The following is a 54,435-nucleotide window of genomic DNA, read 5'->3' as shown; positions in this document are numbered from 1 at the left end:
ATTTAATTTTACAACCTATCATATATTAAAGTTAATTGATAATGTTAAATATAATACTTAATTGTAGCGTTTATTCGCATCTATTTTAACATTGAATCTATTAAATAGCTTAATGTTCTCCCTATATAAATGCATTTTTATAACATGAATTGTCACATAAATATTTTCCAATTCAATTTAATGACGAACTTCCCAACTTAAGTCTGATTTAATTTCAGGAATATCATGAATTGTTGTATATTTAGGTGCATACTCATTCTTATTTGTTAATATTGACACAATATAACCTACTATTAGTGACACAGAAATAGAGATTAATGAGTATGCCCAATAGCTAATAATACCTGCTGGTAAAAAATATTTGATAATAATCATTACTAAAGTTGAAACTATTAAAGCCGCATATGCACCTTGCTTATTAGCTTTTTTAAATAAGAATCCAAGAATAAACACACCACCTAATAAACCTAATACTAGACCCATAAAACTATTAAACCACTCATAAGATGATTTAATATCCGAATGTGCCATTATAATAGCTACGACAATTGAAAAAATACCTACAGCTAGTGAAACTATTTGAGCTATCTTTGTACGTCGATTATCTGTCATATTTTTAGAAATTAAATCTTGAATATCTAATGTCCAAGATGTAGCGACTGAATTCAATCCAGTTGAAATTGTAGATTGAGCTGCTGCATAAATTGCTGCTAAAATAATACCTGTCACACCTACTGGTAATTCATAAGCGATAAAATACATAAAAATTTGATCTTGTGGAATTTCACTCGTAGTACTACTTACATTTTGCAATTGATAAAATACATATAATCCCGTACCAATAAAATAAAAAATTGTTGCAATAACTAATGATAACACACCATTAGTGAATAACATTTTATTTAATTTTTTAATATTTTGTGTTGTTGTAAAACGTTGCACTAAATCTTGAGAAGATGCATACGAAGATAACATTGTAAATCCAGAACCTATTATAATTAAAAAGATTGAACTTGATAAAATATTAGGATCAAATAATTTTTCTTCTGAACCAATAAATTTATCTTTGGCTAAAACTTCAGTAATTGCTGAAAATCCACCATCAATATTATTAATTAATACAACTAATGCAACAAGTACCCCCGCAACAAGTACAATACCTTGAATAAAGTCAGTCCATAATACAGACTTCAAACCACCTGTATAAGAATATACTATAGCAATGACACCCATTAAAACAATCAAAATATTAACATCAATACCTGTTAAAATTGACAATCCTGCTGACGGTAAATACATAATAATCGACATTCTGCCTAATTGATAAATAATAAATAACAATGCTGAAATTATACGTAATGCCTTAGAATCAAATCGTTTACCTAAATAATCGTATGCTGTATCTATATCTAGTCTTGCAAAAATAGGTAAAATAAATCGAATGGCTAAAGGTATACCTATAAATAAACCTAATTGTGCAAACCATAAAATCCAACTCCCTGCATATGAATTACCTGCTAAGGCAAGAAAAGAAATTGGACTAAGTAATGTTGCAAAAATAGATACGGATGTAACATACCATGGCACAGAACCATCACCTTTGAAAAATTCTTTACCTTTCATTTCTTTTTTAGAAAAATACAATCCTGCTAATAAAACGACAACTAAATAGATAATTAAAATAATTAAATCTATCATTGTAAATCCTGTTGTTTTCATAAAACAACCTCCTTATCACTATAAAAATTGTTGACGTGTTGCTTGAATTAAAGCTGCTACCGATTTAGCTAAATCTAAATCTTGTGCGGATAATGGCTCTAATGGTAATCTCACTGAACCTATATCAATTGATTCATTCAAACGTAAAACTTCTTTTGCTACTGCATACATATTTGCATGTCCTGATACCATTTTATCAATAATAGTATTAATTGCATATTGTAATTTTTTAGCCTCTATTAATTTATTACTTTGAATAAAATTTTCTAATTTTAAAAACAAGTCAGGCATTACACCATATGTACCACCTATACCACCTTCAGCACCCATCATTCTTCCAGCCAAATATTGTTCGTCTGGCCCATTGAAGACAATATAATTATCTTCTCCAATCATACTAAACTGTTGAATATCTTGTACTGATATTGAAGAATTTTTAACACCTATAACACAAGGATTTTTTTGCATCTCTTTGTACATACTATTAGTCAAATCTACACCTGCTAATTGTGGAATATTATAGATAATAAAATCTGTATTCGGTGCAGCTTTACTAATCATATTCCAATAATTAATGATTGAATAAGACGGTAGTTTAAAATAAATTGGTGGTATTGCTGCAATTGCATCCACGCCAAGACTTTCAGAATGTTGTGCTAACTCAATGCTATCTTTAGTATTATTACAAGCTACATGATTAATAATTGTTAGTTTTCCTCTAGCAGTTGCCATTACAGCCTCAATAATTTTTTTACGATCTTCGACACTTTGATAAATACATTCACCTGAAGAACCATTGACATAAACACCTTTAACACCTTTATCAATAAAATATTGAACGAGTGTCTGTATTCGTTCTGTACTTACTTCACCAGATTCATTATAACAAGCATAAAAAGCTGGGATTATACCTTTGTATTTAGATAAATCTCTCATTCTGTTCTCTCTCCTTCTTATTGTTTTAATTGATTAATAAATCTTTGTGCAATTTCTTTTGGTCTTGTAATCGCACCACCAACAACAACACTTGTGACACCTAAATCATATACTTTCTTCAATTGTTCAGGATAATGAATTTTCCCTTCTGCGATAACAGGAATATTAGCATTGACTAATTTTACCATCAATTCATAGTCGGGTTCATTATTTTGCAAACTGTAAGATGTATATCCTGATAAAGTTGTACCAACAAAATCTACACCTGCTTCAGCAGCAAGTATGCCTTCTTCAAATGTACTTACATCTGCCATTAATAATTGATCTGGATATTTTATTTTAATTTGCTTAATAAATTCATTTATTGATAAGCCATCATAACGTTGACGTTGTGTACAATCTAAAGCAATCACAGCAATCTCTAATTGAGCTAACTCATCAACTTCTTTCATTGTTGCTGTAATAAAAGGCTCATAAGGCGGATAATCTTTTTTTATAATCCCTATAATAGGTAAATTTGTTACTTGCTGTATCGCCTTAATATCTCTCACAGAATTCGCCCTAATACCTACAGCTCCAGCTTGCTCTGCGGCAGTTGCCATAAAAGGCATTAAACTAAATTCATCATGATATAAAGGTTCACCAGGTAAAGCTTGACAAGATATAATCAATCCACCTTGAATTGCTGCTACTAGTTGTTCTTTATTCCATTTAGACATATTATTCCTCTTTTCTAATATCTATAGTTTTTTCTTACTTTATTAATTCAATAATCACAAATAGTATAATAATAATTGAAATGTAATATACTATAACTTCATTTAATTCAATACCGATATTTTTGTATGCGATTACAATTAAAATAATAACAAAAAGCATTATTTATTTCAACCTCTTAGCAAAAGAAAGGGAAGATAAAAAAGGCTTAACACTATAAGATGAAACGCCTTAGTATTAAGCCTTTTTTATGTAATTATTATATATCTGAAAAAAATAATTAGTTTTCTCCACTCTTTTACTTTCATTAACTTAAACGTTGACGTGCATTAGAAGCACGCTTAATAATTTGACCGACAAAATTAATAGATAACATTAAAATTAATATTAATATTGCAGCTGGTAACCAAATCCATAATTTAGTTGTTAAAACTTCTGATTGACTAGCATAACCAACTAATGTTCCTAAACTTGGTGTTGATGTTGGTAAACCAAATCCTAAATAAGTTAAACCTGTTTCAATACCAATATTACCAGCAAAATTAATAACTAAATTAACAATAATAATCGAACTAATATTTGGTAAGATATTGAAAAACATAATTTTCCAATCTGGTGTTCCCATCGTTTTACTTGCATAAACATAATCGCGACGACTTTCTGTTAATGCTTTACTACGTACTAATCTAGCTTTTCCTACCCAATATAATGATGATAGTACAATAATAAACGTAATGGCATTAAATTTAGGAATAATTGTAACTACAACAATAATTAACATTAATGTTGGTAAAATTAAAACAAAATCAATAATACGCATAATGATATTATCAACAATACCACCATAGTACCCTGCTAATAAACCAATTGTTATCCCAATCATGGCAGTTAAAATCGTAATAGAAAAACCAATGAAAATAGAATTTCTGGCACCGATAATCAATTGTCCTAAAATATCACGTCCACCTTTATCAGTTCCTAATAAAAACTCACTATTAGGTTCCGTGTACATATCTAACAAACTTACTTTCATCACTTTATCTTGATCAATAAATAATGACCAAATAAAAATTGTTGCAATAATTGTTACTAAAAATATTAATACTGCTAAACCTAATTTATCTTTTTTAAACTCATTAATATAAACTTGAAAACCTGTTGCTCTTGTATCTACCGCAGCTAATTTATCAACTGGTACAGCAACATCATTATTTTTTTTCTCACTCATGTTCTCTACCTCCTTATTAATCAATACGAATACGCGGATCAACAATTGCCATAATAATATCTGATAATAATGTACCTAAAATATTTAAAAATCCAAATAATAAAACTAATGCTGTAATTACACTGTAATCACGTGACAAAATTGAATTAATAAATAATTGTCCCATACCAGGATATGCAAATATTTGTTCAATAAAAATTGCGCCCCCTAGTAACCCTGTAATTTCATAACCAAAAAAAGCTGCAATTGGTAATAATGAATTTCTTAAAATATGACGTGTGTAAATTTTATTTTCAGGTACACCTTTTGAACGTGCTGTCTTAACATAATCAGATTGCTTAGCATCAATAATTTCATTACGTAAATACTGAATTGTCACTGTAGTAGCTAAAACTGCAAATGTTAATGCCGGTAAAATCATATGGTAAATTCTATTCATGATATAACTAATAGAACCTGGTTCTAAACCAACATCCACTGAACCAGTAGTTGGAAACCAATCTAATCTATAACCAAAAATAAAAATTGATAATAATGCTAAAACAAATGTTGGAATAGCAAAACTTACATAACTATATCCTGTAATCATACGATCTAAGAAAGTATTAGGATAACGACCTGCTAAGACACCTAATGGCACAGCAATCATATATGTAAAAAATAATGTTAATAATGATAAAAAGAATGTATTTTTAGCACGACTTCCAATTAAATCAGCTACTGGCACTTTAAATTGATAACTCTTTCCAAAATCACCTTGCAACGCATTAACAATCCAATTCTTGTATTGTACATACCATGGATCATAAAAACCAGCTTGTACTCTCAATTCTTCAATTCTTGATGGATCCGTTGTTGGCGTAATTAAACCTGTAAAAGGATCTCCTGGCATCAATTTAGCTAATAAAAATACTAGCATACTTAAAATTACTAATTGAGGAATCATAATCAATAATCGTCTTAATATTGTTTTCCACATTTTAATTGCCTCCTTTCGGTTTTAATGCCACTTGATGTGTATCACTTATTGATACTAAATCATAAACACGACCATCATCATAATAATATTCATTATATTGTGCTTGATATTTAGCGGCAACTTCTTGACGTATTTTAATACGCTCTTGTCGACCTTGTGGATCAATCTCTGGAATAGCAGCAATAAGTCTTTGCGTGTAAATATGTTGTGGATGATTATAAATATCTTCTTTTGCACCAAATTCAACAAAACGACCATTATGCATAATCGCAATATTATCACACATATGTCTTACGACACCTAAATCATGTGAAATGAATAGATAACTTAATCCAAATTCTTTCTGAATTTCTTTCATATAATTTAACACTTGTGCTTGAACTGATAAATCCAAAGCTGAAACGGGTTCATCTGCTATAATTAATTTCGGTTTTAAGGCTAATGCACGTGCTACTCCTAGACGTTGACGTTGTCCACCTGAAAATTCATGTGGGTATTTATAATACGCATCTTTAGGCATCCCTACTATATCAAGTAACTCGAAAGTTCTACGTCGTAATTCTTCCGGTGAGATATCTTCAAAATTCAAAATAGGTTCTGCAATAATATCAGCAACACGCTTACGTGGATTCAAGCTAGACATAGAATCTTGGAAAATCATTTGTACATCTTTATTAAATGTTGATTTTCTATTTTTCAATTCTTTAGTTACATCTTTTCCTTGATAGATAATTTGACCACTATGTAATTTCTCTAAACCTATAATTGCTTTACCTGTTGTTGATTTTCCTGATCCTGATTCACCAACTAAACCATAAGTTTTCCCTTCTTCAATAACAAAGCTTACACCATCTACTGCTTTTACTTGATCAACAACTAAATTAAAAAATCCGCCTCTAATAGGATAATATACTTTTAAATCTTTTACTTCTAATAATGACATTAAATAACCTCCTCATCCCTAAATTTGAATGTTTTATAACATGAACAACGTACAAAATGTTCATCGTTTATTTGATGTAATTGTGGATCTTTTTCATGTGCTTCTTCAGGTATCCAACTAATACGTGGTGCAAATCTGCATCCTGTTCTTTGCATTTTCTTTAAAGATGGCACGACACCCTCTATTACACTTAAATGCTCTGCACCAACTTGTGGAATGGCATCTAATAACATTCTAGTATACGGATGTTTCGGATTTGAAAATAATTCTTGTACTGGTGCAATTTCTACAATCTGACCACCATACATTACAGCAACACGATCAGCCATTTCTGCAACTACTCCTAAATCATGCGTAATCAAAATAATACCTGATTTTGTTTCGGCTTGAATATCTTTTAATAAAGTTAAAATTTGCGCTTGAATAGTTACATCTAATGCAGTTGTAGGTTCGTCTGCAATAATCAATCTAGGTTTGCAAGCAATTGCTAAAGCAATCATTACACGTTGACGCATTCCTCCAGATAATTCATGTGGAAACTGTTTAGCCACACGTTCAGGGTTAAAAATACCTACTTGTGACAATAATTCAATTACACGTGCATTTATTTGTTGATTATTCAAACCTGTATGATATTTTAATGTTTCTGCAATCTGCTCTTCAATACGCATTAATGGATTTAAAGCTGATAGTGGATCTTGAAAAATCATACCTATATCTTTACCACGAATACTATCAAATTCATGAGTTGTTATATTTAATAAATTTTTATCATTAAAACAAATTTCACCTGTTGATTTAGTATGTACTGGATCGTGTAAACCCATTATTGTTGTTGCCAGAGTACTTTTTCCACATCCTGACTCACCTACAATTGCTAAAATTTCATTTTCATTCAAATCTATACTTACATTATCAACAGCATTGTAAAATTCACCTTCTATTGTAAAAGCTGTTGATACATCCTTAATTTCTAAAATTTTTGCCATCTAATCACTCCTCGAAAAGTTGTTAATAAAAATATTATACCATAGTAAAAAAATACATACAAAACAAATTTAAAAATTTTCTGTATATTTTGACAATGAAATAAAATATCAATTGTACGCTCTAAGAAATTCAATTGATATCTTTTTATTTTATACATCAAGCATTAATTAAATTACATACTCTTATTTCGATTCTATACGATTATACAAACTAATCAATACCGATTCTAAAGTTGGTTCTTTTACTTTTAAACTAATAATCAGACTTATACCATAAAAATAGATAAAACTAACTTCTATTTTTCGAGAAATTAGTTTCTATCTATTATTATTTATTATTTATTTTCGCTTTAAAATTTTCACTTTCTATCGTATATCTCGGTCTATTTTTTACTTCTTTAAAAATTTTTCCGATATATTCACCTACAATACCCAAAGCAATTAGTTGAATGCCTCCTACGACCCATATCGAAATCATTAGTGAAGACCACCCATGCGTAGTTTTTCCAGAAAAATAAGCAATAATTGTATAAATCAATAATAAAATACCAATAAAAGCTGTAATGAAACCAGCGTAAGTAACTAATCTAATCGGCATAATTGAAAATGATGTTATACCATCAAAAGCAAATGAAATCATTCTTTTTAGTGGATATTTACTCTCACCAGCAAAACGTTCTGCTCTTTCATAATATACAATTGCAGATTGTAAACCTACTAAAGGTACAACACCACGGATAAACATATTATGTTCTGGATACTCAAAAAATATATTTAATGCACGTTGATTCATTAAACGATAGTCTGCATGATTATGTATAATATCAGCACCTAGTAATTTCATAATTTTATAATAAGCTTCTGCTGTTGTACGTTTAAACCAAGTATCAGTTGTTCTTTTAGATCTTACGCCATAGACAATATCATTACCTTGATTATATTTTTCAATCATTTCAATCATCGTTTCTGGATCATCTTGTAAATCAGCATCAATAGATATCGCAATATCTACTGAGTGTCGAACCGTATCTAAACCTGCTAATAATGCATTTTGATGCCCAAAATTTCTGGATAAATTAATACCAGTAATTTGATCATTTTCATCAGATAATTGTTGTATAATTTGCCATGTTGTATCTTTCGAACCATCATTAACATAAACTATTTTTGATTTACTAGAGATTTTCTCCTGATGAATCATTCGATTCAGTAAAGTTATTAATTTTTCAGTTGTATACATTAATACTTCTTGTTCGTTATAACAAGGTACAACAATAGCTAAAATCGGATTACTTTTATTCATCTAATCTCCTTCTTTTCTAATATACTTGCAATACAAACTGGTAACATTGGGTAAATTATCATCATATATCTCGGTGATGATTCCCACATTATAAAAAATAAAATACAACCTATAAGAAAAACTTGATAAATCAATACAACAAGATTAACTCTCTTATTAAGTAATTGACTGCTAGACATAACTATGATGGATAGATAAATAATAAACTGTACATACTGCATATAACTGTATACATATTTACTGCTTACCCATGTATTTATTTGTGGATCATTTGCTAAATCATGTAATGTTTTCGTCGTTTTTAAGTCCCCAGTTCCCCAAGACACTGTTAATTTATCTATAATAAATTGACTAAGTTGCTGCTTATCTATTAACTTATGTATCCTCTCTTTAAATAATCGTCTTTTAATAACTTTCAATTCATCAATTGATTGATTTTGCACAAATAAAATTTCATTACTTTGTTTAACATCCGAGAAGTTCCAACTCCCTACTGCTTGAGATAAATCTTGATAATTATCAACTTTGTCTAAATAATTACTCTCTATTCCCATTGCTAGATAATGTTCCACTGGTACTCTTTTCTGTTCTTGATAAAAATATTGATTAGTAAAATGATTATCTACTATTTTCCAAGAGATAAAAATAGATGCTATTGCTACTATTGTAATCATAATCAGACCTTTATCATGTTTTTTTAATGTCATAATTAAACATAATATCATTGCAATGCTAAAAATAATCAATGTTAATTTGATAATTATCGCTAATGCAGTTGCCATGCCTAATAACATTGCCCACAACATTTTCCAGTATGACTGCTTACTCTGCAATAATTTTATTAAACAAAAAATGGTAAGCAAGTTAAAAAATAATGACACTGTATCAGTATAAAAATTAAATACATGTAACCACACAGACATGAGTAATATTAGCAATTGACTAAATATAATACAAATTAATCTATTCAATAATATTTGCTTCAATGTGTGATACATTAATAAAATCGTCATGCCATAAATAGCGATCGATACATTGATTAAATGATCTATATTTAAACTTCCTGATAATTTAACAATACTTAAATATATTAATGCTAGCGGAAAATTATTATGATAAAAATTCAAGTAATTGTCTTCAATCATACCTGTCAGTAATAATGACTGAATATTCTTTAAAATAATCATCGAATCATCTACGAATTGAAAATGATAATTTTGATTTAAATGATATAAATAAATCGTAAATAGTAATACTTCTAAATAGAATACGATATCTATATATTTATATTTTTTATATCTAAATAAAAGTTTTATTAAAATTGCTAATAGTATGACTGTAACTAATGCTAGTAGAAATAAATAAATATTTAATTGTATAATATCATCAGCTGTTGATAATGACCGATAGACAGATAAAGTAATTTCTAAATTTGGATAATAAGTACTAAGTATAATAAAAGTAAAAAATGAAACAATAATTACTATAGAAACTAGTTTGCTACACACATGTAACCATCTATTTTGATTAATTATCATTATATTCTCCTCTTATTTTAAAATTTGATTGATAACCATTTGACCTTCTTTATTAAATTCTACACCATCTATGGTATACATAAAATTCAAATCGTCTTCTTTTGACAATTGTTCATTTAAATTTAACCATTGGCAGGTATATTGTGTAGCTAATTGTTGCAACATATCATTTGCTTCTTTAATGTGCTGATTATTAATTTCCATTCTAAATAATGTGTAAATAATTGATATCATTGTTAATTTCACTTCATATTGTTTACATATATCAACAATCGTTAGCATAGACTGTCTAAGTGATTTAATTGTAGCACCACAAATCAAATCATTAATCCCTAATGATATTGTTATATGTTTAATTTGTGGATTATTATTTAATAAATGTTCTAAATGTTCTGCTACTAAATGAGCAGTTAAACCTTGTACTGTTATATTAGTATAATGCTTGTGATTGAAAAAATTCAAACGTTGATCAGTCAATATAACATTTGATTTTATATCGTGCTCATTATAATTTAAAAATTGTTGACTTTGCAATTCACGATAACGTTGATCTCTCCACTGATGATTAAAATATATCTGTCCTAAAACACTTTTAAAAGTTGTTAAATCATCGACATCAAATGAACTTTCATGAGGTGTTATTAAGGCACGTGTACCTTCAGTAAAAAATGAATCGTGTGCTAAATAATCTTTTTTCTTAACTAAATATATATTACCGTTTGAATAATATATTGTTTCTTGCGCTTGACGACGATAATTTGTATCTACGCCAAACATATCTACTGGACATCCTTTATCATCAATTGTTGTAAATAAATTTGTTGATTTTTCTGACTCTGAAAAACTAACGACAGAAGTACAACCTTCTGAATTCATATATAAATCAAAAGCATTATTAATATCTTCTGCTGTTCTTAGAGGAGATGTTGGTTGTAATAACATAAACAATTGTTCATCATCAAAATCTTGTAAAAAATATTTTAATACATCTAAAGATGTTGATGTGTCTGTTGCTAAATGTGCTGGTCTCAAAATAACATTGACCGGACGCATCGTCTCTATAATTTCTTTATATTGTTGTGAATCAGTAGATACATAAATATCTTGTGGTCTAAATTTTCCAGATGCTATCGCAACATCAATTGAATGAATTAACATTGGTTTTCCCATTAAATATAACATATTTTTATTTGGTAAACCTTTCGAACCTGCACGTGCTGTAATAATACAAATTGGGTGTTTTTTCATAATTATTCCTTTCTATTTGTTAAAATCTTTCAAAAACGAAGGGTCCGTATTAACTTTATGTTGAGCTTTAATTTGATCAATTGCACTAGTACAAATACCTATTGCATAGTCAAATTCAACATCTATTAACTCCAACAATTCACTAGGAAAACTGCCAGCTAATTCAATGACATTATCAAAATGATATGTAGTTAATTCTCTTGGATGACGTTTCAAAAATACTTGATAATTTGATTGGTACTCATCAACAATTTTCTGATATCTTTCTATTTTTTCTTGTTCTGTCATATAATTATCTTCTGATAAAGGTTGTGTTAAAATAATAATAGCTTGAGATTTATTATGTAAATGCTCTATCGCATCTTTTAATGCTTTGTTAGAAAATACGCGAATAATTTCTTTTTTATCTTCAGTAGTCAGACTATCAATCCAACTTTGTAATGGTAATGTCATTAATTTTTCTTCAGGAAACATTGGAAAATTATGAGGATATTGAACTAATATTTTTTTTATTTTATTAGAATGCATAAATTGTTCATCAAAACCATAAAACATACGTTTAACTTTTAAACTTAATTTACTAGGTTTTGGATATAAATGAATAGTTGTTCCTTCTTCTACTAAAATAATATTGTCAGCGTATTGATACCAAAAATTAGATAAAGAAATTAACGTATGTGTATTCCAAGGAAATAAATAAATAGTATCTTCAGATGATACTTTTAAAGATTTAATTGTTAAATAATCTTTAATTTTTTCAATCATCAATAAATCTAATGGTACTGATCTTTTACGAATAATCACATCTTCTACTACTGTTATTTTTTCTAAATTAGATTTAATACTTTCAAAAAAATTTTCATTAGGTGGATCATTAGTAGTTAAATAAAATTTAACATTATTTATATGATGTTTTTTTATTAATAATAAACTTAAATAAACATGGTAAGGACTTGCACATACAAAATAATTATTCACATTATTCTCCTATTTCATTAAATCATTAGATAATCCTAATTGATATTTTTCATTAATGGCATCAAGTGTTTGACATTCTGCTAAACTCTTATTGAATTTTTCTAATTGAATAAAGTTCACAATAATTTCACTGCTCATAATATATTGTTGACGAACTGATTCTGGTAAACGTTCAATATCTACATTCTCTAGTTCTTTAGCTAATTTATCAAATTTATTAATATTATCTTGATGAATGACTTGATAAACATTTATATACTGTTGTTGTAATGTTTCTATTTGTTGTTGTTTAATATCTTGCGCTATTGATGAATCACTTTTTATTTGATTGATCTCATTTTCAAGATGATGAAGCTTTAATTGTTGTTCTTCAGTCACTATATCATATTGATATACTTGCTTTATTTCATTAATATTTGAATGCGTATTTAAGTGTAGTTGAGGAGTGTATACTGTTGGATTTGGCAATTGACAACCTGTTAATAACATCGTTAATAAAATAGTTAAACTTTTTTCTTTCATTATTCTCCCCTAGTCATTTAATTGGATAATATAAATCGAATGATTTAATGTTGCATCTTCTAATGTGTCTACCACTTGACCATTGTAATACTTACAAATAACTGTTGTCAAAAAATGATTATTTGTTACAAAATAATTAACTTTATCTTTACGTAATTGTTCTAAAGATAATTCTTTCTCATTAAACTTATACAAATAAATATTTTTATTAATACCTACTATAGCATCACCAAAATTATAATGCAAAAACCTTTCTTCATCAGCACCTTTAGTAGCAAAAATACGAGTAAAATGTTGTCCTTTAGCACTAAATTCTGAACGAAAAGCCACTGTAATAGGTTTATCTCTTGATATTTTTTGAAATTTTAGAGCTAATTGTTCAGTTAATGGATGAACTTTATATGGTTGTAATATCGCTGCTGGACTAAATATACGTTGTTCTTCAAGTATGTATATTCGTGTTGTTTTTGCATAAAAATAAATTATCATAACTACTAAAATTGCAAAATATTGCCATTTTATTTGTTTATACGTTTGATTTAATAAAGCAATCCATGCATATATCATGACAAAAAGTGAAACAGATTCTAAAAGTCTCCTAAATGAAAAATTCAATGTATTGTACATAATATTGTTAACAACAGGTATTAATCCTAAAAACATAATAAATAGAGGTAGCCCTATAATAATCATTTCATTTCTCGATAATTTATTTTTCGAAATTTGAATTATAAAATAGCTCACTGATATTAATAAAATTGGTAATCTCACATTGAAAAAATTAGTAAAGATATCTTTCTCTGTTTCTGCAGCAGGTATTTCAGCAATATAATTAAACATAGTAAATTGCCTTGTGATCATATATGAAAACACAAATAACACAACTACAATAATACTTAATAATAAACTATAACTTGCTATAGCATATCTCATTTTGTATTCCTTATAATATAACCATATCAAACCTGATAAAATATATGTAATACTTGAGAAAACAATAATTCCATTAGAAAACCCTATAAAAGTAATAGGTAATAACATCATCATTACTAAATATCGTTTATCATTTAAACTATTAACGAGTATCACTAATAAAAGTGGTAAAAATGAAGTCGCTACAACTACATTCCCATACCATGTCATATAAAGAGTTTTTACTAATTCTGATTGAATATAGCCAAAAATAACAAAAATAAGTAATCCAAAAATATAATATTTATTTTGCTTCTTCTTAATCAGTCTCAACACTTCATCAAAACTCATAATAAAAATCATATGCACCAATACTGGAATGTACTTGTGTGCTAATGTCATAGTATGAATATGAAATACTTTGCTCATAAATGACCAAAATAATTCCCAAACGACTAATTTTTCTTGTATTGGCACAATTTGATTTTGATAAACAAAATGTTGTTGAAATAAATGCTGTACATCTATAGATTTTAAAGCTTTAGCTGAATAGAAATAATCATCCCAAACAGCACCTGTATGATTTGTCCAAAAAATAGTTGATGTATTAAACCACGAAAATGCTACATAAATTAAAAATACAACATATAATGGCCAATATTTATATACTTTATTTTTAAATGCTACGATTGACCACTCACGATGATATTGATAATAATAAAAATATAGATATACTACTGCACCTAAACTTACGCCATGAAATAATAGTTGACTATAATAATATGCTTTCCATGATAATCCTAACAAAGTAAATGGAATACTCATGATATTAAATACAGCAAAATATGCAATAAATCCTAGTAGTAAATGATGATGCCAAGATAAATTTAAACGTTTTGCTAATAATTGACCTAATAACCATAAAAATGGTAAAAAAATAATTAAAAATTGCATAATATGTTCACCTTAATATATCCTTGTTGAAATTTCTTCTAAAAGATAATCATAAATTAATGAACTTACTATTGTTTCATTATGTTTAATTGTACCATCTTTTTGTTTTATAAATACTTGGCTATCAGTTAAAACAGTAATACCCATATCTTCTAATTTTTGATAATCTGCTTCAACAATTTCTTGATGATTAGCTTCATACTTTTGTTTAATTTCTTCTTTAAATGGTTCACTATTAATAATGATTGCATCTAAAATATGTCCACCTAAATGGTCATTTAATACACGTGCATGATCACTCGCACTATAACCATCAGTTTCACCTTGTTGCGTCATAATATTACATATATATAATTTCTTCGCTTTACTATTAGCAATTAATTTTGCCATATCTTTCACTACTACATTAGGTAGTACTGAAGTAAATAAACTTCCGGGTCCTAAAGTAATTAAATCAGCTTCTTCTATAGCTTGTATTACTTCATCCATTGGTCTCAAATATTTTGGTGTAACAAAAACTCGTTTAATAGCTCTTTGATCAGCTGTAATATTCGATTCGCCTATAATCTCGCTATCATCTGACATAATCGCATGTAAGACAGGTGCAAATTTCGTGGTCGGTAATACTGTCCCTTTAATATTTAAAACTTTAGACAATTCTTTTACCGCATGTCCAAAATCGTTCATAATATCAGTTAACGCGGCTAACATCAAATTACCTACTGGATGACCTTCTACACTTCCTGAGTTTTTATCAAAACGATATTGAAACAATTGTTCTATCAAAGGTTCTACGTCTGACAATGCAGCCATAACATTACGAATATCTCCAGGAGGCGGCATTTGCATTTTATTTCTAATTTCTCCTGAACTACCACCATCATCAGTCACTGTAACAATCGCTGTGATATCTATAGGATACTGCTTTAAACCTCGTAATAAAACTGATAGTCCTGTTCCTCCACCAATAGACACAACTTTTAATTTTTGTCTTTCTTTTATCTTCTTCATCCTATATCACCTACTTTTGCATCACGATGATGACTGTATACTGTATAGTTTTTTGATAAATCCATAGTTAATTTTCTAGCGATTGACACTGATCGATGTTGTCCCCCTGTACAGCCAATTGCAATAATCACTTGAGATCTACCTTCTTTTTTAAATTGTGGCAACATAAAACCTATTAAATCCAATAATTTGTGATAAAATGTTTGTGCAGTTTCAAAACTCATTACATAATTATATACATCATCATGTAATCCTGTTAACATTCTCAATTCTGACACATAAAAAGGATTAGGTAAAAATCTAACATCAAAAACTAAATCCGCGTCAATTGGCGCATGATGTTTAAAACCAAAACTCATCACCGTAATTGAAAAAGGTGTTGATTGTGTGGTTGTAAAATCAGAAATAATTTGATTTTTTAAATCACGTGGATTTAAACTAGTTGTATCATAAATGTGTTGAGAAAAATGTTTCACATTAGCTAGTAATCGTTTTTCTAATTCGATACCTTCTGTAATATTACTTGTTGGGGCCAATGGATGCGAACGCCTTGTTTCTTTATATCTAGATACTAAAACTTCATCACTCGCTTCTAAATAAATAACTCTTAATAAAATATGTGCTTGTTGGCTTAATTGTTCTAAAATAGGATGCACTTCATCAAAAAAATCTCTCGCTCTTAAATCAATACCCAATGCAATTTTATTTATTTCCGTTGTATCTGTCATTTCAATAAACCTAGGAATCAACATTGGTGGTAGATTGTCTACACAATAATACCCTAAATCTTCTAATGTTTGAATAGCTACTGTTTTTCCAGCACCACTCATTCCTGTCACAATCGTGATTTGTTTATTAGTATCATTCATGATGATTTCCCCCTTACCATTATAATAAGCATAAACTACTACTATTATACCATACCAACAGATAAAACTAAAAATTCAAGATAATAACTAAGCTATTCACAATAAAATAAAAAATAAGACAAATAATTAATTTTTAAATCAGTTATATGTCTCTTCAATATAAATAATGTATCTTAATTTAAAAAGATAACTACTACCAACTAAATACATTAATATATTTAATTGATACTAGTTATATTTATTTTATTAACACTCTATTAAAATACTATATGTCTACATCATCTCAATTTTATGAATCGTTCTCGCTAAACTCGCACTTGATATATCTAATAATTGTTCAACTATTTTTTTATCAGCACCATGCTTCACTAATAATGCTCCGATATATAAATTTTCTTTACGAATAATTGGCTTTGTTTTCTTTATAAATTGTATGAATTGATCAATTGCTTGTGTCGCTTGACCTAAACTTAACAATTTATTACCTAATGCTAAACTTACAAAATCTTTTCCTATAGTCGCATATTTATTTAAACTTTCATCAGATTCAAAACGATGATTTACTTCTTCCATGTAAGATAAAATAACTTTCGCTTGTGTATAATCAACTAAAATAAGTAAAAAGAAATTATCTATTATGAAATTCTGATATGATTCATAATCATGATTATTATAAATATCATCTATAATCAAATACGCTTGTTGACTGGTAAATGCCATATTAACTAATGGATGTGCTACAATTGCTTTATTTCCATATGGAAAGGCAATTGTCAATGATAAATTTCCAGTTGTTAATTTTCTATCATTATCTGTGAAAAATTTATGAAATTGTCGTTTTTTTTGTTCTCTCCAAGGTAATATTTCAATTGTCGTTTTATTACACGATACTAGCTCTCCTAAAACAATAAATGGTTTACCTAAACTTATCAAACGATTTCTCACAATAGCATCTGTACAAAGATTAATCTCTTCATTTAGAAAATTTTCCCAATTTCTAGGTTCATATATATAACCATACCACCAGACAAACGCCCATTTGATATGTCCATAATTAGATTCTTGAATACCTAATTCTGCCATTTTTTTATATAGTATTTTTTGACGTTCTTCATCTTGTTCTAATAATTGTAATTGTTGCTCGTTAAATTTTTTAAATAATTGTTCTACTTTCAATGTAATTGGATGTAAATCATTCTTTTTTCTTTTCACAATCAGTTCAACTCCTAATTCAATTCTTTTTTTACTAATCCATGATGAAAAGCATAAATTACTGCTTGTGTTCGGTCATCAACATCTAATTTATTTAGAATATTTGATACATGTGTTTTAACTGTTTTTAATGCAATAATTAATTCATCTGCAATTTCTTGATTTGAATAACCTTTAGAAATTAATAATAAAATTTCCATTTCTCGATTAGTCAATTCATCATGATATTGTGGTTGTGCTTGTTTAGTTAATTTTCTCATCATTTTAGCAGCAACTTCAGTTTCTAAAACAACATCGCCTTTTACTGTTTTTCGAATCGCTTCTGCAATCTCTTTAGCTGAAGAAGTTTTTAATAAATAACTTGTAGCACCCGCTTCAAGTGCTGGATAAACTTTATCATCATCTAAAAAGCTTGTGACAATAATAATTTTAGCTTCAGGCCATGCTTTAATTATTTCTTTTGTAGCAGTAATACCATCCATTTTTTCCATAACAAGATCCATCAAAATTACATCTGGTTTTAAAGACAATACAATATCTACACCTTCTTGCCCGTCACTTGCTTCACCTATTACTTCAATATCATCTTGCATAGATAAATAACTTGAAATACCGATACGTACCATTTCATGATCATCGACAAATACAACCTTTATCATAAATATACTCCTTACAAATTAATTTTTTCTGTTGATTGGGTAACTGGCAATTTAATTTCTATTCTTGTACCTACATTAGGATAAGTAACAACTCGATAATCCGCACCAATTTCAAGCGCTCTTTCTTTCATTGTTTTCAAACCATAGGATGTCATTTTTTCATCATTCATTTCAAAACCAACACCATCATCTTTAATTCTTAATAAGATCACTTGTGTTAATCTTGAAAGTTCAATTTCTACATGATGAGCGTGAGCATGTCTCAAAATATTCGATAATGCTTCTTGTAAAATACGATATAAATGATCTTCCACACCACTCTCTAACTGAATTGTTTCATCAATTTGCCAATGTATATTTATTGAAGATTTAATTTGTAATTCACGTAAAAAATCAACTATACCTTCAGGTAAAGTTTTATTTTTCAAGTCCATAGGTCTAAGATGCAATAATAAAGCACGCATTTCCATTTGTGTATCTTGTACAATTTTTTCTACACGCTCAACTTGCTTATATTGTGGATTCTTTTCACTTGTTTGTTCTCTTAAAGCAGACAACATCATACTGGCTGCAAATAATTGTTGTGATACTGAATCATGCAACTCTCTAGCCAATCTTGAGCGTTCTTGTTTAATAATTTCTTCAGCTTTTATTTGTGATAAACTTTTATTATTAACAATATTTTGTTGAATTTCAGCACCTACTCTAATTTTTTTGGCAATTCTTCTAAGTGCATTTAATACATAATGAGTTTCCTGATAAACTTCAATTTTTCCAGGTATAACTAAATTTTTTCCTTGTTCAACTATTTTTACACTTTGTTGCAATAATTCAAATTGTTCATTCAATTTATAAGATATGGACAAACTAAAAATTATCACAATTAAATACATAATAAATATTATCCCTAAAATATTTAACCACTGTTCTTGAATAAGTAAAACTAAAGACATTAAGCGATGCTCTTTAGCTACAATTACAATTGCCGATAATAATGTCGCACCTAATGTTACAGAAATAAAAATCAATAAATATATCATAATTCTACGATATAAACTCACTGTGTAATCACCTCAACATCTCCAATAAAACTAGATACAAAAATATGTACAGTATATTTTTGTTGATGATATTTTGGTGATTGATATGTACATTGTCCATTAATAATTTCACGATGCAAATCATTTTGTGTAAAAAACTTACCATATGTTGTACTAAAATATAATTTCACACCATAATTAGGTGGCGTTGTAATAACAGTTTTTCCTAAAAAATTTCTTACATGAATCACACTTTTTGATTCACTAATAGCTGCATTTGTCATATCAATTTGAATATCACCAATTAAATGATGAATAATTACATCATCCCATTTATAAATTTCAGTATCTTGATTATTTTTATAATGTAATGGTCGGTTAACTATTGTAATGTCATCATTTCTAACTTCTGATCTTAAAGGAAAATTAATAGCTCTAATCATTAAAGGTTTTTTCATACTCATGACTAGCGTAATAATTGAAAAAACGCCTCCTATAAAAATAATCCAACGGGAAAAAGGATTTTCTAGTGACCATAACAAAATTGCTAATGTTCCTACAGCAATACTGATTAATCCTCTTATCTGTTCTCTATTTTTTAAACCATAACCTAAAAGTATAATACTTAAAATAATGACTAATAACGAAATAGGTTGATAAAATACAAATGCAATATGTGATAATATCATAAAAATTAATAAAATAATATATAAATTAGTTTGAGGCTGTAATGTTTTATATTTATTAATTACTCTTTTTAGAAAAGACAATTGTGTCATATCATTTTTATTTTTTTCCATACCATCACCCCATTAAACTATCTTTTTCATTGATTAGATAATTTAGTTAATATTATTGGTTCTCCCTTTTGCACAACAATTGTATGTTCATATTGAGCTACAAACGAACCATCTTCAGTAACAAATTCCCAATCATCTCTTGAACCATTAATGACAGTAGTTGCTTTAGTTGAAACAAATGGTTCAACAGCTAAACACATGCCTTCTTGTAAAATTGTATTTTCCCATGCATCATAATAATTTAAAACATGTTCAGGTGCTTCATGTAATTTTTGACCTATACCATGACCGGTTAAATTTTTAATCACTTTTAAGCCATTTGCATGAATCTCTTTAGCGATAGCTTTTCCAACTTGATTCAATTTTGTACCTGCTTTAGCTTTTTTCATACCTTCATAAAATGCCTTTTCTGCAATATCACATACAAGTTGTTTTTTATTATCATCCACTTTACCAACTACAAATGAAACACCTGTATCTGCATAAAAACCATCTTTACAACCTGATACATCAATATTAATTAAATCGCCTTCTTGTAAGATGACATTATCAGATGGAATACCATGTGCAACTTGATCATTAATTGAAATACATGTATAGCCTGGAAAGTCATATTCTGTAATTGGTGCTGATTTAGCATCAAGTTCTTTAAAACGTTGTCCTGCATACTCATCTAATGCTTTGGTAGTAATGCCTACTTTAGCCATATTTTTCAATTCATCAAGAATTATTCCACATATTTGACCAATTTCTTTCATTTTTTCTAATTGCTCTGTTGTTTTAATAATCATCTAATCTACCTCAAGTTATTTTTTATATTTAATTATAGCATATTTTAAATATTAATGGCTATGCCAATGCTATCCAAAAACGTTCTACAATAGTTCCATCATCTATTATAACTTCATTTTCTAATTGACCAGATAAACTTCTAATTGTTTTGCTAGAAGCAATATTATCTTTATCACATGTAATTAACACACGATTAAATCCTAATTCTTTATAAATCTCTAGTGCATATTTAAGTTGTAATTTTGCCATTCCTTTTCTTCTAAATTGTGGATGTATCGAATAACCTATATGTCCACCTTCTTTAAATAAATAGTCATTCAATTCTAATCTACAATTAATCATGCCTATGACTTCGTCAGTTTCTATATTAACTAATAAAAATTGATATGCTGGCACAAAATTCTTCGGACAAGTATTACGATGCTCCATTAATGAACAATATTCAATCCATTCTTGCATATTTCTATAATTAAAAATATTACTTGTTCCATGTAAAAATTCATTAGTTTTGTTAAAAGCATCTTTATATTTTAATAAACTAGCTTCATATTTTATACTCGGTTTAACTAAAATAATAGACATTTATTCCCTCCATTATTAGCTTTATTTTATAAAATTATACTATATGCTACATGACTAATCTATTATTTTTTATTTTTCATTAGTTGATAAACCTTTTGTGCATAATTAATTCTCTTATCTAAAACTTCAATGCCCGCTCTTTCAAAACATCGTGTAAAATGCTGTGTTGCTTCATGAATTGATGTAACTTTTTTAAATCGTGGCTCATTTATTAAAATATATGTTGTGCTATCATAATTAGGATTTGTCATTTCTAAATATGCATATAACAATTGTGTTTCAATTGAAAACGGATCTTTATTTTTGGAAGTTGCCCAATCATAAAGTTTATCAAAACGATTATCTGATGCCCCTATATAATTGCCATTAAGTTCTTTTCTTCTACTTTCCCATTGGAAAATTCCACGTGCTGGACCACCAACTTGTTGCATTTTAGGATCTAATTCCGGACCACTTTCAGCCATTGCTGAACCAATAATTCCTGCTACTGCTTCATCTGTATAACCTTTTGATTTAAAAAAGAACCACATTTTTTCAATATTGTTATTTCCTTTCAATTCATCATTTGAACAGTTTTGTTGATTATTTATAGTATTTTTAATTTTACTTGTCACTTTAAAATATCCATCCTGCTCTAAATGCTCTTTTCCAAATATTGGACTTGGATCAATGTCAGATAAAAATTTTGATGTTTTTCTTATTTCAAAATGTACATGATAAATCCCATTTGTTCTACCACTATTCCCCATAATAGCTAGTACTGTACCTTGTGTAACTTTATCACCTAGACTAACTTTTATTGAATTTGGTTTTAAATGACCATAATACGCATATTCTTGTTCATTATGTTTAATTAATATTCAATAACCACCAATGTCATCATAGCCTATTTCATCCACTTTACCTTGTTTCACACTTAATAAAGGTGTATTAGCCAAACCATCTTCATCTCCTACTGCCTGTAAATCTACACCTGTATGTCTTCCACTTTGTTCATATAAACTCGCACCATCTCCTAATGCTCATGGTGTTTTTCCCCATGGTTGTAAAACTCGATAATCTTTTGGAAATATATGTCCACCACTATTAATTACTTGTGCATCTGTATTACATACATTTGATTTTGTTGTTGTAAGAAAACCAATATATATGAAAAAGAAAAATAAACTCATGTACAGACAAATACTTATTATGCAATACTTTAAATATTTTAAACTCATAATTAATAGTTTCCTTTAGTGATGTTTAATAAGGCTTGTATTTTAGATAGTTCTGAATTAGTATTATTTTTTATATAGAGTAATCCTCCTGAAGTTATACTATATAATATTCTTTTATTTCTGTAGATAATGATATTAATAATTATCATTATTAGAGATGTCAAAATATAATTCGTAATACCTAATTCTAATGGAATAATTTTAGCAAGAATTTGTGTAGTAATAAATAAAATAATTGTTAGTAAAATAAACAATGTTTTGATAATGAATAAAGACAGAAAAATGATACATCCTTTTAATACTTTGTCGCTGAACAAGTTTAATAATGATAAAACAAGAAAGAAAGGAAAAATGATGATAAAAATCAAAATTAAAATATCAATCACTAAGTTAGATGTAGCTAAAGTAAAAAATGGAATAGCTACTAATAAAGTTAATATAGGAGAGATAAATGAAATAATAAATTTTAAATCTAATAGTTTAGATTGCATATAAATATTATGATATTCTGTGATTTCTTGTTCAATATTTGTTTTCACTTGTTCTGTGTATTTTTCACTAGTAATATCTAAGGTTAAAAATTTTTCTACTCGTTGCAAACCTATTTTATTAACATCTACTGTGCCATAATTTATTGCTAAATAAGGTTTTAATAAAGTTAATTCATAAAATTGTTGTCGTAAATAATTAGTATGTTGATGAGTAGATTGATTAATATGCGTATATGTACTCATTGTTGTCATAATAGTGGTTTGTACTTCGTGTGAAATATGATTAATCGTTGACATTAGTGTATTTGCATTATTAAGCCATATGCTACCAAAAGTAATAATTAAAATCATTTTAACAAATTGTACAATACCTATTTTAATATATTGTTTAATAAACATCTGATAACAAATACCTGTTAATGATAACAAAATAAAAAAAGCTGATAGTTGATAATATAATTGTTGATAAAATTGTTGAGAACTACTAAACACACTGTCTAACAATGTATTTAAAATTTGAATATCTGAAAAATTTTTTAAAGCTACATCAACTAAATTACTTAATATAACATTTAATTTAAAACAGATATTTGCACCTGTATTCAAATAAATCGCACTATCTGCATTCATTGCATCATTATGGTAATTAAGATAACTTTGATAGTTATATATAGAATATTTTTCTATTCATTGTTGATAAATCATTAATCATATTTTCTCCTTATTTTTATATTTTATATTTAGACTCTAGCTCACTTGAAATTGTTGTTTCAACAGTTTGAAATGATTGCGTCCACTCTTCAAATATAGAGTGAATTGTTAATTTAGCAACATTACCATAAAAATCTTTAAAAATACATTGACCTTGTAGTAATTTTTTTAACATGTCTATACTTTTTTCATTATCTTTATCTAGACCTAAGTGATATAAAATTGCTTCTCTTTCCTTATCATTATCAAAAGCAAAAAAACAACCAAAATTACCATGATTATTATAACTTTCTGTATCTTTAACTGATTGTGAACCGAAAATCAATGCGTTATTCATTGAACGCCCCATTCTTTTAAGAGAATTTAATAATTTTTGTCCTATAGTTGACATATTTAATAACCAAGATTCATCGAAAAAAATTGCAGTTTGTTCTTGTGGATGTTTACCAAATTGTTCCATGAATTTTGCAATAATTAACATTACAATAACAGAATTCTTTTCACTTGTTGAATAATTATTTTTAGATATTTCATTATCAGGTAAATCCAATCCGTATATTTGTAAGATTGTAGATTTATTATTTAATGCTAATGTCTGTTGACACCCGTTAGAGAAAATTAATTTTAATAAACCTTGTTGCGCTTTAGCACATAAATTTTCTCCTACATCTGCAACTCGTTTAGATTTACTCTGTTGAAGATATCGAATAACATGTAATGCACCTACTTGCTGATTTTTTGACCGCTCTGCTATCACATAATCAATAGCTTTTAATAATGCTGTTTCGATTTCTATATGCTGAGAAAAATCGTAAATCTCATCAAAAATACCTTTCATTAATTCTTTTGCCTCATCACCTTGCAAAAAAACAATTGGATCTAATATTCCAATATTATTTTCTTTAGTATAATCTAATGTTACATACTTAATTTCTTTTAATAAATCAATAAATAATGGATATTGATTGACCGCTTCTTTATTATTGATGATTTTATTTTGCCATAATTGAAACTCATTTTTAGGATCAAAATATAATACTTTAACATTGAATAACATAGAAATATAAAATAACATTTTCATCAGGAAAGATTTTCCACTTCCTGTTTTGCCTGTGATAGAAATATGTGGACTATCAGATATTTTTTTGATATTCTCATTATTTTTGTTCGCTAAAAATGGATGAAACAGTACAATATCTCTAGATTCTAAAATAGCTTTTTGATGTGTGACACTTTCCAATTTATTATCTATTCTACCTATATAAAATCCTACCTGTGTCCCAATATTTTGCGTGATGCCAAATAACATTTCACTCATTCCTTCTATAGTAGTGAGTTGTATCCAATGATTTTGATAGTTTAATTTTTCACCCAGTAAAAATAAATAAAATAAAGTTAATTGATCTGTTGTTGGTTGGATGAAATGATATTGTTGATGCATAAAATATTGGACAACTTGTTGGCTTCTTTCTTTTAATTGTATTGTATCTTCTGCATAAATCACAATACAAGCAAGCCATTCAACAAATATGGCTTGATTATCTAATTCATTACCTAATTTTTCTAAAATTTTAAAATTATCTAATCGTCTGTTTGATAAAGATATATTAGTTGCTTTTTCATCTTTCGCTGTTTCTTTTTCTCTTAATAAGTATCTTTGTCTTTTTCTATTTAAATTGGTATTTGATTTAAACCTACTTTTAATATGTACCTCTACTGGAAAATTAAAATGTTGAGCTTGTTCAAAAAGACGACAATGATCAACATAATCTGGCGTAATATTTAATACTAAATATGTTTTGAAAACTTGCCCTTGTATTGAGGTTATCTTTAATTCCCCGGCTGATGTTGCATCAATTATACCATCCAAAATAGCTGCACTACCTCTTTTTAATTTTTCATACGCAACATCATGTGGCAATTGACCTAGAAACTGTAATCTTTGTATATAATTTAATTCGCTTTCTGATAATTTTTGAACATTCATCATAGACATTTGATGAAATAACTGTGTTTCTAAAAAATTATAACTTTCTAATAATATATTATCTTGAGAACTGCTGTAATCATTTAGCAAATTTAAAACTTGAGATATTGCACTTTTGATTTGTAATTTTAGCAATTTTGTTAAAGTTTGTGTTGTTATATTTTTTCTAGTTAAACAAATACCTATCACAAAGATATTTTTAGTAATTACTTTATTTAATTGCTTATTTAATATATCTGTTGTTCTGTTGGCATAATGTAATGCAATATTCTTAATTTGTTCATCAAAATCTTGAGATAATTGTTGAAATCTTTCGTTCAAACACATGTCTTGAGGATACATTTGTAAATGAAAATCTTGATAATCTGTTAATAACGATAAAAATTTTTTTAATTGATTTTTATATTTTTCTTTCTTTAATTTATCAGTTATAAAAATAATTTGTGGATCAATTTTGTAATACGCTCATACATCACCATTTTTGGTTAATAAGAGATTATCTTTAGTTGTTTTATAAGGTGCTTTTAATATTACCATTATTATCTCCTTTGAAAGAATAGAGGGTTGCCCCTCTAATTAATTTATCGAAATATAATATTATCAGACATATAGCATACTTTATCATCATGACAATAAATAACTTTTGTTATTTTAATCATTAAATACCAGTAAATATAATCGTATAAAAATATATAAACTTTTTTACCTTCTCAATTAATCTTAAGTATACATAAATATACTAGTATAGGTATACCTACATAAACATATAAATAACCACCTGGTAATCATTCAGCCAAATATTTAATAGGATAATAAATAAATGGTACATAGTTAAATAATAAACTACATATAAGCCATATCAATATAAACAACACACATCCTGTTATAGAGAAATTTCCGTAAATTGTGTAAATACGATAAGGTTCATTAAACAATCGTCGATAATTAATATGTTTCATATACAATTATTATCCTTTAGCAAAAATAAGTTGTATGATTGCTTTAATATTTTCTAGAAAACCTAAAACATCAGAAACAATAAATAATGCCACTGCTGCTAAAATAATAAATCCAAAAAATTTTTTTATTTTTTGAGTAATTAAAAGTAAAGCAATCATAATAACTAAACCACCAGCAATTAAATATTTAATTTCTCCTGTTAACCAATCGTAAATACCTTGAAGCGTTGGTAATCCTGCTAATACTATCGTTTTAAAATAAAATTGTAACAATAAATTCTCTCCTTTCTATCTAATATGTTCTAAATTTTCAATAAAATATTGATTGTCTTTTTGACTAATGTGGAGCGTATAAGTTTCTACATTCATATCATTAAATAAAGTATCTTTAAATAATACTAATGCTTTAACTAAAATTTTATGATTCTCATCTTCGAAAACTTGAAAATTTTTCAATTCCACAAATTGACGTTCGTTATTTAAACTACTAGGATTTTTCATAATATTTACCATATTTTCTTTATTTTTAATTGCATAATCTTTAAAGAAATCTACTAAAAATACTCTAAACTTGCTACGTTCTATCGTTGCTGGTTTAGCTTTTGTATAATTATCTAGTCCCGGATAATCAGCATAATGATTAATTATAGGTGTAAAATATGGAAAATCGACTACATTATATTTAGCGTCATTAATATACACTGGAAGATGTATCAGTTGTTTTCTTTCTATATTTTTAATCTTATTATCACTTTGACCAACTTCTGATAATTTATATGTCACAACATAGCTAATATCATAAATATTATCTTTAATTTTTTGAATGTCATAATATTGTTTATCGATAAGTTCACGTTTCACGCCTTGATAATAAAATAAAATATGATTTGACTGTTCATAAAAATTTTTAGAATAATATTTTCTCAAACTTTTTTTATAATCTTCTTGTTTTTCATAAGTAATCGGAATATTAATAAATAAAGTAATAAAATCATTTGAAAAGTTAAGTATTTTATCATCTATAATTAATTTATTTTTTTGTCTTTGATATTGAGATAGTTTCGTCAATAATTGCTCATGGTGCATAACTATTTTAGTTATTTTGCCTTCGTAATAAATTAAAATAATAGATAAGATTAACGGTAAAAGAAAGATGAACCAAATTACGATTTTTAAATAATTATATCGTGATAATATTAAAATTTTATTTCTCTTCATTTGTTATTTTTTTAAAAATTTTATTGATGATCCATACGGATACAAATAACACTAAACCATATATAGTTGCGTTAGATGATGGGATCCCTGAAAGTGGTAACATATTTTGTTTTGTTTTATTCTGTACAGATGTAACTTTTTTATTGTTTAACATCGTTGATTGTTCATGATCATGACTTATATACTCGTGTTTATCATGATGATCTACTGATTTATCTTCATGCATATTTTCGAAAATAGGTATTGATTCATTGATGTTAGTTTTATCTTTAGTTGATATCACTTCATCTTTTTTCTTTTTTAACTTAGGAGTTTTTTCATCTTCAAACGATGTAGTTTCACTGATAGAGGTGACTTCTTCAAACAGTTGATAATTATTTTCTTCTGATGTTATTTCTGACGCTAAAACTTTTTCTTCAGAAATTGTTTCATTAGCAAATACTGAAGATGTTTGAGCTATAGATAATACAGAAAACATAATTGTTGAATAACATATTATTTTTTTCATGATAAGCTCCTTTTTAATTGTATTTTTTTATCTTGAAGATTGATAGAACTAATAATAGTAGCCCCAAAAATGTTGTTGGTAATGTTGTTTGTCCTGTTTTAGGTAACATATGTGAATGTAATTTCATCGGTTTAAATTTGTTTTTCATGGTTGTATGTGTATGTACAGTATTTGAAATGACATTAACTCCATTAATTCTATTAATAAATTTATTTTCTATTGTCCCCGGATTAATACGTTTCATTTTCAAATACATATCAAATTGTACAGTACTATTGTTATCAATATTCAATAAAAATTCTTTGTTAAAACTAATAATAATTTTATTATCTTCATGATTTTGAACAGTATGATGAGTGACTTCTGTACCTTTTGTTATTAAACTACCATTAGTTAATACGAGATCTTTTGTAGCGAAAACATGATATTCTTCAGTGTATTTATCTCTTTTATTATCGTAATAATCAATAAAACTATATTCTATTATTGGTTCTGCACGATTATTAGGTAAATCTGCACCTATTAAATGATAATTAAATAGTTCATTCAATGAAATTTTTTTACCTTCTAAACTAGTTTGATCATTGATATTTACAACAACATCTTTATGTGGTCGCATGATAGGTATGTGATTTTTAACAATATTTGTTGCATAACCATTACCAAAATCAATTTGATAAGCACGGTTACTAAATTCACCACCTCGCTGCGCTAAGTCATGATTAATTATCATTGGTGTAATGATAGTTAATGATTCTCCTTTTTTTACATATTTATCATAAAATAACTTAGGATTGTTTGCTGAAAACAATTGAAAAGCACCTTTTGGTTGAATATTTGCTAATTTTAATATTTGTTGAAGTTGAGAAGGAACTTTATCCATATTTGAATATATATTAACATCAATATCTGTCATTTCTTGTATTATATTATTATTAATTTTAATTTTTGATAAATCTGGTGTTAAAATATTTTCTGGATAATCATCAATAAAATAAAATCCTTTATTTATAGCTTTATCAGTCGCTTTAATATCTTTATATTGATCTAAATCCCATGTCAATTGATAATAATTTGTTGAACCTGCTAATACTTCTTTATCATTGATAATAATACCTTCTTGATTTGTATTATATTTAATTGGTCGAATTAAATTATTATGTGGATGTTGTGGATCTTTAGGATTACCTGGTGTGGCAACTTGTACATTATTAGAATAACTTACATAATTATTAATTTGCTGTTTAAAATTATTCGTATAATTTGCACCATCATTCAATACTCTTCCAATAATGACAGGCGATACTACAGATAGTTCTTTTGATAAATTTTGATTAATATATTTTAAATATTTTGGTGTGGCTTGTAATTGTAAAATATTCTTTTGAGGATTAAAATCAAGTTTAAAATTTTGATTATTTTTTTGAGTAGCTAATAAATCTAGTGAAAAACCACTAGGAAGATAATCAGTAAATATGTAACGATTAATTTTTTCTCTAGAAGAAGGTAGATTTTCCGTAGTTAAATGCCAATATACTTCAGATAGTTTAGGGACTAGTGCATTTGAAATATTAAGATTTTGATAATTAGTGACTTGCTTTTCTATATTAGGACGCATCGCTAATTTTTGATAATGATATTTTATTTTTGAAGGTTGTGGTTTATCTGGTAAACGTTGATAAATCGGTTCAATCGGTGGTAATGGTATTTTTTTGTTAATTGGTAATGTAGGTTTTTTAGGATAAGTTTTAATCTTAGGTTTTTGTGGTACCATTGGTATAGGTTTATCTGGTAATTTTTGAGGTCGTGGTGGCTGATTTATTTTGATACTATTAGTAGGTTTATTTGGTAATTCATGTAGTTGTGGTTTAGGAGGTAATAATATTTTATGTTGTAAAATAGGATACTCAGCTACTGAAATATTAACAGAAATACCAAAATCTGCATTGGCTACTGATGTAGAGTTACCTCCTGGTGTATTAGATAAAGTATGTGATATTTCATTAGAAAATTCTGTAAAAACCATGACACCATCTGGTGTTGAGTTTGTGCCATCTAACGCATTAGCATTTGTATTTTTACCCCATGTATAACCTAATTGCTCATCAGCATAGACATTTTTATTTTCTAATTTTAGTCCACCACCAATTGAAACAATAGCACTGTCTTCAGTATTTAAGGTCATATATTGACCACCATCAATATCAAAAGTAGCTGCTGTCCATAAATACTTATCTTGTGTATCAGCAATTTTATATGTGGCTGATATTTTATCTGCTGGTGCTTCTTCGGTTAACACATGTGAGCCATCATAATAATTAATGGCTCCGTTCGCATTCCACACTGTGATCCAATCTTCACCGTATGTTAAAGGTGTACCTGATTTGGTTAATTTGACTAGCAAATCTTTTTTCTGATGATTAGCTAAACTAACAGCCTGTGGAATTTTAAACCACTCACCAGACTTAACTGAAAAAACTTTACTAGTATTACCTGTTGTCACATCATATAGTGAATTATTTAATCCTGTTATTTTTTGATAAGATTCTGTTATTTTATCTCCTTCAACAACATTCCCTATAATGTCAACATCTCCCCAGTGAATTGATTGAATAATATTATCATTGGTAATTTTTCCTGCTGTGTCTGAATAGACGTATACAGCATAATTACCATTTTGTAAATCTTCGACATTATTTACTTTACCAGAAGCTACAATATGGATATCATGATCAATTGTTTTTGATTTTAAATTTGTCCATGATTGTGAAGCACTATATTGTGTATTATCACCATCTGAAGCTATAATCGTAGTTGGATTATTCATACCATCAGAAACAACTTGTTTTGTCTTGTTTACTTTCTGCTGATATTTAATTAATGCTTGTTGATTTTGACGATCTATTTCTATTTGTTTTTGATTAAGTTCTTTAATTTTTTGATTATATTGGAATAATAAATTGTTATTTTTTTGATTGATTTCTTTTACTGCATTATTATAATGTTGCATTGCTTCGTCATATTGTTGTTGCTTTTGTTGATACGTAGCTAATTGTTGGTTATATTGAAACATTGCTTGATTATATGTTTCTTGTTGTTGTTGATTAAATTTAGTAATCTGATTTTTATGTTGATTATAAGTTTGATAAGCAGCCTGATATTGTTTTTCTTGATTTTTATTAAATGCATCTATATTTTCTACTTCATGATGATAATTCGACAATGCTTCTTGATAAGCTTGTTGTTGCTTTTGATTGATATCATTAATTTTCTTTACAGTTTCATGATGTTGCTGCATTTTTTGAAGATATTGTTCTTTTTTATTCGCATTATCAAGAGAAATTTGTACTTGTTTTTGCTGATATGCTTGTTTTTTTTGTTGATATTGAGTTACAGTATTTTTAATATCTTTAATTTGTTCTTGATAATCAGTTGAGATTTGAAGTTGTTTTTTTTCTGTTTCTTTTATATTAGAAGTAATACCTTGATTAATAGTTGTAGTTAATTCTGTAGATAAGCCTTGATTTTGCGCTTCACTAATTGTTGCATCTAAAGCTATTTGACTAGGTGATACATTAAGTTCCCCTTCGGATTGATGTGCTTTATGATGACTTTCTATGGTCTCCGGTATTTCAGTAGGTTGCGCTTCTGTAGCATTAGTTGCAGGATTTTCTGTCGTATTAACAATAGCTTCACTTGCATGTGTAGTATTTGAAGATAAAATTGTACCGCTTAATATAACACCAAACATAACTGGCATTAATGTACCAAATTTTCTACTTTTTCTTAGTGTGTATCTCACTTTGTATGACATATTATTCTCCTTATTATTTGTATATTTAGAAAACCAAATATTATTAACAATAAATTTAATACTGTCTTACGAATATAATTTAAAATATTTAACTTTGCTAATAACTCCTTTCTTAAATAATTAGCATCATTTATGATATAATAAAATATGCTAATATATAAGCATTTTTCATATTGTTAAATATTAACTATACAACCACTTTTTCAGGCTCTAATAAAGCCTACGAAGATAGTATACAGGCTTTGTCAAAGCCTGTCAATATATATTAAAGGATTTTGATGATGAAAAATTTAAAAAAAATTAGAACACAACACAATATGACACAAAAAGAAGTTGCTGAATTATTGGGCTATAAATCTGAACGAGCTTATCGTTCATTTGAAAATGGACAATCACCAGCTATTAATAACAAATTAATAACAATTGCTAATTATTTTGATGTATCAATTGATTATTTGTTAGGTCGTACCGATAATCCTAATATTAATAAATAAACCAAGCGCTTTGTGATTATCCAAAGCGCTTGATTATATATATTTAAGCCACGAGTTTATTTATTTTTTAATTGACATTCTGGACAAATACCATAAAACTCTAAACGATGATTTTTAATTTTAAAACCTGTTTCATTAGCAGCAAGTTCATTTAACTTTATTTCTTTATCAGCATCAAAGTCAGAAATTTTTCCACATTCACTACAAATAACATGATAATGTGGTACAGTAATAAACTCAAATCTACTTGAAGCATCTCCGTATGTTAATTCTCTTACTAATGCTATTTTCTTAAATACCTTTAAATTATTGTATATTGTTGCGACACTAATATTAGGGAAAACAGGAGATAATTCTTGATAAATATCATCTGCTGTTGGATGTTTATCCGTTCTAACTAAATATAGTAATATTGCTTGTCTTTGAGGCGTAATTCTTACACAAGCATCTCTTAATAATTTAACTGCTTCTGAAACTTTACTTTGTTCTTGATGTGACAATGCCATCAACATTATCGCCACCCTCTTTCTAATATAAATTTAAATTAATGTAACTATTAAAACTACTTAGTAATAATAACATATTTAACTTAAATTTTGCACAATAAAATTAAAATATCAGCAGTTTTTTAGTCTTTATTATTAAATTAATCACCTATTTTTGTCGTTAATGTACCTATACTTGTAATAGATACTTTTATTTCATCACCTGTTTTTAAAAATTGTGGTGGATTCATTGCACTTCCGACACCTGCTGGTGTCCCTGTTGCAATAATATCTCCTGGTTCTAATGTCATAATTTTTGAAATTTCTACAATTAAATCATCAATTCTAAATAACATATCATTTGTTGCTGAATTTTGTCTAACTTCACCATTAACTTTTGTAACTAAAGTCATGGCTTCAGGTGATGCGACTTCATCTTTTGTTACTAAATAAGGACCCATTGGTGCAGATTGATCTAAAGATTTACCTAAGAAAAATTGATTATGTTTCTTTTGAATATCTCTAGCTGTTAAATCATTTAAAATTGTATAACCAAAAATATAATCTAAAGCTAGAGGTCGTAAAATATTTTTAGCTGGTTTACTAATTACAATGGCAAGCTCACCTTCATAATCAAGCTGTGATGTTACTTCTTTATGACTTGGGACAGTGGCATTATCACCTACTAATGTTGTTGGAGATTTTGTGAAAATGATAACATCTTTTGGTGTTGTTGCTAATTGATCGCCTAATTCTTTAACATGTGATTCATAATTATGACCGGCACATAAAATATTTTTAGTGGGCTTAGGAATTGGTGCTAACCATTCGATATCTTTTAAATACACTTTATATTGATTTGGATTGTCATCTGCTTGCGCTAATTCAACAATTTTTCGAACTTCTTCTAAAAAAGTATATTCTGTCGCTTGTATACCTTCTAATAATGTATTAGGTTGGTATGCACTAAATTTTTTAAATAATTTTTTTAAATCCCAAGCCGCTTCTTCTTTTTTTACTTTTACACCGTACGAAGATTCATTTTGATAATTATATGATAAAAATTTCATTGATTTTTCTCCTTTAATAACCACTTTTCAATTGATAAGAATACCTTAATTATACATGATTTATTACTGAAAAGGTACTAAAATATCATTAATTTAAACTAAAAACTTCGTAAAGCATTCAATTGTTTGCTTTACGAAGTTTCTATACTATTTCCCTGAAAAATCTATTGATAAGTCTGATAATGGCCAATATCTAATTGCTACTTTACCATAAACTTTATTTTGTTTAATAAATCCTAAACGACGACTATCACTACTATGTTGACGATTATCCCCCATCACAAAATAAGTGTTCTCTGGTACAACTTTCGTTTTCAATAATGTTTCCAGATTAAAATCATCTGTTAACCATTGTCCTTCTTTATTTTTTTCTTTTGTTTCTTTTAAATAAGGCTCATCTATGGCTTTACCATTAATATATAAGACATCATTTTTATATTCTACTGTATCTCCAGGCATACCAATCACACGTTTAATATAATCATTATGTTCATCGTGTTTAAATACGATAATATCCCCATGCTTAATCGTATGGAAAGTTTGACTCAACTTACTAACAATTACTCGATCTCCATCAGCAAAAGTATAATCCATTGAATGACCTTTCACATGAAATGATGCCATAACGTACGTCTGTAATACAAAGAATAAAACAACAGCAAATAAAATGGCAAAGAACCATTCTTTTAACTCTTTAATCATATCGTTCCTCCAATTTTAACTTTAGCAATAGTATACTACAATTACGTTATAATATCTTGCTTAAATTTATCTTAATTTTTATAGACGGCTATTTAATCGTTTTTCTACGATTTTTCCTAATATCCATAAAACTAAAATTGCAAGTAATGTCATGATTAATCGAAATGGATCTGCGATAATTTTATGAAAATCAGAACCAATATAACACATCATAAAAATAGAAAATAATTTACCTAAACTAGTAGCTAACATATATTGTTGAAATTTCATATTTGAAATACCCGCAATGATATTAACAATAGCAGATGGTGTAAAGGGAAAACATAATAAAATGAATACTGGTCCAAAACCATGTTTTTCAATCCATGTCATTCCTTTTTTCATCGTAGGTCTTTGCCAAATAGAAGTTAATATAGGTAAATGACCAAACTTCCTAAAAATCCAAAATACAGTTATAGAACCTGCAACAGCTCCTATCCAAGTTAAGAAAAATCCTAGCCACAAACCAAAAACATTAACATTCACTATTGCGAAGACAATAAGTGGTAAAAATGGTAATAATGATTCTAAATAAGGAAATACTACTGCTAAAATAAGACTTATATTAGGGTGGGTCTTTATTAAATGGTTAACATTATCAATCGTAAAAAATTCTTTTAAAAATTCCAAATAAATTCTCCTCGTTAAGTTATTTATTATTTCTAATTTTACTTACTTAACATTAAATTGCAACTATAAAGAATTATTTGATTGTTCAATCAATAGGGCACATTGATGTGCAGGTATCGTTATGTCTTGAACTATCTTATCATCTCTATCTTCTGTATTAATATAAGGATAACACATTTTTAATACTAAATGTTGTGATGGTGTATAGTGATAAGATGTATTTCCAAAATTAATTATAATTTCGATCTTAGGGATCATTGGTTCTACAATTTGATATCTCAAAACATGTGGTGTTAACCAATAAAAATGACAATTGGCTTTAATTTGTTCTTGAGTTGATAAAGTTAATTGTGAATATTTTTGCCTTAATGCAAATAATTGACTAACAAATTTAACATTTTCATAATATATGACGGCACGTTGCCAATCTAATTGATTAACACTATCTGGTAAATTATAAGAATTGTCTATATTATTTTTTGTTCTAAAGAATTCTTGACCACTATGAATAAATAAAATACCTTGCGATAAAGCTTGTATTTCCAATGCAAATCTAGCTAATTTTATTCTATCCTCTACACTTAATTGATGATTATTAACTTGCAGAAAATCGAATAATGTATGATTATCATGACATTCTACATAATTAATAGATTGACTAGCTGTTAAATAACGTCCATTTTCTGTCGTTAATCCTATACTACCACTTAAAACTTCTTCTATTTTTTGATGTGGTATGCTGTCACAATTAATTAGCACATTTTTAATCGTTTCTCTGAAGTCATCATTAAAAAATCCTATAGAGGGCATTTGATACGAATTAAATTGATGTGCCAAATAACGATTATCTAATCCTGTATTCATTTGCCAACCTTCTCCATATAAATAAACATTACTATATTCTCTTTGTAACTCTTCTGAAATTTCATTCATTGTTTGAATATCTAAAATGCCCATCAAATCGAATCTAAAACCATCGACACCATATAGAGTTAACCATTGTCTTAATGAGTGTTTAATATATTGACGCATCATTTTACGTTCCGTTGCAATGTCATTCCCGCAAAATGTACCATTTGTTTTGTTATTATACCAGTCAACACGATAACAATAGCCAGGTACAATTTTTTCAAATGCATAACTATCAACATCATAAACATGATTATAAACCACATCCATAATGACACTTAAATCAGCTTTATGGTAATGATCTATTGCTAGTTGCAACTCAATAATACGTGCATAGGCTGAAGTAGGATCTGATGAAAAACTACCTTCTGGCACATTATATTGCATAGGGTCGTAACCCCAATTATAAACTTTACTCGGATGTGCTTCATCTACGCTACCGAAATCGTAAATTGGCATTAATTGAATATGTGTAATATTTAAATGCTTCAAATAATCTTGACCTAATGATATACCATCAATAATTGGTGATTCAGTTAATCCGAGAAATTGACCACGTGCTTTAAAATTGGCACTAGGTAAGGATGTAAAATCACGAACACTCATCTCATAAATAATCGCCTTTTCAATAGGAATTTGTTTATTTGCACGTTGTACTTTATGATTAACATTTAATAATTTAGCTTTATCAATAACAAAGCTATCTCCAGAATTAACATCAGATGCAATGGCATAAGGATCGTGTACTTGTTGCCATTTTCCATTCACTAAATGTAAATAATGATATTTAACACCGTCTAAATTTCCGTTAACAGCAACTTCCCATACACCATGAGCTTGTCTGTCCATTACAAATACTTGTTGATGATTTTCTTTTTTTATAACAACATAAACTGCTTTAGATAACGGTGCCCATAATTTAAAAATAGTTTCATCTAAAAAATAGTTTGCACCTAAATCACTACCACTATAAAAATAATGTTCATCAAAATATTTTGTTCTTACAATATTACGATACATTAAAGTTGATGCATTTCTATCTTGATCATAAAGAATATAATTATCTTCTAAATTGATAATATCACTAGTCACTAAACGATAAATAACTAAATTATCTTGACTAAAACTTACTTCTATTTCTAAGTCTATCAATTCAATTTCATCGTCCATATGATGTTCTAAAGTAAATGACATACCTTTTACATCAAAGACTTGTGGCATATCAATGGTAATAATTTGTGTTTCATCCAAATATGCATTAAAATTTCTAAATGCCATGTTAAATACCTCGATTTTCTTTTATATTAAGTGTCGTCGATTTATTGTTTTTCTAAGTAATATGTTGTATATCTTGGAATAGTAATTGACACACAGCCCTTTTTATCTGTTGATATTATAAATTCATCAATTGGAATGGCATTTGATGAATAAACTAATTTATATGATGTTTTAGGTAATAAGCCTTCTAATTGTTTATCAAATAAATTTTGATCATTAAAATTATTTACAATTAATAATTCTTGTTCATTGCTTCTTCTTAAAAATACATATAAATTTGCTTCTTCATCAATTCTTATCCATTGAAACCCTTCTTGTTCATAATCTTTTTGCCATAAAGCACTATTGTCATTATAAAATTTTAATAGGCTACACATCATCGCATTGAAATTACTATGTTGTGGATAATCTAATAGTAACCAATCCATTGCTTCATGTTCATGCCATTCACGAATATGCCCCCATTCATTACCCATAAATATTAATTTTTTACCTGGATGAGCATACATATAACTGTAATAACTACGTGCTTGATGAAATTTATCTTCATATTCACCATTCATTTTATTAATAATGGATAATTTACCATGTACGACTTCATCGTGAGATAATGGTAAAATATATTTTTCTTGATGATTATAATACATGCTAAAAGTGATTTCATTGGCGTGATGTGGACGGTGAATGGATGTTCTAGCAAAATATTTTAAAGTGTCATTCATCCAACCTAAATCCCATTTCATATCAAATCCTAAACCATTGTCTTCAAATGAATGTGTTACTTTAGGATAACTTGATGAATCTTCAGCAATCATTACCACACCTTTAAATTCATTGTGTACCAATGCATTAACACGTTTAATAAATGCAATGGCTTCATGATTAATTTTTGATTCTTCTGTTTCACCTCTCCAATATAACAAATAAGATAATGCATCTACACGAATACCATCAAAATGATAATGTTCTAACCAAAATTTAATATTTGATAATAAAAAACTACGTGTACTACCTTTTGATAAATCAAAATTAACAGTGCCCCATTGCTTATTTTCTCGATCACGTTCTAATGGATATTCATATAATGGCGTGCCATCAAAAAATGATAGACCATGGGCATCTTTACAAAAATGAAGCGGTACCCAATCTAAAATAACCCCTATCCCTGCTTGATGACATTGATCAATAAAATATTTCAAATCATCTGGCTTACCATAGCGACTTGTTGCACTATAGTAGCCAGTAACTTGATAGCCCCAAGAGGCATCTAGCGGATGTTCCATAATAGGTAACAATTCAATGTGAGTGAAGTGATGTGCTTTAACATAGTCAATAAGTTGAGGAACTAAATCTTTATAACTATAAAAAGGATTTTTATTGGCTAATTTTTCTTTATCAGATAATTTTTTTTGTTTCCAAGAACCTAAATGTAATTCATAAATTGACATTGGCTTCGTTTTAAAATCATAATTTGAACGTTGTGTCATCCACAAATCATCTTTAAACTTGTATCTAAAATTATAAGTTAGTGAAGCATTACCCGGTCTAAATTCACTATAGAAAGCATAAGGATCAGATTTAATAATTTCTTGTCCATCATGAGTAATAATAGCGTATTTATATAACATTAATGATTTTATATCTGAAATATATAATGAAAAGATGCCTGGTAATTCTTCTGTCATTAAATGAGTTTTTTGCCAATGATTAAATTCTCCAATTACATATACTTGCTTAGCATTGGGTGCATATAAACGAAAATTGGTTCCTAAAATCTTACTTTTTTGTTTAATAATATGTGCACCAAACTTTGTATATAAATCAGTATGTTCACCTGAATTCAAATAATATAAATCTAAATCACTAAATTGTACCATTATCTCAACCTCCTTTTAATAAGATCATAGTAAATCAAACGTTTGCATAAATAATGTATAAGAATGAGTAAGTTAAACTACTCATTCTTATACATTTATAGTGTTCCTTATAAAATATTTGAGTATAAAGCAATATATTTTTGGGCAGATAATGTCCAACTGACATCTTTACTCATCGCATTTTGTATAAGCTTGGACCATGCTAAAGGATCATTATAATAAGTATGAATAGCTAATTCATAAACTTCTTTCATACTATTTGAATTTTTTTCTGAAAAACTAAATCCAGTACCTTCATTAGTAAAATGATTGTAAGGAATAACTGTATCTTTCAATCCACCTGTTTCACGAACTAATGGTAAACTACCATAATGCATAGCAATTAATTGACTAATGCCACAAGGTTCAAAGATAGAGGGCATCATAAATAAATCACTTGCTGCATAAATTTGATGGGCTAGATTTTCATGATAACCTTGATAAAACGCAAATTTATTACTATATTTATGTTTGAAATAATTCATGCTAGCTTCAATGTCTGTCTCTCCACTACCTAAAACAATGAATTGTACTTGACCTTGTAAAATTTCTTCTAGTTTTTCTAGTAATAAATAAAATCCTTTTTGCCATGTTAATCTTGAAACAATACCTACTAAGAAAATATGTTCATTTTCCTCAAGTGAAAATTGTTTTTGTAAAGCTAGTTTATTTTTCACTTTATTATTTAATGTTTGATAATCATAATTTTTTATCAGTGTTTTATCTTTATTTGGTTGCCATTCTTCACAATCGATACCATTAACAATACCACACAAATCATAACGACGTAGTTCTAAAACATTGTTCATATTTTCACCAAATTCTGATGTTAAAATCTCGTGAGCATAAGTTTCAGATACTGTTGTTATTTTATCCGCATACAATATACCTAATTTCATATAGCTAATACAATTATCATAAAATCTAGCAGTACCATCAGTATAATAACTATGATTCATACCTAAACTTGACCATAATTCATGTTGAGGAAAAATGCCTTGAAAAGCTAAATTATGTATGGTAAATACATGTTTTAATTTTTTAAATTCTTCACGATAACTATAAAATGTACGACATAAAAATGGAATGGCTGCTGTATGCCAGTCATGTGTATGAATAATTTCTGGATAATCATTCAATTCTTCTAATAAGCGACAAGTGGCATGTTGGAAAAAACCAAAACGATAAGCATCATCTTCATAACCATATAATTCATCTCGTTCAAACAAATCACGGTGTTCAATAAAATAAAAAGTGACGCCTTCTTTTACTTCTGAGTATACATTAGCAATAGTATGAATATCGCCTGCATGTACATCGTAGCTTGTAACATAATTAAAACGATAATGATCTTTTATAGCTATTTTTTTATAAAGCGGTAATACGACTGACACTTGATTACCTTGTTTTACTAATTCTTTAGGTAGAGAACCTATAACATCAGCTAATCCACCTGTTTTTATATATGGCAATCCTTCTGATGCAACAAATAATATTTTCATAGACATTAATTTCACTCCTAAATAATTTCACCACGTTTTGTATAAACTGGTTCTTCCGGTGTACCGATAATATCCACACCATGTTTAAATAGTGTATCTTTGTCAATAATCGCATTCTCAATATGTGTACCTTGACAAATATGAACATCCATGCAAATAATTGAATTTTTGACGGTTGCACCTTCTTCAATAACAACACCTCGATCAATTACACTATTAATAACTTGACCATTAATTTTACAACCATTAGCAACTAAACTACCTGTAACATCGGCATCTCTCCCATATAATGTAGGTGAACTATCGTTCGTATGTGTGTAAATCGGCCAATTTTGTTTAAATAATAATTTTCGTTTTGTTGGATCAATTAAATCTAATTGTGTATTAAAATAAGAAGATATTGTATTAATGCAGGCAACATAATCCTTATAGGCATAACCAACTATTTTATATTCATTAACAACTTCACGAATAATATCTTTTAACCAATATAAAGATGAAGTTTTATTCGCACGTTTAATTAATTCTAAAAATAAAGAACGTTTCATAAAGTAAGTTTCCATTGAAACTGCACGATTTTTATATTTACCTTGATTAGTTTCAATCATATCAATGCGTTTGTTTTGATCGAATTTAAGTGTATCCGAGCCTACAAAGTGTGCTTTAGCATCATTAATATTTTTATATAAAATTGTGATATCTGCATTTGTAGCAAGATGTTGTTCATATAATTTATTATAATCTTGACTATAAATTAGATAACTTGGTGCAATTAATACATATTCTTTGTTGGACTGTTTAATATAATTAATATTATCAGAAAACATACATATATCATGATTGTATAAACTTGAATGATTACCTTCTTCTGTTAATAAGCGTAATTTTCCACGTTTACTATTAATATTATATTGTGCACCTGTCCCAACGTGTTGAATAGTCGCACGCATTTTTTTAGGCATATATACTTGATATTCTGTAATACCTGAATTTGACATATTAGATAAAACAAAATCAATTAATCGATAACGTCCTAAAAATGAAAAAGCTTGAATAGCACGATGATTCATAAAATTACCAAACTGTACATTATTACCTTCAATATTGACAATACCTAGTGTATTTCTTAACATAGCTCTCCTCCATTATTTCACGACATTTTTATCTATTAATAATACTTCATCTTCTGTGCCTGCTAATTTTACATTTTCACCAATTGTTACACCACTAGCTACAATAGCGTATTCAATAGATGCACCTTTAGAAATATGTACATTAGGCATTAACACAGTTTTTACAATGTGTGCATCACTTTCAATCACTGTATTTGTTGAAACAACAGAGTCTTCTACTTTACCATTAATAATTGCACCTTGATCAATAAAAACATTTTTTATTTCCGCTTCACTACCAATTACTTGTGCAGGTGTCCCTGTATCTTCAGAATAAATTTTCCAAGTTGGGTCAAATAAGTTTAAATCATTATTTTCATTTAATAGATCCATATTAGATTCCCATAAACTATTAATGGTTCCTACATCTTTCCAATACCCTTTAAATGCATAAGCAAATAAACGTTTGCTATCATTCAACATTTTTGGAATAATATCTTTACCAAAATCATGATCTGATGTTGATAATTTTTCATCTTCTAATAGATATTTACGTAATGTTTTCCATGAGAAAATATAAATTCCCATTGAAGCTAAATTGCTCTTAGGTTGTTCTGGTTTTTCTGCAAATTCATCAATTCTACCTGATTCATCTGTATGCATAATACCAAAGCGAGAAGCTTCTTTTATAGGGACTTCAATAACTGCAATTGTTGCATCAGCTTCATTTTTTTCATGTTCTTCTAACATTTTATCATAATTCATTTTATAGATATGATCACCAGATAAAACTAAAATATATTCAGGGTCATTTAAATCAATAAAATCAATATTTTGTGTAATGGCATCTGCCGTACCTTTATACAAGCCAAAACCTTCAATTTTTTCGCGTGGTGGTAAAACAAATACACCACTATCTTTGACATCTAAACCCCATCGTTGCGATTTAGCAACATATGAATTTAACAATACGGATTCGTATTGTGTTAATATACCTACAACTTCAATACCCGAATTAGAACAATTACTTAAAGGAAAATCAATAATTCGATATTTCCCTCCAAAATGCACTGCTGGTTTCGCCACTTTTTTCGTTAAACTTTCTAACCTCGTACCTCTTCCACCCGCAAGAATCATCGCTAACATTTTATTACATGCCATATTGAACACCCCTTTCTTATATATTTATATTTTACCATTTTCCATGCTTTTTTGGTAGTGTTTTCATAAAAAATGATTAATTTTTTCAAATTTTCAGAACTTTATTTTAAAATAAAAAAAGCGCTAAAAAGCGCTCTTTTTATAAGTATTGATTGATCAATTCTGCTAATTTTTCTTTAGGAACAAAACCTACTTGTTTACCTACTTCTTGACCATCTTTAAAAATAATTAATGTCGGAATACTCATAACACCAAATTGTTGTGCTGTTTGTTGTTGTTCGTCAACATTTAATTTAACGATGTCTACACGTTCACCGAATTCTTCAGATAATTGTTCTAAAACAGGTGCAATCATTTTACATGGACCACACCATGGTGCCCAAAAGTCTACAACTGTTACACCTTCTGCAATTGCTTGTGAAAACTCTGCATCAGTAATATTTCTTGCCATTATTCTTCCCCCTTATTTTTTATGGTATCATTATAGCATAATCTAACTATTTTATTAATTGATTTGCCTTGTTTTTTTATTTGAATTCTACAACTGTCACACCAAAGCCACCTTCTGATGGTACGCCACCTCTAAATGAAGCGACATGGCGATGTGTTTTTAAGAAATTTTGTACACCTTTTTGCAAAGCACCAGTTCCTTTACCATGAATAATTGTTACTTGGTGATAGCCAGCAAGTAAAGCTTCATCTAAATATTTATCTAGTAAATTGATAGCACTATCGTATCTTTCACCACGTAAATCTAATTCTAATTTTACTGGTGCTGACGTCACTTTACGTGTAGCAACTTGTACTTTACCTTTGTTATCTTGTACAACTTTTTCTAATTCATCTTTATCTACATTCATCTTCATAATACCTACTTTAACAATATATTGACCTGTTTTTTTATTGATATCAACAATTGTTCCTTTTTGTCCATAGGTTACGACTTTAACATCATCTCCAATAACATAATTAACCTGCTTTTTATTAGTATTTATTTTAGGCTTGATGATTGTTTCTTCAAGTAAAGTGTGATCTAATTGACGTTTAGCTTCGATTAACTCATGATCTTTAATGTCAATCATTTTACTGTCTCTTAAATCTCGTAAGTATTGAATAATTTCTTGTGCTTCTTGTTGACTTGCTCTAATTTTTTGATTTGCTTCTTTTTTAGCTTGTTCATACATCTTATCTTTATATTCATAATAATCAATCATATATTGTTGTAAATCTTGATGTAATTTCTTAGCTGATTTAACATATTCTCTAGCTTCTTGTTCTTGTTTTTCAGCTTGAATTGTTGCACGTTCTAAACCTGAAATCATATTATTAATATCTTGACTTCCTTCGTCTACTAACTGACGTGCATTAGCAATAATATTAATATCTAAACCTAATCTTTGAGAGATCTCAAAAGCATTTGATTTTCCAGGCACACCCATTAGTAAACGATATGTTGGTTTTAAAGCTTGTACATCAAATTCTACTGATGCATTCATTACCCAATCACGATTATAACTATAAGCTTTTAATTCAGGATAGTGTGTCGTTGCAATAATGATTGCTTGTTGATGATGTAATTGATCTAAAAGTGAAATGGCTAAAGCTGCACCTTCTTGTGGATCAGTACCACTACCTAACTCATCTAATAAAACTAAGCTATGTTGGTCTGCTTGCTTAACAATATCAATAATGTTCATCATATGAGAAGAAAAAGTAGATAAGTTTTGTGCAATAGATTGTTCATCACCAATATCACAAAAAATCTTCTTAAAAATAGTTAATGTTGACCCTTCCATCACTGGTATTTGCAAACCGGATTGTGCCATTAATGACAGTAAACCAACAGTTTTCAAGGTGACTGTTTTCCCACCAGTATTAGGACCTGTGATGACAATTGTTTGATAATCATCACCTAATGTAATTGTATTAGCTACCACATCTTTAGGATTAATAAATGGATGTTTTGCTTTTTTTAAGTTTAAATAACCTGTATCTACTAATTTTGGACGTGAACCTTTCATCTGTAAACCATAACGTGCTTTAGCAAAAATAAAATCAAATTGTCCTAATATATCTGTTAAAATAATTAATTCTTCACTATAATTTGCAATAAATTGTGTGGCTTCAATTAATATTTTTTCTATTTCTTCATATTCTTGATTTTTTAAAGTTTTTAATTTATTATTGCTCTCAACAACTGACTGTGGTTCGATGTAAAGTGTTTGACCACTTGCCGATTGATCATGAACAACACCAGGAAAATCATGTTTATATTCTTGTTTAACTGGGATAACAAGACGATCATTACGAATCGTCATTAAAATATCACTTAATTTTTTTTGGTTTTTTCCTGAGCGTAAAATATGCTCTATTTTTTCACGTACTCTTTGTTCATTTAAACGAATACTTGAGCGAATTCGTGCTAATGCTTCACTCGCATGATCTAAAATCAAACCTGAATCATCACAAATATTTTGAATGTAATCAGATACTTCATGTAAGTTTGGCATTTGATGATATAAAGTTGTTAATTCATTTAACATAATTTCATTATCTTGAATTAATTGTTCATAAAATCTAGAAAAATGACGACTAGTCATCACTGTTTTTTTAATTTTAACTAACTCAGTTGCTGCTAATGTCGACTGTATCAAAGATCTTTTTGCTAAAGGTCGTATATCAAACATTGGAGTTAATGGGACTTGCCCTTTTTTACTATAAATCATTGTAGCTTCATCTGTTTGCTGCTGTAATTGATTAATATAGTTTAAGTCATCTGCTGGTGCTAATTGTTTAACTAGCGATTCTCCTAATTCAGAATACACATAATTCAATAGCTGTGCTATGACTTTATCGTATTCTAACACACGAAGTGTTTTTTGATTCATTGTTTTCACCTTCTTTTCTTTCTTTTGTTATCTTATCATTTGTACTATTATTTTTCAAACAAGCAAATGAAAGCAAGAAAACAGTCTAACTGCTTTCTCGCTTATTATTTCGTTTAAATGGATGCCACCAATTCCAATCACCCATTAATTGCATTAAACTTGGTACTAATAGTAAACGAATTAATGTTGCGTCAATAAAAATGGCTAAAGCTATTCCTACGCCTAATTGTTTAACAGGTATAATAGAAGTAAAAGCAAACGCACCTGTTACTACTATCATAATTAACGCAGCTGATGTAATAATTTTACTAGTTGAAGCTAATCCTTTTAAAGTTGCGATTTTATTAGTATACCCTTGATAATAATACTCTTTAATACTTGTAATTAAAAACACTTCATAATCCATACTTAAACCAAACACAAGACTAAATACAATCACCGGAATAACTAATGTTAATGGTGCTGTCTCTAAACCTAAATGACCTTCTTGAAATAACCAAACTAAAATACCAAAAGTAGCACCTAAGCTAGCTATATTCATAATGATTGCTTTAATTGGTAATATAATCGAACGAAATACAAAAGAAAGCATAATCAGCGTCATACCAAAAATAATACTTAATGCAGGTATGATTTGACTATGAATCTCTTGAAAAATTTCTGATTTAAATTGACTTGAACCTGCTTTCGTCATATTTGGATAATGAAATTGTCTTACCCATTGTCTCGCTTCAGTACTATCACTCGACATATTCAATTGAATGGGTATCATTAAATCATGGTGGTGTACAAATGAGTCAAAAATCACTTTTGCTTCTGACTGTGGTAAATGTGTTATATCATTAGTTTTCGTAACAGTAAATATCGTTGTAATACTAGAAATCATTTTTTCTTTTGTTAATGCTTCTTGTATCTTTTTTATTTTTTCTAAATGTTGTGGATTAAATTGCCAATCATCTTCATTTTTAATTAATAAATATACTTGCTTATCACTATCTACTTTAAAATGTTGACTTAAAATATCTTGCGCGATTCTAACTTGATGTGAAGAAGGCAAAGATTTTTCAGCTGGTAAAGTAAGTATCATATTTTTTGTTGGTATTAAGGATACGACCAATATAGTGATAGTGAATAAAGCAATTTTCAGTGGATGTTTCATGACATAATTGGCAAATTTATACCAAATATTAACTTGTTGATTTTGATTATTTATCCAAGGTACACGACCTAAATTGATTTTATCTCCCAAAAGTAACAATAAACAAGGTAGACATATAAATACATATATTAAAGCACATATGATTACAATAGCTGAACCTAATGCTAAATCTCTAAATAATGGTATATTAATTAATGATAGTGCTGACAATCCTATCGCAACACAAATGGCAGAAAATAAAATTGCTTCACCTGCAGTTTTCAACGTTATTTTAATTGCTTGTTGATCGCTTGTATCTCGTCTTTCTATTTGATAACGATTAATAAATAGTAAGCAAAAGTCAATACTTAGTGCGAGTCCAATCATTGGGACAATATTTAAAGTATAAATAGATAATGTACTATTTTGGTGAGTTAAATATAATATACCGAATGTTGATATAATTGTTAAACTGCCTATAATAATTGGCAATATAGCACTAACTAAACTACCTAATGCTAAAATTAAAATGATTAAAGCTATTGGTATACCAATTAATTCTGCTTTTTTTAAATCTTTTTGACTCATTTCATTAATGGCTACATTAGCAGCACTATTTCCTGTTAGCATCACATCTTTAGTATGCTCTAAATAATGATTAATTTTTTCTACTTCTTGAGAAGTTGCCACTTCATTTAAGTTGAATAATAAAGATGCATAAGCATAATTCTCATGAGTTTCAACAGGTAAAATCGTTGTAACTTGTGTATGATTTTTGATATATGTTAATGTCTGCTCTATTTCTTCGGGTGTTTTGTCTTTAAAAACTAGATACAATGATTGTTGAGGGATATTAAAATCTTGTTGTATTTGTGATAAGACTTGTTGATGTTCACCATTAATTTCAAACCCTGTACCAGATAATCTATTCGGTAGTTTAATACTGAAGTATGCTAATATTATGGTGATAATAAATATCATAATCACAGCAACTAAGCTTTTTTTCTTCATAATTTAAATCCTCTATGATTTTAAAACTGATACAAAAGAAACAACTTCACCACTTTGTCGCTCAGCTAATTGTTGTTTAGCATGTTGATTAGTAGCTTTTAAATCCACACCTTGATCTTTAGCGGCAAAAATACATCCACAATAACATTGTCGGTAAACATCATATTCTTCACACATTTCAACTGAACGACGATAACCATTATTTTTTTTGAAATCAGACGGTAAATAATGTACTGTTATTACTTCTTGATTTTCTACTTCAAAACCTACATCATTAATTATTTGACTATTTTTATGTGGTGATAAAGTAAGCGCACTAGCAAAATAATCAAATTGTAATTCATGTGCTTTTAAAGCTGCTCTGTCTAAACGCATTTCATAACATGCATGGCAACGTTGGCCACCTTCACGTTCATGCTCTAAACCTTTTGCAATTTCTAGAAATTTTTTAGGATTATACTCATCTGATAAAAATTGAACCTGGTGTCCTGTTCTATAATTAAATTCTTCAATAAAATCTTGTTGTACTTGTTTACGATAATCATATTCTGACTTAGGATGAATATTCGAATTTGAAAAATAAATGGTAATATCAGCTGCACTAGCTAAATATTCTAACACTACTGTACTACAAGGTGCACAACAGCTATGAATCATAATTTTAGGCCTAAAATTTTGTTCTTTCCAATAATTCATCATGTTTTTTAGTACAACATCATAATTTACTTTTTGATTTTTATGTCTAGTATTAATAAAATTTTTAGCATCTAAATTCATTATCTCACCTGCATTCTTTGTATATATTGATCAACTTGTCGCAAAGTATCGTCAATATCATTATTATTATCTATAATGTCATCTCCTAATTGTTTTTTCTTCTCTATCGACCATTGACTATCTATCATTGCTTGCGCTTGCTGTACTGATAAAGATTGTCTAGCCATTAATCTTTCTAATTGCTTATCAAGTGTCGTATAAATAACCAATGTTTTATCTACATATTGATTAAATCCACTCTCAAATAATAGAGGTATGTCCCAAAAAATTAATTTTTGACTAATAATAGCAATTTGTGTTTGTAATTGCATGACACGTAAAACAGCAGGATGCATGAGCTTGTCTAATTTCTTTCTCTGTTCATCATCATTAAAAATAATTTCTGCTAAATATTGACGATTTAATTGACCATCATTTTGTAAAATATTTTCACCGAATGCCACAACTAATTGTTGTAAAATCGGACTTCCTTTCGTAACAATTTGTTTGGCAATCACATCAGCATCAATCACTGTAAAATTATTATCTTTTAAATATTGACTGACTGTACTTTTACCAGTCGCAATACTTCCTGTAATTCCAATAATCATTATTAACCCTCACTTACTAATGGTTGACAATTTGAACAATAATGTGACATACGGCTGGCAATTTTATCATGTGATAAATCATTATGACATTGTGGACAATGTTTTTTTCCATAAACATTTAACTGATGTTGATTACTACCTAAAGAACCGTACACATCACGATAATCAGAAATAGTCGTTCCACCATTTTCAATACCTTGTTTTAAGACTAAACAAATTTTTCCAAATAAATCGACTAATTGATGTTGCGTCATATATTTTATTTGTTGATGTGGATTAATTCTAGCTAAGTACAATGCCTCACAAGCATAAATATTACCACACCCTGTAATTAATTCATTAGTCATAATTAATGGTTTAATTGCTTTATTATGATATTTTTTGTCTTTAATTTTTGATAAAAAGTGCATTAGTGCTGATTGATCAAAAGGTTCGGGTGCCATCTCTTTTAATGGTTTGAAATGATTTAAATTTTCTAAATATCTCATTTCTCCAAACCTTCTAATATCTGAAAATATTAATTGTTCACCCGTATTTAATTTAAATTGAATATGCCAATGTTTACGATAATTATTCACTGGAATATCCAGGAGGTCATTCACAACAAACCAAGCACCTGTCATTCCTAAATGATTAATCATAACGCCTTTCTCATTGCTAAATATTAAATATTTACCACGGCGTATTAAATTATTAATTTGAAAGTTTTTGATTTTTTGACAAAATTCATCTAAAGATAAACCTTTAATAATTGTTTGTTTTCCTTGATGATGACTTTGCTGTACAGCATCCGAAAAAGTTACATCTGTAATCGTTTTATTTATAACTAAAGGTGCCAAACCTGTTAAAATATTTTCTACTTCTGGTAATTCTGGCATTATCACACCTCCTAACTATTTAGCATCATACCATGTTTGACCATAACTAATTTCAACTTCTAGAGGTACATCTAATTTCAAGGCATTTTCCATAGTTGATTTTAACAGTTGTTTACATGCTTCTAAGTCATCTGGATGTACTTCTAAAATTAATTCATCATGTACTTGTAATAATAATGTTGCACGTAATTTAGTCGTTTTTAATTTTTGATGTAATTGAATCATCGCTAATTTAATAATATCTGCTGCAGTTCCTTGAATAGGTGTGTTCATTGCAACACGTTCTGCAAAACTTCTTAGATTGTAATTTCTACTTGTAATATCTGGAATATAGCGACGGCGATTTAACAATGTTTCAACATAACCTTGTAATTTAGCTTGTTGTACACTCGTCTCCATATAATTTTTAACACCTTTAAATGTTTCTAAATAATTATCAATAAACACTTTAGCTTCTTTACGTGTAATACCTAAGTTTTGACTTAAACCATAATCTGAAATACCATAAATAATACCAAAATTAACAGCTTTAGCTTGTCTACGCAAATCTGCTGTTACTTCATCAACAGGTACATCAAAAACATCACTGGCCGTTTTTGTATGAATATCAATATTATTAATGAAAGCTTCTTTCAAACGTTCATCACCACAAATATGCGCTAATACACGTAATTCAATTTGAGAATAGTCCGCTGATAATAAAACATAATCTGGATGATTAGCAACAAAGGCTTGTCTTACTCGACGTCCTTCTTCTATACGTATGGGTATATTTTGTAAATTGGGTTCAACTGATGACAGACGACCTGTTTGTGCTAATACTTGATTAAAACGTGTATGAATACGTCCATCTTGTGCAATTTCTTTTTGTAAGCCTTGTGTGTAAGTTGAACGTAACTTTGTTAAGGTACGATAAGATAAAATATATTTAATAATTTCATGTTTATCTTGGATTTGTTCTAACACGTCTACTGCTGTAGAATAACCTGTTTTTGTTTTTTTAATAATCGGTAAACCTAGTTTTTCAAATAGAATAACACCTAATTGTTTAGGGGAATTAATATTAAATTTTTCTCCAGCTAATTCATTAATTTGATGTTCTAATTGTTCTATTCTTAATAGTAGATCAGCTGACATTGTTTCTAATGTTGTTTTATTAACTGTAATACCTTCTAATTCCATTTCTACCAAAGTATGAGATAATGGCAATTCAACTTCTTCTAATAGAGATAATTGATTTGATTTTGTTAATTTATCATATAAAATATCATATAATTTATAAACTGCAGAGGCTTTATCTGCACAATGTTGCATTAAAACATCTTGTTCTGGAATGTTAAATTTAGCACCACGTCCATAAATTAAATCATCTGATTGTAATTGAGCAATATTATAATATTGTGCAACAGAAGCTACATCTTCTATAGTCACACTAGCATTGTCAATATAAGCAGCCAGCATTACATCAAAATCTATACCATTAACTACACAATCTAAACGAGTGCAGGCTACGTAAAATTTCTTATAGTCATAAACTGTCTTATACTTATCGCTAGCCAACCAAGTTTGAATTGATTTATTCTTTTTAAAATCTTCTGGTGTCATTACGTATTGTTGCTCACCATCAGATAAAACAAAATAAAGGATATCTGAAGTTAAATAATTATCTGAAGTCATTTCAACATAAATAGCTGTTCTATGTGATGTATCTATTTTGCTCTTACTATCTAGTTGTTGATATGAACTTTCCAACTTTTGAGTTGTTGATTTACTTGCCGACATATTTGTTAATAAAGAGTTAAACTCTAATTCTTTAAAAATATGAAACTTTTGCTCTTCTATTTGTTGTGAAGATTGATAATGTAACTCATCTAAACTTATTTCAATAGGACTATCACAATTTATTGTTACTAAATATTTATTATTTATGACTTGTTGATAATGTGACGTTAAATTTTCTACTAATTTCTTACCAGAAATATTTGCAATATTTTCTAATACATTTTCTGCTGTTTCATATTGACTTATCAGTTTAATAGCAGTCTTTTCACCAACACCAGGTACACCTGGAATATTATCAGATTTATCTCCCATTAATGCTTTTAAATCTATCATTTGATGTGGTTGTAAGCCGCCATATTGTTGAGCAAAAAAATCAGGGGTATAAATATCATCTTGACCTTTTTTCATATAGTAAACAGTGACTTGTTCTGTAATTAATTGTGTTATATCTTTATCTCCAGTATAAATAATTGTTTCAAAACCGTCTTCACTTGCTTTCTTAGCAACCGTACCAATAATATCATCTGCTTCATAATTATTTAATTCATAATATTTAATATTGTAGGCAGTCAGTAATTTTCGAATCAATGGAAATTGTTCAGATAATTCTGGTGCCGTTTTTTCTCTACCACCTTTATATTGTGGATAATGTTCATGACGAAAAGTCGTTTTTCCTGCATCAAAAGCAACTAAGATATGTGTAGGTTGAATTAAATTAATCATTTTTTCTATGGCCAAAGTAAATCCATAAATCGCATTCGTATATAAACCTTTACTATTAGTTAATAATGGCATAGCAAAAAATGATCGATAAGCAACACTGTTACCATCTACAATCATTAATTTTTTATTAGTCATTTTAATTTTCTCCTCACTCTATTTGTTTCATTATATCATACTAATATAAATAAGAAGAGAAAGATATTAAAATCTTTCTCTTCTTTATGGTTATTTTAACTACTTATCTTCTTTACGACGACGTAAACCAAATAAAGTTAATACTAATCCTAATAAACCTAAACCTGAAGTTGTATTTGATGTACTCATTCCTGTTTTCGGTAATTGTTGTTTCTTAGCAGTCATGCTGTTAGTTGCACCGTTACGTTTAGTTGATAATTTTGCTACTTTCATATCATTTTGTTTGTTTGATGGTATAAATTTAGCAATATTTTCATTCTTAGCCGTAACTGTTTCTGAGCCTGGAATCATATCTTTCGTTCCGTCTGGGTATGTA

At 28.2% G+C, this 54,435-nt stretch carries 46 protein-coding genes; 1 reads left to right on the top strand and 45 read right to left on the bottom strand.

Features of this window, described 5'->3' with window-relative positions:
- Nucleotides 1-177 precede the first annotated feature (177 nt).
- The 28 genes from AC5EAH_RS02550 to AC5EAH_RS02415 all read right to left on the bottom strand — a co-directional run bounded on the left by AC5EAH_RS02550 (nt 178) and on the right by AC5EAH_RS02415 (nt 32,839).
- Nucleotides 178-1,719, bottom strand: coding sequence for a sodium:solute symporter family protein (locus AC5EAH_RS02550; RefSeq protein ID WP_493493181.1), 1,542 nt, complete (start codon nt 1,717-1,719; stop codon nt 178-180).
- Nucleotides 1,720-1,737: 18 nt separating this feature from the next.
- A complete protein-coding gene (locus AC5EAH_RS02545) occupies nt 1,738-2,655 on the bottom strand; it encodes a dihydrodipicolinate synthase family protein (protein WP_493493180.1) in 918 nt (305 codons plus the stop codon).
- 17 nt (nt 2,656-2,672) lie between these two features.
- Nucleotides 2,673-3,374: an N-acetylmannosamine-6-phosphate 2-epimerase gene (locus AC5EAH_RS02540; protein WP_493493179.1), complete on the bottom strand. Its 702-nt coding sequence runs from the start codon at nt 3,372-3,374 to the stop codon at nt 2,673-2,675.
- Nucleotides 3,375-3,679: 305 nt separating this feature from the next.
- The gene (locus AC5EAH_RS02535) at nt 3,680-4,600 is read right to left on the bottom strand and encodes an ABC transporter permease (protein WP_493493178.1); all 921 of its coding nucleotides are present in this window, start codon (nt 4,598-4,600) and stop codon (nt 3,680-3,682) included.
- 16 nt (nt 4,601-4,616) lie between these two features.
- Complete coding sequence (gene opp4B / locus AC5EAH_RS02530) at nt 4,617-5,579, bottom strand: oligopeptide ABC transporter permease (protein WP_493493177.1); 963 nt, start codon at nt 5,577-5,579, stop codon at nt 4,617-4,619.
- Between the two features lies 1 nt (nt 5,580).
- Nucleotides 5,581-6,522 carry an ABC transporter ATP-binding protein gene (locus AC5EAH_RS02525; protein ID WP_493493176.1) on the bottom strand — a complete coding sequence of 314 codons (942 nt, stop codon included), beginning with the start codon at nt 6,520-6,522 and terminating at the stop codon, nt 5,581-5,583.
- Complete coding sequence (locus AC5EAH_RS02520) at nt 6,522-7,511, bottom strand: ABC transporter ATP-binding protein (RefSeq protein ID WP_493493175.1); 990 nt, start codon at nt 7,509-7,511, stop codon at nt 6,522-6,524. Before AC5EAH_RS02520 ends, AC5EAH_RS02525 begins: the two co-directional genes overlap by 1 nt.
- Nucleotides 7,512-7,839: 328 nt before the next feature.
- Complete coding sequence (locus AC5EAH_RS02515) at nt 7,840-8,814, bottom strand: glycosyltransferase family 2 protein (protein ID WP_493493174.1); 975 nt, start codon at nt 8,812-8,814, stop codon at nt 7,840-7,842.
- Nucleotides 8,811-10,352, bottom strand: a complete 1,542-nt coding sequence (locus AC5EAH_RS02510; RefSeq protein WP_493493173.1) for a phospholipid carrier-dependent glycosyltransferase — start codon at nt 10,350-10,352, stop codon at nt 8,811-8,813. Before AC5EAH_RS02510 ends, AC5EAH_RS02515 begins: the two co-directional genes overlap by 4 nt.
- Before the next feature lie 12 nt (nt 10,353-10,364).
- Complete coding sequence (locus tag AC5EAH_RS02505; protein WP_493493172.1) at nt 10,365-11,600, bottom strand: cytidylyltransferase domain-containing protein; 1,236 nt, start codon at nt 11,598-11,600, stop codon at nt 10,365-10,367.
- 12 nt (nt 11,601-11,612) lie between these two features.
- Nucleotides 11,613-12,578, bottom strand: a complete 966-nt coding sequence (locus AC5EAH_RS02500) for a polysialyltransferase family glycosyltransferase (RefSeq protein WP_493493171.1) — start codon at nt 12,576-12,578, stop codon at nt 11,613-11,615.
- A 9-nt stretch (nt 12,579-12,587) separates the two neighbouring features.
- Nucleotides 12,588-13,100 carry a hypothetical protein gene (locus tag AC5EAH_RS02495; RefSeq protein WP_493493170.1) on the bottom strand — a complete coding sequence of 171 codons (513 nt, stop codon included), beginning with the start codon at nt 13,098-13,100 and terminating at the stop codon, nt 12,588-12,590.
- A gap of 9 nt (nt 13,101-13,109) precedes the next feature.
- On the bottom strand, nt 13,110-14,966 hold the full coding sequence (locus AC5EAH_RS02490; RefSeq protein ID WP_493493169.1) for a DUF6077 domain-containing protein: 1,857 nt from the start codon (nt 14,964-14,966) through the stop codon (nt 13,110-13,112).
- A gap of 12 nt (nt 14,967-14,978) precedes the next feature.
- Nucleotides 14,979-15,977 (bottom strand): gluconeogenesis factor YvcK family protein, encoded by a 999-nt coding sequence (locus AC5EAH_RS02485; RefSeq protein ID WP_493493168.1) that lies wholly within the window; start codon nt 15,975-15,977, stop codon nt 14,979-14,981.
- Nucleotides 15,974-16,846 (bottom strand): RNase adapter RapZ, encoded by an 873-nt coding sequence (gene rapZ / locus AC5EAH_RS02480; RefSeq protein ID WP_493493167.1) that lies wholly within the window; start codon nt 16,844-16,846, stop codon nt 15,974-15,976. The genes AC5EAH_RS02485 and rapZ overlap by 4 nt, the downstream gene beginning before the upstream one ends.
- Nucleotides 16,847-17,119: 273 nt before the next feature.
- Nucleotides 17,120-18,058 (bottom strand): hypothetical protein, encoded by a 939-nt coding sequence (locus tag AC5EAH_RS02475; RefSeq protein WP_493493166.1) that lies wholly within the window; start codon nt 18,056-18,058, stop codon nt 17,120-17,122.
- Nucleotides 18,059-18,072: 14 nt separating this feature from the next.
- A complete protein-coding gene (locus AC5EAH_RS02470; RefSeq protein WP_493493165.1) occupies nt 18,073-18,717 on the bottom strand; it encodes a response regulator transcription factor in 645 nt (214 codons plus the stop codon).
- 11 nt (nt 18,718-18,728) lie between these two features.
- Nucleotides 18,729-19,778 carry a sensor histidine kinase gene (locus tag AC5EAH_RS02465; protein WP_493493164.1) on the bottom strand — a complete coding sequence of 350 codons (1,050 nt, stop codon included), beginning with the start codon at nt 19,776-19,778 and terminating at the stop codon, nt 18,729-18,731.
- Nucleotides 19,775-20,557, bottom strand: coding sequence for a cell wall-active antibiotics response protein LiaF (gene liaF / locus AC5EAH_RS02460; RefSeq protein WP_493493163.1), 783 nt, complete (start codon nt 20,555-20,557; stop codon nt 19,775-19,777). Before liaF ends, AC5EAH_RS02465 begins: the two co-directional genes overlap by 4 nt.
- Before the next feature lie 26 nt (nt 20,558-20,583).
- The gene (map, locus tag AC5EAH_RS02455; RefSeq protein ID WP_493493162.1) at nt 20,584-21,348 is read right to left on the bottom strand and encodes a type I methionyl aminopeptidase; all 765 of its coding nucleotides are present in this window, start codon (nt 21,346-21,348) and stop codon (nt 20,584-20,586) included.
- A gap of 58 nt (nt 21,349-21,406) precedes the next feature.
- A complete protein-coding gene (locus AC5EAH_RS02450; RefSeq protein WP_493493161.1) occupies nt 21,407-21,931 on the bottom strand; it encodes a GNAT family N-acetyltransferase in 525 nt (174 codons plus the stop codon).
- 62 nt (nt 21,932-21,993) lie between these two features.
- A complete protein-coding gene (locus AC5EAH_RS02445; protein ID WP_493493184.1) occupies nt 21,994-22,785 on the bottom strand; it encodes a phage tail tip lysozyme in 792 nt (263 codons plus the stop codon).
- Between the two features lie 368 nt (nt 22,786-23,153).
- Complete coding sequence (locus AC5EAH_RS02440) at nt 23,154-24,314, bottom strand: CD3337/EF1877 family mobilome membrane protein (protein ID WP_493493183.1); 1,161 nt, start codon at nt 24,312-24,314, stop codon at nt 23,154-23,156.
- A gap of 55 nt (nt 24,315-24,369) precedes the next feature.
- Entirely contained in the window at nt 24,370-26,661 is a 2,292-nt protein-coding gene (locus AC5EAH_RS02435; protein WP_493493160.1) for an ATP-binding protein, read from the bottom strand.
- A gap of 647 nt (nt 26,662-27,308) precedes the next feature.
- Nucleotides 27,309-27,572, bottom strand: a complete 264-nt coding sequence (locus AC5EAH_RS02430; RefSeq protein ID WP_493493159.1) for a hypothetical protein — start codon at nt 27,570-27,572, stop codon at nt 27,309-27,311.
- Between the two features lie 15 nt (nt 27,573-27,587).
- Nucleotides 27,588-28,367: a conjugal transfer protein gene (locus AC5EAH_RS02425; protein ID WP_493493158.1), complete on the bottom strand. Its 780-nt coding sequence runs from the start codon at nt 28,365-28,367 to the stop codon at nt 27,588-27,590.
- Nucleotides 28,368-28,503: 136 nt separating this feature from the next.
- Nucleotides 28,504-29,025: a hypothetical protein gene (locus tag AC5EAH_RS02420; RefSeq protein WP_493493157.1), complete on the bottom strand. Its 522-nt coding sequence runs from the start codon at nt 29,023-29,025 to the stop codon at nt 28,504-28,506.
- Between the two features lie 13 nt (nt 29,026-29,038).
- On the bottom strand, nt 29,039-32,839 hold the full coding sequence (locus tag AC5EAH_RS02415) for an SspB-related isopeptide-forming adhesin (RefSeq protein ID WP_493493156.1): 3,801 nt from the start codon (nt 32,837-32,839) through the stop codon (nt 29,039-29,041).
- Nucleotides 32,840-33,120: 281 nt separating this feature from the next.
- On the opposite strand from AC5EAH_RS02415, the gene AC5EAH_RS02410 reads away from it, so the two are divergent.
- Nucleotides 33,121-33,333: a helix-turn-helix domain-containing protein gene (locus AC5EAH_RS02410; protein ID WP_493493155.1), complete on the top strand. Its 213-nt coding sequence runs from the start codon at nt 33,121-33,123 to the stop codon at nt 33,331-33,333.
- Between the two features lie 56 nt (nt 33,334-33,389).
- Here AC5EAH_RS02410 and AC5EAH_RS02405 read toward each other — a convergent pair whose 3' ends face one another.
- The 17 genes from AC5EAH_RS02405 to AC5EAH_RS02325 all read right to left on the bottom strand — a co-directional run.
- The gene (locus AC5EAH_RS02405; protein WP_493493182.1) at nt 33,390-33,839 is read right to left on the bottom strand and encodes a Fur family transcriptional regulator; all 450 of its coding nucleotides are present in this window, start codon (nt 33,837-33,839) and stop codon (nt 33,390-33,392) included.
- Between the two features lie 140 nt (nt 33,840-33,979).
- Nucleotides 33,980-34,888 (bottom strand): fumarylacetoacetate hydrolase family protein, encoded by a 909-nt coding sequence (locus tag AC5EAH_RS02400; RefSeq protein WP_493493154.1) that lies wholly within the window; start codon nt 34,886-34,888, stop codon nt 33,980-33,982.
- 147 nt (nt 34,889-35,035) lie between these two features.
- Nucleotides 35,036-35,590 (bottom strand): signal peptidase I, encoded by a 555-nt coding sequence (gene lepB, locus AC5EAH_RS02395; protein ID WP_493493153.1) that lies wholly within the window; start codon nt 35,588-35,590, stop codon nt 35,036-35,038.
- Between the two features lie 78 nt (nt 35,591-35,668).
- Entirely contained in the window at nt 35,669-36,259 is a 591-nt protein-coding gene (locus AC5EAH_RS02390) for a TVP38/TMEM64 family protein (protein ID WP_493493152.1), read from the bottom strand.
- 63 nt (nt 36,260-36,322) lie between these two features.
- Nucleotides 36,323-38,446 (bottom strand): type I pullulanase, encoded by a 2,124-nt coding sequence (pulA, locus tag AC5EAH_RS02385; RefSeq protein WP_493493151.1) that lies wholly within the window; start codon nt 38,444-38,446, stop codon nt 36,323-36,325.
- A gap of 41 nt (nt 38,447-38,487) precedes the next feature.
- Nucleotides 38,488-40,323, bottom strand: a complete 1,836-nt coding sequence (gene glgB, locus AC5EAH_RS02380; RefSeq protein WP_493493150.1) for a 1,4-alpha-glucan branching protein GlgB — start codon at nt 40,321-40,323, stop codon at nt 38,488-38,490.
- A 107-nt stretch (nt 40,324-40,430) separates the two neighbouring features.
- Nucleotides 40,431-41,870: a glycogen synthase gene (locus AC5EAH_RS02375; protein WP_493493149.1), complete on the bottom strand. Its 1,440-nt coding sequence runs from the start codon at nt 41,868-41,870 to the stop codon at nt 40,431-40,433.
- Nucleotides 41,871-41,881: 11 nt separating this feature from the next.
- Nucleotides 41,882-42,997 carry a glucose-1-phosphate adenylyltransferase subunit GlgD gene (glgD, locus tag AC5EAH_RS02370; protein ID WP_493493148.1) on the bottom strand — a complete coding sequence of 372 codons (1,116 nt, stop codon included), beginning with the start codon at nt 42,995-42,997 and terminating at the stop codon, nt 41,882-41,884.
- Nucleotides 42,998-43,009: 12 nt separating this feature from the next.
- The gene (locus AC5EAH_RS02365) at nt 43,010-44,137 is read right to left on the bottom strand and encodes a glucose-1-phosphate adenylyltransferase (protein WP_493493147.1); all 1,128 of its coding nucleotides are present in this window, start codon (nt 44,135-44,137) and stop codon (nt 43,010-43,012) included.
- A gap of 139 nt (nt 44,138-44,276) precedes the next feature.
- A complete protein-coding gene (gene trxA, locus AC5EAH_RS02360; protein ID WP_493493146.1) occupies nt 44,277-44,588 on the bottom strand; it encodes a thioredoxin in 312 nt (103 codons plus the stop codon).
- A 76-nt stretch (nt 44,589-44,664) separates the two neighbouring features.
- Nucleotides 44,665-47,025: an endonuclease MutS2 gene (locus AC5EAH_RS02355; protein ID WP_493493145.1), complete on the bottom strand. Its 2,361-nt coding sequence runs from the start codon at nt 47,023-47,025 to the stop codon at nt 44,665-44,667.
- Nucleotides 47,026-47,110: 85 nt separating this feature from the next.
- Nucleotides 47,111-49,174, bottom strand: coding sequence for an MMPL family transporter (locus AC5EAH_RS02350; protein ID WP_493493144.1), 2,064 nt, complete (start codon nt 49,172-49,174; stop codon nt 47,111-47,113).
- 12 nt (nt 49,175-49,186) lie between these two features.
- Nucleotides 49,187-49,951 (bottom strand): epoxyqueuosine reductase QueH, encoded by a 765-nt coding sequence (locus AC5EAH_RS02345; protein ID WP_493493143.1) that lies wholly within the window; start codon nt 49,949-49,951, stop codon nt 49,187-49,189.
- Nucleotides 49,951-50,541: a dephospho-CoA kinase gene (gene coaE, locus AC5EAH_RS02340; protein WP_493493142.1), complete on the bottom strand. Its 591-nt coding sequence runs from the start codon at nt 50,539-50,541 to the stop codon at nt 49,951-49,953. Before coaE ends, AC5EAH_RS02345 begins: the two co-directional genes overlap by 1 nt.
- A gap of 2 nt (nt 50,542-50,543) precedes the next feature.
- Nucleotides 50,544-51,419, bottom strand: coding sequence for a bifunctional DNA-formamidopyrimidine glycosylase/DNA-(apurinic or apyrimidinic site) lyase (gene mutM / locus AC5EAH_RS02335; protein ID WP_493493141.1), 876 nt, complete (start codon nt 51,417-51,419; stop codon nt 50,544-50,546).
- 15 nt (nt 51,420-51,434) lie between these two features.
- Complete coding sequence (polA, locus tag AC5EAH_RS02330) at nt 51,435-54,059, bottom strand: DNA polymerase I (protein WP_493493140.1); 2,625 nt, start codon at nt 54,057-54,059, stop codon at nt 51,435-51,437.
- 99 nt (nt 54,060-54,158) lie between these two features.
- Nucleotides 54,159-54,435 (bottom strand): LPXTG cell wall anchor domain-containing protein (locus AC5EAH_RS02325; RefSeq protein WP_493493139.1); only part of this gene is annotated, 277 nt, incomplete at its 5' end.

Source organism: Staphylococcus sp. B1(2026) (assembly GCF_058895785.1).
Note: the sequence above shows the minus strand (reverse complement) of the source record. Positions and strands in the feature narration are given on the sequence as shown.

Excerpts from the sequence above, each read along its gene's own strand:
- rapZ (WP_493493167.1), bottom strand. The coding sequence starts at position 16,846 with ATGAATGATACTAATAAACAAATCACGATTGTGACAGGAATGAGTGGT.
- mutM (WP_493493141.1), bottom strand. The coding sequence starts at position 51,419 with ATGCCAGAATTACCAGAAGTAGAAAATATTTTAACAGGTTTGGCACCT.
- AC5EAH_RS02470 (WP_493493165.1), bottom strand. The coding sequence starts at position 18,717 with ATGATAAAGGTTGTATTTGTCGATGATCATGAAATGGTACGTATCGGT.
- AC5EAH_RS02490 (WP_493493169.1), bottom strand. The coding sequence starts at position 14,966 with ATGCAATTTTTAATTATTTTTTTACCATTTTTATGGTTATTAGGTCAA.
- AC5EAH_RS02450 (WP_493493161.1), bottom strand. The coding sequence starts at position 21,931 with ATGTCTATTATTTTAGTTAAACCGAGTATAAAATATGAAGCTAGTTTA.
- opp4B (WP_493493177.1), bottom strand. The coding sequence starts at position 5,579 with ATGTGGAAAACAATATTAAGACGATTATTGATTATGATTCCTCAATTA.
- AC5EAH_RS02355 (WP_493493145.1), bottom strand. The coding sequence starts at position 47,025 with ATGAATCAAAAAACACTTCGTGTGTTAGAATACGATAAAGTCATAGCA.
- AC5EAH_RS02350 (WP_493493144.1), bottom strand. The coding sequence starts at position 49,174 with ATGAAGAAAAAAAGCTTAGTTGCTGTGATTATGATATTTATTATCACC.
- AC5EAH_RS02345 (WP_493493143.1), bottom strand. The coding sequence starts at position 49,951 with ATGAATTTAGATGCTAAAAATTTTATTAATACTAGACATAAAAATCAA.
- AC5EAH_RS02525 (WP_493493176.1), bottom strand. The coding sequence starts at position 6,522 with ATGTCATTATTAGAAGTAAAAGATTTAAAAGTATATTATCCTATTAGA.
- AC5EAH_RS02400 (WP_493493154.1), bottom strand. The coding sequence starts at position 34,888 with ATGAAATTTTTATCATATAATTATCAAAATGAATCTTCGTACGGTGTA.
- pulA (WP_493493151.1), bottom strand. The coding sequence starts at position 38,446 with ATGGCATTTAGAAATTTTAATGCATATTTGGATGAAACACAAATTATT.
- AC5EAH_RS02535 (WP_493493178.1), bottom strand. The coding sequence starts at position 4,600 with ATGAGTGAGAAAAAAAATAATGATGTTGCTGTACCAGTTGATAAATTA.
- AC5EAH_RS02410 (WP_493493155.1), top strand. The coding sequence starts at position 33,121 with ATGAAAAATTTAAAAAAAATTAGAACACAACACAATATGACACAAAAA.
- map (WP_493493162.1), bottom strand. The coding sequence starts at position 21,348 with ATGATTATTAAAACAACAGAGCAATTAGAAAAAATGAAAGAAATTGGT.
- AC5EAH_RS02405 (WP_493493182.1), bottom strand. The coding sequence starts at position 33,839 with ATGGCATTGTCACATCAAGAACAAAGTAAAGTTTCAGAAGCAGTTAAA.
- AC5EAH_RS02375 (WP_493493149.1), bottom strand. The coding sequence starts at position 41,870 with ATGTCTATGAAAATATTATTTGTTGCATCAGAAGGATTGCCATATATA.
- glgD (WP_493493148.1), bottom strand. The coding sequence starts at position 42,997 with ATGTTAAGAAATACACTAGGTATTGTCAATATTGAAGGTAATAATGTA.
- AC5EAH_RS02415 (WP_493493156.1), bottom strand. The coding sequence starts at position 32,839 with ATGTCATACAAAGTGAGATACACACTAAGAAAAAGTAGAAAATTTGGT.
- AC5EAH_RS02515 (WP_493493174.1), bottom strand. The coding sequence starts at position 8,814 with ATGAATAAAAGTAATCCGATTTTAGCTATTGTTGTACCTTGTTATAAC.
- polA (WP_493493140.1), bottom strand. The coding sequence starts at position 54,059 with ATGACTAATAAAAAATTAATGATTGTAGATGGTAACAGTGTTGCTTAT.
- AC5EAH_RS02485 (WP_493493168.1), bottom strand. The coding sequence starts at position 15,977 with ATGAAGAAGATAAAAGAAAGACAAAAATTAAAAGTTGTGTCTATTGGT.
- coaE (WP_493493142.1), bottom strand. The coding sequence starts at position 50,541 with ATGATTATTGGAATTACAGGAAGTATTGCGACTGGTAAAAGTACAGTC.
- AC5EAH_RS02510 (WP_493493173.1), bottom strand. The coding sequence starts at position 10,352 with ATGATAATTAATCAAAATAGATGGTTACATGTGTGTAGCAAACTAGTT.
- liaF (WP_493493163.1), bottom strand. The coding sequence starts at position 20,557 with ATGGAAAAAAATAAAAATGATATGACACAATTGTCTTTTCTAAAAAGA.
- AC5EAH_RS02540 (WP_493493179.1), bottom strand. The coding sequence starts at position 3,374 with ATGTCTAAATGGAATAAAGAACAACTAGTAGCAGCAATTCAAGGTGGA.
- AC5EAH_RS02495 (WP_493493170.1), bottom strand. The coding sequence starts at position 13,100 with ATGAAAGAAAAAAGTTTAACTATTTTATTAACGATGTTATTAACAGGT.
- trxA (WP_493493146.1), bottom strand. The coding sequence starts at position 44,588 with ATGGCAAGAAATATTACTGATGCAGAGTTTTCACAAGCAATTGCAGAA.
- AC5EAH_RS02550 (WP_493493181.1), bottom strand. The coding sequence starts at position 1,719 with ATGAAAACAACAGGATTTACAATGATAGATTTAATTATTTTAATTATC.
- AC5EAH_RS02505 (WP_493493172.1), bottom strand. The coding sequence starts at position 11,600 with ATGAAAAAACACCCAATTTGTATTATTACAGCACGTGCAGGTTCGAAA.
- AC5EAH_RS02545 (WP_493493180.1), bottom strand. The coding sequence starts at position 2,655 with ATGAGAGATTTATCTAAATACAAAGGTATAATCCCAGCTTTTTATGCT.
- lepB (WP_493493153.1), bottom strand. The coding sequence starts at position 35,590 with ATGATTAAAGAGTTAAAAGAATGGTTCTTTGCCATTTTATTTGCTGTT.
- AC5EAH_RS02520 (WP_493493175.1), bottom strand. The coding sequence starts at position 7,511 with ATGGCAAAAATTTTAGAAATTAAGGATGTATCAACAGCTTTTACAATA.
- AC5EAH_RS02365 (WP_493493147.1), bottom strand. The coding sequence starts at position 44,137 with ATGGCATGTAATAAAATGTTAGCGATGATTCTTGCGGGTGGAAGAGGT.
- AC5EAH_RS02420 (WP_493493157.1), bottom strand. The coding sequence starts at position 29,025 with ATGAAAAAAATAATATGTTATTCAACAATTATGTTTTCTGTATTATCT.
- glgB (WP_493493150.1), bottom strand. The coding sequence starts at position 40,323 with ATGGTACAATTTAGTGATTTAGATTTATATTATTTGAATTCAGGTGAA.